Origin of the sequence: Acinetobacter guillouiae CIP 63.46 (genome assembly GCF_000368145.1) — a bacterium.
Taxonomy (GTDB): Bacteria; Pseudomonadota; Gammaproteobacteria; order Pseudomonadales; family Moraxellaceae; genus Acinetobacter; species Acinetobacter guillouiae.
On the sequence record NZ_KB849283.1, the window covers coordinates 57,672 to 115,342 of the forward strand.

At 38.2% G+C, this 57,671-nt stretch carries 52 protein-coding genes and 1 pseudogene (1 of these 53 only partly in view); 18 read left to right on the forward strand and 35 right to left on the reverse strand.

All coding sequences use genetic code 11. The annotated features are described in order from the left end of the window. Positions 1 to 28: 28 nt before the first annotated feature. On the reverse strand, positions 29 to 901 hold the full coding sequence (locus tag F981_RS05300) for a MetQ/NlpA family ABC transporter substrate-binding protein (protein WP_004719302.1): 873 nt from the start codon (positions 899 to 901) through the stop codon (positions 29 to 31). Positions 902 to 1,461: 560 nt separating this feature from the next. On the opposite strand from F981_RS05300, the gene F981_RS05305 reads away from it, so the two are divergent. Further along, complete coding sequence (locus tag F981_RS05305; RefSeq protein ID WP_004719303.1) at positions 1,462 to 2,124, forward strand: RBBP9/YdeN family alpha/beta hydrolase; 663 nt, start codon at positions 1,462 to 1,464, stop codon at positions 2,122 to 2,124. Between the two features lie 94 nt (positions 2,125 to 2,218). Here F981_RS05305 and purD read toward each other — a convergent pair whose 3' ends face one another. From purD to F981_RS24370, 7 genes are all read right to left on the reverse strand, one after another. After that, positions 2,219 to 3,502, reverse strand: coding sequence for a phosphoribosylamine--glycine ligase (purD, locus tag F981_RS05310; RefSeq protein ID WP_004719304.1), 1,284 nt, complete (start codon positions 3,500 to 3,502; stop codon positions 2,219 to 2,221). Positions 3,503 to 3,645: 143 nt separating this feature from the next. Then, on the reverse strand, positions 3,646 to 5,220 hold the full coding sequence (gene purH, locus F981_RS05315; protein ID WP_004719305.1) for a bifunctional phosphoribosylaminoimidazolecarboxamide formyltransferase/IMP cyclohydrolase: 1,575 nt from the start codon (positions 5,218 to 5,220) through the stop codon (positions 3,646 to 3,648). A gap of 94 nt (positions 5,221 to 5,314) precedes the next feature. Next, a complete protein-coding gene (gene fis / locus F981_RS05320) occupies positions 5,315 to 5,584 on the reverse strand; it encodes a DNA-binding transcriptional regulator Fis (protein WP_001086304.1) in 270 nt (89 codons plus the stop codon). 375 nt (positions 5,585 to 5,959) lie between these two features. Beyond that, positions 5,960 to 6,820: a zinc-ribbon and DUF3426 domain-containing protein gene (locus F981_RS05325; RefSeq protein WP_004719306.1), complete on the reverse strand. Its 861-nt coding sequence runs from the start codon at positions 6,818 to 6,820 to the stop codon at positions 5,960 to 5,962. A gap of 21 nt (positions 6,821 to 6,841) precedes the next feature. After that, positions 6,842 to 7,744 carry a 50S ribosomal protein L11 methyltransferase gene (prmA, locus tag F981_RS05330; RefSeq protein WP_004719307.1) on the reverse strand — a complete coding sequence of 301 codons (903 nt, stop codon included), beginning with the start codon at positions 7,742 to 7,744 and terminating at the stop codon, positions 6,842 to 6,844. Between the two features lie 127 nt (positions 7,745 to 7,871). Then, positions 7,872 to 8,747: a bile acid:sodium symporter family protein gene (locus tag F981_RS05335; protein WP_004719308.1), complete on the reverse strand. Its 876-nt coding sequence runs from the start codon at positions 8,745 to 8,747 to the stop codon at positions 7,872 to 7,874. Positions 8,748 to 9,076: 329 nt separating this feature from the next. Further along, positions 9,077 to 9,499, reverse strand: coding sequence for a hypothetical protein (locus F981_RS24370; protein WP_004719309.1), 423 nt, complete (start codon positions 9,497 to 9,499; stop codon positions 9,077 to 9,079). 259 nt (positions 9,500 to 9,758) lie between these two features. Between F981_RS24370 and mnmG the strand changes: the two genes are divergently transcribed. After that, positions 9,759 to 11,639 carry a tRNA uridine-5-carboxymethylaminomethyl(34) synthesis enzyme MnmG gene (gene mnmG / locus F981_RS05345; RefSeq protein WP_004719311.1) on the forward strand — a complete coding sequence of 627 codons (1,881 nt, stop codon included), beginning with the start codon at positions 9,759 to 9,761 and terminating at the stop codon, positions 11,637 to 11,639. Between the two features lie 480 nt (positions 11,640 to 12,119). Here the strand turns inward: mnmG and F981_RS24090 are convergent, their stop codons facing one another. Next, positions 12,120 to 13,115 carry a helix-turn-helix transcriptional regulator gene (locus F981_RS24090; protein ID WP_004719313.1) on the reverse strand — a complete coding sequence of 332 codons (996 nt, stop codon included), beginning with the start codon at positions 13,113 to 13,115 and terminating at the stop codon, positions 12,120 to 12,122. Positions 13,116 to 13,611: 496 nt separating this feature from the next. Between F981_RS24090 and F981_RS05355 the strand changes: the two are divergent. The 5 genes and pseudogenes from F981_RS05355 to F981_RS05375 form a co-directional block, all read left to right on the forward strand. After that, positions 13,612 to 15,026, forward strand: a pseudogene (locus tag F981_RS05355) (circularly permuted type 2 ATP-grasp protein); the annotation flags it as partial. 38 nt (positions 15,027 to 15,064) lie between these two features. Next, on the forward strand, positions 15,065 to 15,673 hold the full coding sequence (locus F981_RS05360) for an alpha-E domain-containing protein (RefSeq protein WP_004719318.1): 609 nt from the start codon (positions 15,065 to 15,067) through the stop codon (positions 15,671 to 15,673). Further along, complete coding sequence (locus tag F981_RS05365; protein ID WP_004719320.1) at positions 15,670 to 16,449, forward strand: transglutaminase family protein; 780 nt, start codon at positions 15,670 to 15,672, stop codon at positions 16,447 to 16,449. Before F981_RS05360 ends, F981_RS05365 begins: the two co-directional genes overlap by 4 nt. A gap of 73 nt (positions 16,450 to 16,522) precedes the next feature. Beyond that, positions 16,523 to 17,257, forward strand: coding sequence for a proteasome-type protease (locus tag F981_RS05370; protein WP_004719323.1), 735 nt, complete (start codon positions 16,523 to 16,525; stop codon positions 17,255 to 17,257). A 333-nt stretch (positions 17,258 to 17,590) separates the two neighbouring features. Continuing rightward, positions 17,591 to 18,019, forward strand: a complete 429-nt coding sequence (locus tag F981_RS05375) for a BLUF domain-containing protein (RefSeq protein WP_004719325.1) — start codon at positions 17,591 to 17,593, stop codon at positions 18,017 to 18,019. A 66-nt stretch (positions 18,020 to 18,085) separates the two neighbouring features. Here F981_RS05375 and alr read toward each other — a convergent pair whose 3' ends face one another. After that, positions 18,086 to 19,162, reverse strand: a complete 1,077-nt coding sequence (gene alr, locus F981_RS05380; RefSeq protein WP_004719327.1) for an alanine racemase — start codon at positions 19,160 to 19,162, stop codon at positions 18,086 to 18,088. A 283-nt stretch (positions 19,163 to 19,445) separates the two neighbouring features. On the opposite strand from alr, the gene F981_RS05385 reads away from it, so the two are divergent. Continuing rightward, on the forward strand, positions 19,446 to 19,868 hold the full coding sequence (locus F981_RS05385; RefSeq protein WP_004719330.1) for a DUF4259 domain-containing protein: 423 nt from the start codon (positions 19,446 to 19,448) through the stop codon (positions 19,866 to 19,868). A 57-nt stretch (positions 19,869 to 19,925) separates the two neighbouring features. Here the strand turns inward: F981_RS05385 and dnaB are convergent, their stop codons facing one another. The 4 genes from dnaB to rpsF all read right to left on the reverse strand — a co-directional run bounded on the left by dnaB (position 19,926) and on the right by rpsF (position 22,671). Further along, positions 19,926 to 21,371: a replicative DNA helicase gene (gene dnaB, locus F981_RS05390; RefSeq protein ID WP_004719332.1), complete on the reverse strand. Its 1,446-nt coding sequence runs from the start codon at positions 21,369 to 21,371 to the stop codon at positions 19,926 to 19,928. Between the two features lie 218 nt (positions 21,372 to 21,589). Continuing rightward, a complete protein-coding gene (rplI, locus tag F981_RS05395) occupies positions 21,590 to 22,036 on the reverse strand; it encodes a 50S ribosomal protein L9 (protein ID WP_004719333.1) in 447 nt (148 codons plus the stop codon). Positions 22,037 to 22,045: 9 nt separating this feature from the next. Then, positions 22,046 to 22,273 carry a 30S ribosomal protein S18 gene (rpsR, locus tag F981_RS05400; protein WP_004719336.1) on the reverse strand — a complete coding sequence of 76 codons (228 nt, stop codon included), beginning with the start codon at positions 22,271 to 22,273 and terminating at the stop codon, positions 22,046 to 22,048. Between the two features lie 11 nt (positions 22,274 to 22,284). Continuing rightward, positions 22,285 to 22,671, reverse strand: a complete 387-nt coding sequence (gene rpsF / locus F981_RS05405; protein WP_004719337.1) for a 30S ribosomal protein S6 — start codon at positions 22,669 to 22,671, stop codon at positions 22,285 to 22,287. Positions 22,672 to 22,937: 266 nt separating this feature from the next. Between rpsF and F981_RS05410 the strand changes: the two genes are divergently transcribed. Then, complete coding sequence (locus tag F981_RS05410) at positions 22,938 to 23,423, forward strand: hypothetical protein (protein ID WP_004719339.1); 486 nt, start codon at positions 22,938 to 22,940, stop codon at positions 23,421 to 23,423. Between the two features lie 60 nt (positions 23,424 to 23,483). On the opposite strand, the gene F981_RS05415 is transcribed toward F981_RS05410, so the two are convergent. From F981_RS05415 to F981_RS05450, 8 genes are all read right to left on the reverse strand, one after another. Continuing rightward, entirely contained in the window at positions 23,484 to 24,233 is a 750-nt protein-coding gene (locus F981_RS05415) for a DUF3142 domain-containing protein (protein WP_004719340.1), read from the reverse strand. A 7-nt stretch (positions 24,234 to 24,240) separates the two neighbouring features. Continuing rightward, positions 24,241 to 26,373: a PA5441 family protein gene (locus tag F981_RS05420; RefSeq protein ID WP_004719343.1), complete on the reverse strand. Its 2,133-nt coding sequence runs from the start codon at positions 26,371 to 26,373 to the stop codon at positions 24,241 to 24,243. Between the two features lie 86 nt (positions 26,374 to 26,459). Beyond that, entirely contained in the window at positions 26,460 to 27,338 is an 879-nt protein-coding gene (cyoE, locus tag F981_RS05425) for a heme o synthase (RefSeq protein WP_004719345.1), read from the reverse strand. Positions 27,339 to 27,344: 6 nt separating this feature from the next. Then, positions 27,345 to 27,671, reverse strand: coding sequence for a cytochrome o ubiquinol oxidase subunit IV (gene cyoD, locus F981_RS05430; protein WP_171066910.1), 327 nt, complete (start codon positions 27,669 to 27,671; stop codon positions 27,345 to 27,347). Beyond that, positions 27,668 to 28,288: a cytochrome o ubiquinol oxidase subunit III gene (gene cyoC, locus F981_RS05435; RefSeq protein ID WP_004719350.1), complete on the reverse strand. Its 621-nt coding sequence runs from the start codon at positions 28,286 to 28,288 to the stop codon at positions 27,668 to 27,670. The genes cyoD and cyoC overlap by 4 nt, the downstream gene beginning before the upstream one ends. 4 nt (positions 28,289 to 28,292) lie before the next feature. Then, positions 28,293 to 30,284: a cytochrome o ubiquinol oxidase subunit I gene (gene cyoB / locus F981_RS05440; protein WP_004719352.1), complete on the reverse strand. Its 1,992-nt coding sequence runs from the start codon at positions 30,282 to 30,284 to the stop codon at positions 28,293 to 28,295. 3 nt (positions 30,285 to 30,287) lie between these two features. Beyond that, on the reverse strand, positions 30,288 to 31,352 hold the full coding sequence (gene cyoA, locus F981_RS05445) for a ubiquinol oxidase subunit II (protein WP_004719354.1): 1,065 nt from the start codon (positions 31,350 to 31,352) through the stop codon (positions 30,288 to 30,290). A gap of 295 nt (positions 31,353 to 31,647) precedes the next feature. Next, complete coding sequence (locus F981_RS05450) at positions 31,648 to 32,427, reverse strand: RDD family protein (protein WP_004719355.1); 780 nt, start codon at positions 32,425 to 32,427, stop codon at positions 31,648 to 31,650. A 189-nt stretch (positions 32,428 to 32,616) separates the two neighbouring features. On the opposite strand from F981_RS05450, the gene F981_RS05455 reads away from it, so the two are divergent. Next, positions 32,617 to 33,048: a hypothetical protein gene (locus F981_RS05455; protein WP_004719357.1), complete on the forward strand. Its 432-nt coding sequence runs from the start codon at positions 32,617 to 32,619 to the stop codon at positions 33,046 to 33,048. A gap of 76 nt (positions 33,049 to 33,124) precedes the next feature. Here F981_RS05455 and ppsA read toward each other — a convergent pair whose 3' ends face one another. Further along, complete coding sequence (gene ppsA / locus F981_RS05460; protein ID WP_004719359.1) at positions 33,125 to 35,503, reverse strand: phosphoenolpyruvate synthase; 2,379 nt, start codon at positions 35,501 to 35,503, stop codon at positions 33,125 to 33,127. A gap of 154 nt (positions 35,504 to 35,657) precedes the next feature. Here ppsA and ppsR point away from each other — a divergent pair, with 154 nt between their 5' ends. Further along, positions 35,658 to 36,494 carry a posphoenolpyruvate synthetase regulatory kinase/phosphorylase PpsR gene (ppsR, locus tag F981_RS05465; protein ID WP_004719361.1) on the forward strand — a complete coding sequence of 279 codons (837 nt, stop codon included), beginning with the start codon at positions 35,658 to 35,660 and terminating at the stop codon, positions 36,492 to 36,494. A 112-nt stretch (positions 36,495 to 36,606) separates the two neighbouring features. Then, entirely contained in the window at positions 36,607 to 37,359 is a 753-nt protein-coding gene (locus tag F981_RS05470) for a hypothetical protein (RefSeq protein ID WP_228129018.1), read from the forward strand. A 70-nt stretch (positions 37,360 to 37,429) separates the two neighbouring features. Here the strand turns inward: F981_RS05470 and F981_RS05475 are convergent, their stop codons facing one another. The 6 genes from F981_RS05475 to F981_RS05505 form a co-directional block, all read right to left on the reverse strand. Continuing rightward, positions 37,430 to 37,987: an NAD(P)/FAD-dependent oxidoreductase gene (locus tag F981_RS05475; RefSeq protein ID WP_004719366.1), complete on the reverse strand. Its 558-nt coding sequence runs from the start codon at positions 37,985 to 37,987 to the stop codon at positions 37,430 to 37,432. Positions 37,988 to 38,004: 17 nt separating this feature from the next. Then, positions 38,005 to 38,934 (reverse strand): ferritin-like domain-containing protein, encoded by a 930-nt coding sequence (locus F981_RS05480; protein WP_004719369.1) that lies wholly within the window; start codon positions 38,932 to 38,934, stop codon positions 38,005 to 38,007. Positions 38,935 to 39,147: 213 nt separating this feature from the next. After that, on the reverse strand, positions 39,148 to 39,630 hold the full coding sequence (yiaA, locus tag F981_RS05485) for an inner membrane protein YiaA (RefSeq protein ID WP_004719371.1): 483 nt from the start codon (positions 39,628 to 39,630) through the stop codon (positions 39,148 to 39,150). Between the two features lie 238 nt (positions 39,631 to 39,868). After that, positions 39,869 to 40,882: an LLM class flavin-dependent oxidoreductase gene (locus F981_RS05490; protein ID WP_004719373.1), complete on the reverse strand. Its 1,014-nt coding sequence runs from the start codon at positions 40,880 to 40,882 to the stop codon at positions 39,869 to 39,871. 169 nt (positions 40,883 to 41,051) lie between these two features. After that, positions 41,052 to 41,582, reverse strand: coding sequence for a glycine zipper domain-containing protein (locus F981_RS05500; RefSeq protein WP_004719375.1), 531 nt, complete (start codon positions 41,580 to 41,582; stop codon positions 41,052 to 41,054). Positions 41,583 to 41,885: 303 nt separating this feature from the next. Continuing rightward, positions 41,886 to 42,317, reverse strand: coding sequence for a hypothetical protein (locus F981_RS05505; RefSeq protein WP_004719376.1), 432 nt, complete (start codon positions 42,315 to 42,317; stop codon positions 41,886 to 41,888). A gap of 390 nt (positions 42,318 to 42,707) precedes the next feature. Here F981_RS05505 and prfA point away from each other — a divergent pair, with 390 nt between their 5' ends. Both prfA and prmC read left to right on the forward strand, forming a co-directional pair. After that, entirely contained in the window at positions 42,708 to 43,796 is a 1,089-nt protein-coding gene (gene prfA, locus F981_RS05510; protein ID WP_004719378.1) for a peptide chain release factor 1, read from the forward strand. Continuing rightward, on the forward strand, positions 43,796 to 44,614 hold the full coding sequence (gene prmC, locus F981_RS05515) for a peptide chain release factor N(5)-glutamine methyltransferase (protein ID WP_004719380.1): 819 nt from the start codon (positions 43,796 to 43,798) through the stop codon (positions 44,612 to 44,614). Before prfA ends, prmC begins: the two co-directional genes overlap by 1 nt. A gap of 155 nt (positions 44,615 to 44,769) precedes the next feature. Here prmC and F981_RS05520 read toward each other — a convergent pair whose 3' ends face one another. From F981_RS05520 to F981_RS05540, 5 genes are all read right to left on the reverse strand, one after another. Then, positions 44,770 to 45,681: a bestrophin family protein gene (locus F981_RS05520; protein ID WP_004719382.1), complete on the reverse strand. Its 912-nt coding sequence runs from the start codon at positions 45,679 to 45,681 to the stop codon at positions 44,770 to 44,772. 112 nt (positions 45,682 to 45,793) lie between these two features. Continuing rightward, the gene (locus F981_RS05525; protein WP_004719384.1) at positions 45,794 to 46,627 is read right to left on the reverse strand and encodes an ABC transporter permease; all 834 of its coding nucleotides are present in this window, start codon (positions 46,625 to 46,627) and stop codon (positions 45,794 to 45,796) included. Next, complete coding sequence (locus tag F981_RS05530; RefSeq protein ID WP_004719387.1) at positions 46,627 to 47,610, reverse strand: aliphatic sulfonate ABC transporter substrate-binding protein; 984 nt, start codon at positions 47,608 to 47,610, stop codon at positions 46,627 to 46,629. Before F981_RS05530 ends, F981_RS05525 begins: the two co-directional genes overlap by 1 nt. 276 nt (positions 47,611 to 47,886) lie before the next feature. Then, positions 47,887 to 48,234 (reverse strand): hypothetical protein, encoded by a 348-nt coding sequence (locus tag F981_RS05535; RefSeq protein ID WP_004719389.1) that lies wholly within the window; start codon positions 48,232 to 48,234, stop codon positions 47,887 to 47,889. A gap of 221 nt (positions 48,235 to 48,455) precedes the next feature. After that, on the reverse strand, positions 48,456 to 49,490 hold the full coding sequence (locus F981_RS05540; RefSeq protein ID WP_004719391.1) for an AraC family transcriptional regulator: 1,035 nt from the start codon (positions 49,488 to 49,490) through the stop codon (positions 48,456 to 48,458). 191 nt (positions 49,491 to 49,681) lie between these two features. On the opposite strand from F981_RS05540, the gene F981_RS05545 reads away from it, so the two are divergent. The 4 genes from F981_RS05545 (at position 49,682) to F981_RS05560 (ending at position 56,395) form a co-directional block, all read left to right on the forward strand. After that, positions 49,682 to 50,452 carry a 3-hydroxyacyl-CoA dehydrogenase gene (locus F981_RS05545; protein ID WP_004719394.1) on the forward strand — a complete coding sequence of 257 codons (771 nt, stop codon included), beginning with the start codon at positions 49,682 to 49,684 and terminating at the stop codon, positions 50,450 to 50,452. A 206-nt stretch (positions 50,453 to 50,658) separates the two neighbouring features. Further along, complete coding sequence (locus tag F981_RS05550; protein WP_004719396.1) at positions 50,659 to 51,792, forward strand: acyl-CoA dehydrogenase family protein; 1,134 nt, start codon at positions 50,659 to 50,661, stop codon at positions 51,790 to 51,792. Positions 51,793 to 52,066: 274 nt separating this feature from the next. Further along, positions 52,067 to 53,713, forward strand: a complete 1,647-nt coding sequence (locus F981_RS05555; protein ID WP_004719398.1) for an AMP-binding protein — start codon at positions 52,067 to 52,069, stop codon at positions 53,711 to 53,713. Positions 53,714 to 53,929: 216 nt separating this feature from the next. Further along, positions 53,930 to 56,395, forward strand: a complete 2,466-nt coding sequence (locus F981_RS05560) for an ExeM/NucH family extracellular endonuclease (RefSeq protein ID WP_004719400.1) — start codon at positions 53,930 to 53,932, stop codon at positions 56,393 to 56,395. 188 nt (positions 56,396 to 56,583) lie between these two features. Here F981_RS05560 and F981_RS05565 read toward each other — a convergent pair whose 3' ends face one another. Next, on the reverse strand, positions 56,584 to 57,671 hold the 3' portion of the coding sequence (locus tag F981_RS05565; RefSeq protein ID WP_004719401.1) for a sensor histidine kinase. Its footprint extends 853 nt past the window's final position; only the last 1,088 of its 1,941 coding nucleotides appear in the window; its start codon lies beyond the right edge, outside the window; the stop codon is at positions 56,584 to 56,586.

Here is a 57,671-nt window from a genome sequence, read left to right on the forward strand (position 1 = left end):
TGGTCAATAGACCTGTTCCATTATAAAACTATTTTGATTCTGTAAGATAGCTTACAGGTTTATTCACATCAACTTTAGTTCCACCGAAGTGTTCTTGAACATATTTACCTACAGCAGGAACATGATATAACTCACCCACTTTTTTCAAAAGGGCATCATCTTTACGTGCATCTGCAACAGCAAGTACGTTGACATTCATTTTGGTTGTTTGGTCAACTGGCTCATAATAAACCGAATCTTTAAGCACGTTTAATCCGCCTTCCATTGCCAAAGTATTACCTAAAACAATTGCATCAACTTCATCTTTAGCACGTACCGCAGTCGCCATTTGAATAGGTTTGATGACAATTTTCTTTGCATTTTCAGTAATATCAGCAGGCGTGCCTTTAACTAAATCAAAGCCATCTTTCAATTTGATGAGACCAGCAGATTGTAAAAGTAACAATGCGCGTGATTCATTTGCGCCATCATTTGGAATAGCAATGGTTGCACCATTGGCAAACTCTTCAACTTTTTTAATTTTACTAGAGTAAATACCCATTGGCTCTAAATATGTTGTAGAGATTGGTGCAATTTTTTCTTTGTTGGATTGATTGAAAGCAACAAGATATGCATAAGATTGAAATGCATTGATATCGACTTCTTTGTTTGCCACAGCAGTATTCATTGCAACATAATCAGTGAAGTTTTTAACTTCTAATTTAATTCCAGCTTGCTTTGTTTCTGGTAGTGTTGCGATATAGCGCCAAATATCGGCATCTGAACCTGTAGAAGCCATGGTAACGACTTGTTCTTTACCTGCATCTGCTTGGGCAGCATCATTTTTTGGAGCTTCTTGTTTTCCACAAGCAGAAAGAGTGAGCACAGACGCGCTAAGTAAAACGCCAAACAGCTTTTTCATGAATAAATCCTAAGTAGCAAATGCAGTAGAATTTTGTCCTTTGCATTCTCGATCATTTAAATCGAATTTTTAACATTTTGAAAATAAATAATGCGGTGACGTACTTGTCTGATTGCGCTATCTATATTCTTTACATTTGAGGATTAGCAGTATGTTTTAAAAGAATTTTAATTGTTTAAAACAGACTCTAAAGATTTGTTTATCATATCAATAAATGAAAATTATACATAGTGGCTGCGTGTTGACATTGGGTAGTGATGTCGTTGCATGAATATCAATGTTTTTATTAATTTAATAAAGAAAACAAATGCTTTTGTTGAATGCTAAACGATAAATGATTAAATTTTATACTTATTCATAATATATAAATTTTTTAGGATTTATTATCTTTTTTTTAAATAAGTAAAATAAACTTAGATCTGCATCTATAGCAGTGCTCTGATAAGCGTTATTTCAAATTGTTAGGCGAAATAGGGTGATTTTATTCAAACAGTGATTGACATTGACACTACTGTCATACTTTAGCATGAAGATCTTATATACATCAAAGAGATCAATAAATGAAATTAATCATCTTTCTTTTAAGCAGTTTGTTATTGCTAAATACTGCATATGCTCAAAATAATGTTTATATCATTCATGGCTATGGTGCAAAGGTGGATGATCATTGGTTTGATTATATTGAGGAACATTTACAAGATAAAAATACTAAAGTTGTAAAGATCGCATTGCCGAACTCCAGCAATCCAAAGCTTTTACAGTGGAAGCAAACCTTAAAAAATAATATTGCTCAAATTGATCAGCATACATTTTTTGTTGCGCACAGTTTAGGATGTATTACGCTGCTTGATTTCCTGTCTGAATTGGATTTTCAACAGATAGGTGGTGTTGTCTGCGTATCTGGATTTTCGAATAAATTGGCAGTATTACCTCAACTGGATTCATATATCGCTGAAACAAATAAGGATTTTTCTTTTAAAAATAAAATATTAAATCGAAAAATGTTTATATCGAGTAATGATCAATATGTTCCAACTGATTTAAGTATCTCACTGGCAGAAAAATTAGAGTTTCCTTATGAAATTATTCCCAATGCTGGACATTTTTTAGCGAGTGATGGATATCGGGAATTTCCTCAATTATTAGATTGGCTTCAAATGGTCATTGGTGGTGTTGAGGCGGTAGGTGATTCAAATGATTCAGCGAAAAATCAATCAAGGTAATTAATCTTATATTTATTATTCTGGAAGAGCATTACTCACTAAAAATTTACCAAATAAAAAACCCGCCTAGGCGGGTTTTACAACTCAATCGAGTTTAAGCATTTTCACGAGCAATCGCACGGTAACCAATATCTTTGCGGTATTGGACACCATCAAAAGTCACTTTTTGGCAAAGTTCCAAGGCTTTTGCTTGCGCTTCACCAATTGTGTTGCCTAACGCTGTAACGCAAAGTACACGACCGCCAGCAGTCACTACATCACCATTGGCATTATTTGCTGTACCTGCATGGAAAACTTTAGCATCTGTCATTTGGGTATCTAAACCATAAATGACATCATCTTTGCTCGAAGTTTCAGGATAGCCTTTAGACGCAAGCACAATACCAACAGTTTTACGCTCATCCCATTCAGCTTCAGTAGGTAAGTTACCAGCAATACCAGCTTCTACTAAATCAACCAAAGAAGATTTTAAGCGCATCATGATCGGTTGAGTTTCAGGGTCACCAAAACGGCAGTTAAATTCAATGACACGAGGTTGCCCTTGCTCATCAATCATCAAGCCAGCATACAAGAAACCTGTATAAGTATGACCATCAGCTTTCATACCATCTACGGTTGGACGCATGACTTCTTTCATGACTCTGTCAAAAACATCTGCAGTCACAACTGGGGCAGGGGAATATGCACCCATACCACCCGTATTTGGACCTTGGTCAGCTTCAAAAATACGTTTATGGTCTTGTGAAGTTGCCATAGGTAGGATGTTGTCACCATCAATCATACAAATGAACGATGCTTCCTCACCATCAAGGAATTCTTCAATAACAACACGCGAACCTGCATCACCAAATTTATTGCCTGCAAGCATGTCATCAATTGCATCAAACGCTTCTTGATTGGTCATCGCAACAATGACGCCTTTACCCGCAGCAAGGCCGTCTGCCTTAATTACGATTGGTGCGCCATTTTTTTCTACAAATGCTTTGGCTGCATCCACTTCAGTGAATACATCATAGAATGCTGTAGGAATGTTATGACGTTTTAAAAAGTGTTTGGCGAAAGCTTTAGAGCCTTCAAGTTGTGCTGCAAATTGTGTTGGTCCCCAAATTTTAAGGCCAGCTGCTCGTCCTGCATCGACCACACCATTTACAAGCGGTGCTTCAGGACCAACAATAATGAGGTCAACGGCATTATTTTTTGCAAAGTCGATAATGGCAGGGTTGTTGAGAATATCTAAAGCAACATTTTCACATTTATGTTCAGTTGCTGTACCCGCGTTTCCTGGCGCAACAAAAACTTTAGTGACTTGATCGTCTTGCGCAATTTTCCATGCTAATGCATGTTCACGACCACCACTACCCAAAACTAATATGTTCATCTTATGGATCCTTTTTTAATCCCTCCCAACCTCCCTTTATACAGGATGGGTATCACGAATTTAAAGAGTCCTGTAGTTCGTGACAAGTCCCTCTTATGAAAAGAGGGACTTAGGGGGATTTTTAAATAATGATTTATTGTGAATTAGTGACGGAAATGACGCATACCCGTGAAGACCATTGCAATACCAGCTTCATCTGCTGCTGCAATTGTTTCTTCATCACGCATTGAACCACCCGGTTGAATAATACATTTGATACCGGCTTTTGCAGCGTTATCAATACCATCACGGAATGGAAAGAATGCATCAGATGCCATAACAGCACCTTCAACCACTAAACCTGCATGTTCAGCTTTGATCGCTGCGATACGTGCAGAGTTTACACGGCTCATTTGACCAGCACCGACACCAATGGTTTGACGGCCTTTAGCATAAACAATAGCATTGGATTTAACGTATTTGGCAACTTTCCAAGCAAAGATTAAATCATCGATTTCTGCTTCAGTAGGGGCACGCTTAGTTACCACTTTAAGATCATCTTTGGTGATCATACCGAGGTCTTGGTCTTGAACTAATAAACCGCCATTGACACGTTTATAATCGTATTGTGAAGCACGTTCATCAATTTTAGGAAGTTCGCCACATACCAGTACACGAACGTTTTTCTTTGCGCCAGTCACTTCAAGTACACCATCGGCAATACTTGGTGCAATAATCACTTCAACAAATTGACGGTCAACAATTGCTTGAGCTGTAGCAACATCTAACTCACGGTTAAATGCAATGATGCCACCAAATGCTGATTCTGGATCAGTTGCATAAGCAAGATCGTATGCAGCCTTAAGACCATCTAACGATACTGCAACACCACATGGATTTGCATGTTTAACGATGACACACGCTGGTTTTGCAAATGATTTGACACATTCAAGTGCTGCATCTGTATCCGCGATATTGTTATAAGAAAGTTCTTTACCTTGTAACTGCTTAGCAGTTGAAACCGATGCTTCAGTTGCAGTCGATTCTACATAGAAAGCAGCGGATTGATGTGGATTTTCACCATAACGAAGATCTTGTACTTTATTTAACTGGGTATTGAAAGTACGGGCAAATTTGTCAGCTTGACCTTCTTCTTTACCAACACGTGCACCGAGGTAAGAAGCAATCATGCCGTCATACTGGGCAGTATGTTCAAATGCTTTAACCGCTAAATCGAAACGAGTCGCATAAGATAAAGCACCATCCGCTTTAAGTTCTGCAATTACAGTTTCATAATCAGTCGCATTTACGATGATCCCCACAGAAGCATGGTTTTTCGCAGCTGCACGAACCATTGTTGGGCCACCAATGTCAATATTTTCAATTGCATCTGCAAGCGAGCAGTCTGGTTTAGCAACAGTAGCAGCAAAAGGATAAAGGTTTACGACAACAAGATCGATTGCATCGATGTTGTGTTCAGCCATGACAGCTTCGTCTAGACCACGACGAGCCAAAATGCCTCCATGAATTTTAGGATGCAGTGTTTTTACACGACCATCCATCATTTCTGGGAAGCCTGTGTGCTCTGAAACTTCAACTACAGCCACATTGTTGTCTTTAAGCAACTTATATGTACCGCCAGTAGATAAAATTTCCACCCCAAGAGCAACAAGGTTCTGGGCAAATTCAACGATCCCGGTTTTATCAGAAACAGAGATTAAAGCGCGTTTAATAGTCATGATCTTCGTCAACAGTTTTTAAGTCTAGAGATTGAACAGGTAGGCAAAATATAGGTAAAAAAAATGCCCACGCAAGCCGTGAGCATTTTATCATTTATTCACTCATTAAACCGTGAGCTTTTAACTTTTTGCGTAAAGTGCCACGGTTCAGTCCGAGAATCTCAGCAGCGCGAGTCTGATTCCCGCGTGTGTATTCTAAGACAACAGATAAAAGAGGTTTCTCCATTTCTGCTAGCACCATGTCGTACACTTGTGATGGTTGCTCACCTTGCAATTGTGCAAAATAGTGACGAACTGCGCGATCTACGTGAATACGAAGAGCGACGTCAGATTGTGCAGTAAAAATAGGAGATTTGCTATTCATGCGAGTTAATCCGAAAATCAAAATATTACTTGGGTAAAGTAATATATAAATGTGGTCTAAAAAAATCTGAGCTCCGTTTTAGATCCTAAAACGGTTGGCTCTAAAACAAGAACAATTAGCTTGCCACAAATCGTCGAGTTGAGTGAAAAATAAGCGTAACAATAGATTAATATTTGTTACAACACTCTTTTAAACAAAAAAATGTTCTACTTGCGCGATATTGGATATAAAGCACATAACAAAACAGTATTTTTTTTGAAAAAATGCGAGGAGTTTGCAGGACAAAGCTTTCGTGGCGCGTATGATACCATTGTCTAAGAAAAAATGAGCAAGAAAACTACATTTTTTTTCATTTTTTTATAATTTTTTTTAATTTTAAGGGTGAATAATGTCTAATTGGTACTGATCAAAACTTTTTCTTGGCTCTGTGACAACAAATTTAAAAGGATATGGGCTATTTTTAGGAATACGCTTAATTCCAACCAAACTTTCAATCAGATATTGCTCAGGTGTAATCACATGTGTAGCAATGACCTTATTTTGAGCTTTTAAGGTGACTCTTATTAGGGGTAATTCTAAGCTTTTAGAATATTGGTTATTGAGTTGACCCGAAAATTGAGTCTCGTCTCTACCAAGTGCTTTAACTTTAAGATGACTAATCACAATTTGTTTATAGCGTTGATCAACAGTATCACACTGTAAGACGGCACAGGTTTGGGTAAAGACAGTATTTAAAAACGGATAACGATCAGTTAAGTTTGGATTAAACCAAAGGATTTGAAATAATAAAATGCTGAGTAGGGCAAGGTTGATCAAGCTCCACGCCAGATAATAAAACGTACTTTTGGGTTTTATTAAATGTTGCCCGTAGTTATTTAAACCTTGTGATAGGTTTAAGCTTGGAATGTTATTGACCGGTTCATTGTTGAAATAATTCAAATTGTTTAAGTATGTTCTTAAATCAATATTGGAGTTTTCAATTTTACGATTAAAAATATCTAAGACATTGGTTTCGATTTGTCGTTTCGTCGTAATGAGGTTTTGTGCCTGATTTTGCACGACAGTATCAGGATCGATCTTGGGTTGAGCAGGTTGACTGTTTTGTAGATGGATTAATGCATTAAAATTATGTGAACATTTCGGACAACAAACCATACCCTGCGCAACAGTGAGTTGCGTAACTGATACTTTATAAACTGAAGCACAATTTGGGCATCGGGTTTGTTTTTCGGTCATAAATATTTATATTTTCATAGATTAAACAGCCTTACGCGACCCAGAAATTCTGCACCAGGTTTCTTCACGTTTCTCGACTTCTACTATATCAAAAAATTCAGAATAAATACTAGAAACATCAGTAACTTGCTCTTCTATTACGCCAGCAAGTGCGAACTCTCCCTCAGATTTAATCAAAGTTGAGAATTCTTTAGCAAGTGACATAAGTGGACCTGCAAGAATATTTGCAACTAAAATATCAGCCTGTTGGTTTTTAAATTCTGCATTGAACTCTTCAGGTAATCCAACATAAAGATTTTCAAGAACGCCATTCAGCTCAGCATTTTGTTTGGTTGCTAAGACGGCTTGTGGGTCAATATCTGTTGCATAGACTTTCTTCGCACCTAAAAGCAGTGCTGCAACACCGAGGATGCCTGAACCACAACCATAATCAATCACCACTTTATCTTTAACATCAGTTTTGCCTAACCATTGCAGACAAAGGAAAGTAGATGCATGGTTACCTGTACCAAACGCTAAGCCTGGGTCAAGTTTGATATTGACTGCATTCGCTTCTGGTGGCTCTATCCATTCAGGCACGATCCAATACTTTTCACCAATTTGAATTGGTTCATAGTAATCCATCCAAGAACGTTCCCATACTTGGTCTTCAAGAAATTCACTGCGCATCGGTTCAATTGGGAGTTGGGTGCGAATAAATGTTTCTAGTGCTGTTACATCAATGTCTTCGCCTTCTTCTTGCGCATAAATTCCTGTAACAATCACTTTATTCCACAGCGGAGTTTCACCTGGGAGTGGTTCAAGCAAGTCTTGGTTTTCAGCATCATCTAATGTCACGCTGACTGCACCTAAAGAACTTAACAATGTTTCAGTAAATTCAACTTGAGCTTGTTCTACAGTAATATGAATTTGTAACCACTTCACGGCAAAGACCTAAATCGTTTTCTTAAAGGCAGTATTGTAGCCGAAACTGGGAAGTTACGCTTATATTCAGTGGGAAAATAAAAAATGGATGCTTAAGCATCCATTTTAGTCGAGGTGTATTATCGCTTTAAGCAGCAGATTCAGTTTCAGTTGTAGCATGTCTTGAAATTAAGGCACCAAAAATAGCAGCGAAAATATACATAAAGATTGAGTAAACCGCTGCAGGCATCGCGACTGTAGAATTTGCGATGACAGTTAAAGCAATTGTCATGGCTAAGGTACTATTATGAATGCCGATCTCAAATGCACATGCACGTGCTTGAGCACTATTAATACCGAGTAATCTTGGAACGAAGTAGCCAATAACCAGACTGCAAATACAGAAAATCACCGTGGCTAGGCCAACTTGAGTCAGGTACTCCATGATATGTTCACGTTCTTTGGTGATGGCCCCAATAATAATGAGAATCAAAAACACCACTGAAAAAATTCGTAAAGGTTTACTTAATTTTTCAGTAAAGTGTGGCGCATAATGTCGAATGAGCATGCCGATACACACAGGAATTAAAATAATTGCGAAGACTTGCAGTATCTTACTGAACTGCATGGTGATTTGTTGCCCATCATTCATAAAGTATTGAATAGAAAAGTTTACGATTAAAGGCAAGGTAAAGGCAGCAATGACCGAGTTAATTGCAGTTAAGGTAATATTAAGTGCAATATCCCCTTTAAATAAATAACTAAATAGATTGGCGGTACTTCCTCCAGGTGAGGCAGCAAGTAACATTAAACCAACGGCAAGCAAAGGTGGGAGTGCAAGCACTTTACAAATGATAAAAGCGATACCGACCAAAAGTACCAACTGACAGAATAACGCAATCAATACGGCTTTAGGGTGTTTAGAAACTCGCGCAAAATCTTTTGGAGTAAGTTCTAAACCTAGTCCAATCATAATAATGGCGAGGGCGAGGGGAAGCATTATGGTAATTATCCCTGAATCCATAGTTTCATCCTTTTTGTTGTTTTACATCAATTTAATATGTGAATATTCCGTACTCGATTTGAGTGTAATCGAAAGATATCGAATTGAAAAATGAAATCTATGACTCAGAAATCTTCTTGGAAATATATGTTTTAAATATATAGCATTAGACCGAATAACAATTGATTCATCGTAGCTGTAAAACTATATGAATACAGATATTAATCAAGTCTACACACAGACTTGAAATAAAAAAGGTGCTCCATTTTTCAATGGAACACCTTTTTGCTCAGACATGCTATTTATAAAAGCAGGAATTTATAAAAGCATATGTCTATGCTTAAAGCTGATTATTGCGCTTGGATCGGATCTTCGCTTGGAGCGGCTTGACTCGGTTGCTCCATGGCAGGTTGTTCTGCTTGTGATGCATCATTTGTTGCTGGTGCATCTGCACTCGCTGGAGCAGATTGTTCTACAGCTGGGCGGTTTTCAATGGCTGGTTCAGGCGCTGCAGCAGCGGCGGTTGGGTTGCCACCTGCAGGTGCTGGGAAGCTAAATTGTAATTTACCATTTTCATTTGGTTCACATGTACCGTTAAAAGTTACACCCTTATTGGCGTAGGTGACCCAGTCACCTTGTTTTTTCTTGGCACATACCTGAATTTGCTTTTTCACTTCGGCTTTGCTGGTGTTTTCATCAGCAGCATGGGCAAAACTAAATGCAACACAACTGAGTAAAGATGCTGTAATTACTTTAGACATGGTATTTTTCATCATGATATTCCTTATATATAAAGTCTCGAAAAAAATAATTTGTCCGTGTATTGTCTATCGTATCGTGAGTTTTTGATAAGTTAAATTCTATTTGTAGGGCAGTCATGAAACGAAGTGTCAATTTATGTTGCCTATGTATAAGAGATGTTTAATCGTTCATACGCATGATTGAGGGAAATAATATTTGTAAAACTGCCTAAAACTAGAAGTAAAATTTTGCTATAATTTCCTGTCATTCTTTTATCTCTCATTTATCACTATGCATTATCCTAAAGTTTACGATGTCATTGTTATCGGTGGCGGTCACGCAGGTACGGAAGCGGCACTCGCTGCGGCGCGTATGGGTCGACAGACTCTGCTTTTGACTCATAACATTGAGACTTTAGGGCAGATGAGCTGTAACCCAGCCATTGGTGGTATTGGTAAATCTCACCTTGTTCGCGAAATTGATGCCTTAGGTGGTGCAATGGCATTGGCTGCGGATAAGGGCGGTATTCAATTTCGTATTTTGAACTCGCGTAAAGGCGCAGCTGTACGTGCAACTCGTGCACAAGCTGACCGTATCCGTTATAAAGCCGCGATTCGTCATACACTTGAAAATCAAGCCAATTTAGATATTTTTCAACAATCTGCAGATGACTTAATTGTTGAAGGCGATACTGTTAAAGGTGTAGTGACCCAAATGGGTATTCGCTTTGATGCGAAAACTGTGGTGTTAACCACAGGTACATTCTTAGGTGGCGTGATTCACGTTGGTCTAAATAATTCGTCAGGTGGACGAGCAGGCGATCCACCATCAATTTCGTTAGCAGCTCGTTTACGTGAATTAAATCTACCAGTAGGTCGTTTAAAAACTGGGACACCACCACGTATTGATGCGCGTTCTGTCGATTTTTCTGTGATGATTCCGCAACCGGGTGATTTCCCATCACCAACCATGTCATTTATGGGTGATGCTTCGATGCATCCTGAGCAAGTAAATTGCTATATCACGCATACCAATGCGCGTACCCATGAGATTATTCGTGGTGGTTTAGACCGTTCGCCGATGTATACCGGGGTGATTGAAGGTGTAGGCCCACGTTATTGCCCATCGATTGAAGATAAAATTCATAAATTTGCCGATAAAGATTCGCATCAGGTATTCCTTGAGCCAGAAGGCTTGGATACACACGAGCTTTATCCAAACGGTATTTCAACATCTTTACCATTTGATGTGCAGTTTGAGTTGGTACGCTCAATCCGTGGTATGGAGAATGCGCACATTCTTCGCCCAGGCTATGCAATTGAATATGATTATTTCAACCCGCAGTCTTTGAAATTCTCACTTGAAACCAAATCGATTAATAACTTGTATTTTGCAGGTCAAATTAACGGTACAACAGGTTATGAAGAAGCTGGTGCACAAGGTTTATTGGCGGGCTTAAATGCTGCACGTCGTGCATGGGATCAAGAGCAATGGACGCCTAAACGTGATGAAGCGTATATGGGTGTTCTTGTTGATGACTTGATTACTTTAGGTACCAAAGAACCGTATCGTATGTTTACTTCTCGTGCGGAATATCGTTTGATGCTTCGTGAAGATAATGCTGATCAACGTTTAACAGCAATTGGCCGTGAAATGGGCTTGGTTGATGATGAACGTTGGGCTTCTTATTGTGAAAAAATGGAAGCAGTTGAAAAAGAAACAGGTCGTTTACAACATCTTTGGGCTGCACCAAACAATCCAATGGGTAAAAAATTCGTTGAATTGACCGGTGCTGATCTTTCTAAAGAATGTTCTGCAATCGATTTACTTAAACGCCCAAACATTAACTTTGCACAAATTGCTGAATTAACTGGTTCTGAAGTATCTGCATTTGTCGGTGAGCAGATTGAAATTGCTGTGAAATACGAAGGTTATATCAATCGTCAGCAAGAAGATGTTGCGCAAATGAAGCGTTTGGAAGACACCAAAATTCCTGCTGATTTTGATTATGATATCGTTTCAGGACTTTCTCGTGAAATCACCATGAAACTGAAAAATGTATTACCTGAAACATTGGCACAAGCCAGCCGTATTCCAGGGGTAACACCTGCTGCTGTTCAATTGGTGATGATTACAATTCGTAAAAATAACCAAGCGAGAAAATCAGCTTAAGATGTTGAATTGTAAGAAACCCGCTATATGCGGGTTTTTTTATTGTCTCTAGCTTGTCTTTTCTTGCTTATCTTTGTTAAAGCTAAATTTACGATTTATTATTAAAGGCATATTTAAAATACACAGATCCAATCTAACTTTATAAAAATAACTCCTAAACAGAATTGATGAAAAACAAAGCAGTTTTAATTATTTTTCAGATTGCAAAATCATGGTTATAGTCAATTTACATTCAAACGAGAGGTGAACACCATGACAATGAAATCAATCCGCTACAATAGTGCTGAACTTGCGTGCTGTAACATGTGATGTTTAACATACTCCAATAAATCCCATGTCTTGTGGACATGTAAAAATGTGACATGGGTTTTATATCAGCGCAAAAACAATAAAATTTAAAAACAACAATCAAAACAATAAATCAAAGAGCCGAAAGGCTCTTTTTATTTTGATTGTTTTCGCTTGGATGAAGTCGATAGATTATTCAATTTCATGTACCGCATTAAACACTTCAACAGGCTCAATTCGGACAATCTTTTTACCAAAACTTCTTAACCACCATACCAATTGTGAGGTAAACGGGACTACAGCACTGACTTGATACAACTCTTCATTCAGTTGTTCAACTTTTTGCTCTTTACTGAGTTGGCTCTCCGTAAAGTATTGTGCATCATCTTCGTGCATAACTAATTTTAATTCAACATTTTCGGTCGGTCGAGAAAAGTCGACTCTAAAGCCCAGCGCACCAGAATCGATATATTCATCAATATCGAATTTGACTGGGTGTAAAGCACGTAAATCTAAAACAGTTGCAGATTTAAAACGGTGTAATGCAAAGGTTTGAACTTCTGTCTTGTCATGACGCGTACAAATCAAATAGATAATTGCACCTTTTTGAACCAAACCTAAAGGATTTAGAGTATAAGTTTTCTCTTCACCCTGATAACCACGTGCACGATAGACACATTCAATTTGTTTATCTTGTAGTAGTCCTTCATAAATGGCTTGCTGTGCATGTCTTTCCACCAGAGGAGGGATTACTGGTTGGCTTGCAGGCACAATTCGAACACGGTTAATCCATTGTCGAACATTGTTCTGCGTAGAAAGGCTACGCCGTGCCAAATCGAACCAAGGGTTCATTTCATCAATTAAACTCGGTGGAAGCAGGTGTTTTAAATGTTCTTCAACCATCATAAACGTGACTGCTTGCGAGCTGGTCATATGCGGCAGACTTTGGATCGGGGCATCTGAACGCCAACGCCAGCCTTGCGGTACGGTTTTGTTACTCTCGATAGGAAAGCGTTGAGCAATCTGATTTAGATCACGCTGAATGGTGCGTAAGCTGATTTCGATCCCTTCACGTTCTAAAACTTCTTGTAATTCACGTGTGCCCATCCACTTCCCAGTAGAGAGTCGGGACAGGATTTGCCATTGGCGATAGAGGCTATTGGAAGTTTCTTTTTCTTGTGCAGACATGGTTTGGTATCAATGGAATCGTGAATGTTTAAGGGAAATAAATCAGCTACACAATAGAAAATTAAAACTGATTCTGCAAGTTATATCCTGTGAGTAGTTGCTTAGGTATTGAAAATATTAGCTAAAAAATTTTGAAACAAGTTCGATCAAAACTCACATTGAGTGCAATAGTAAACAATGAATTAATAAAACTGAGCCAGAAAGATTTAATTGTACAGGTGAAGAATACAGGATATGGCGATTTAATAATATTTTGGCATTGATATTGCATTATTAAAGAAGCCATTAGAGAAGATAAAAAGAGGTTTGTATGCTAAAAGAAACCATAGATACAAATTCAAGCAATGAGAATTATGCAGATCGCTTCGCTTTGCCAATTGCTGAGGCAGAAGAAAAAACTGAAACGACGAATCAACAACAGATAGGAAATATTCAACAGGCCATTAATCTAAATATCGATGCACAACAAGCCTCACATCATTTACTTAAACAGATGAATTCGGTTTTTTTTAATGAAATGACGGATGATCAGGTTCTTTCGCCCGAAACTGCTGAAAAAATTGAAGATTGGTTATCTCAACACAGCATTTACCAACTTGAAAAACTCAATGAAACAGCCAAAGCACATTTTTTATATCAAGGAATTACTTTGCGGTTTATGGTGAAACATCAGGAATTGATCGAACCATACCGTTTGATTTAATTCCGCGTGTGATTGCCAAGCAACAGTGGAACAAGATTGCAGCAGGCTGTACACAGCGTATTCAAGCGTTAAATTTATTTTTAGCTGATATCTATAATCAACAAAATATTTTAAAAGAAGGCTTAATTCCAGCAGTACAAGTGCTATCGCATGAAGCTTATCAACCAGTGATGATGAATCATCGCTTGAATGGAAATATTTACAGTCAAATCAGTGGAATTGATATTGTTCGGGACTGCAAAGGTGAATTTTTTGTCTTAGAAGATAATCTACGTACGCCTTCAGGTGTGTCCTATATGCTTGAAAGTCGTAAGATGAGTCAAAAACTTATGCCTGAATTATGCAATCAACACGTTGCCAATATTGAGTTGTATCCGCAATTGTTGCGTGACGTTTTGGCTGAAAATTCAAAAGTAGATTGCCCAACAATCGTGGTTTTAACACCAGGACGTTATAACAGCGCCTATTATGAACATTCATTTTTAGCAAGGGAAATGGGTGTGCCATTGGTGACATCACGTGATCTTTTTGTTGAAAACGACAAGGTTTATGTGAAAACCATCCGTGGACGTCAACAGGTTGATGTAATTTATAGGCGTTTGGATGATGGTTTTTTAGACCCATTAAGCTTTAGACCTGATAGCACTTTAGGTGTTGCAGGGCTAATGTCTGCTTATTTAAGTGGAAATGTGGTGATTGCCAATGCACCTGGTACAGGCGTTGCAGATGATAAGTCGATTTACCCCTATGTGGATCAAATGATCGCTTATTATTTAAATGAAAAACCAATTTTATCCAATGTACCGACGTATCAATGCCGTGAAGCTGAAGCTTTGGATTATGTTTTGGCAAATCTGGATCAATTGGTGGTAAAAGAGGCTCAAGGTTCAGGTGGTTATGGGATGCTCATCGGTCCTAAAGCAACTGAACAAGAAATTGATCTATTTAAAATGAAGTTAATGGCTTCACCCTCTGCGTATATTGCGCAACCCACCTTAAATTTATCTGTTGCACCAACACTAACTTCCCAAGGAATTGCTGAACGTCATATTGATTTACGACCATTTATTCTCAGCTCACCAGAACGCATAGAAATTGTTCCAGGTGGCTTGACTCGTGTTGCGATGCAACAAGGTTCACTGGTGGTCAACTCATCACAAGGTGGTGGAATTAAGGATACATGGGTAATTGATGAATATTCAATTTAGCCCCACCTTCAAATAATCCCAGCCAAAGGAGAGCAAACATGATTTTACTCAGTACCAATGCACAGAATATATTTTGGTTAGGACGCTATTTAACCCGGATTCAATATTTATGTAGTCAATTTCCATTTAAAACCAATGAATTGGCTTTAGACTATGCACATGCTTTTTGTTTACCTGCATTTGATGCAAGTTCTTTAAATGAATTGATTTTAGATAATGAGCAACCTGCATCATTTCATCAGCATTTTTTATGTGCCAAAAATAATATTCATGATTTACGTGGGGTGATTTCAGCACAGTCCTTTGCCGAATTAAATCAGTTATTACAACAGGCAGAGCAAAATGCTGGTTTTATTTGTGATGTTTGTGAAGAGTGTAATGATGTATTAGAGGCCGAGGATGATGAATTGTTGTTTCTATTTTTTAGCTTAGGGCAAAAAATGGAACAATTTGATCGTCAATTGCGTCTGAATCAAGATAAATCAGTGACTTTGATACAATTGAATCATTTGATTGATCGTTTAGATCAACATGGTATGTGTAGTTTGCCTGAAGTTTGGGAAGAACTAAAAAAACAACCAGACCGTATGAATTATTATCATTTTAGTGACCATATTGACTCGTTATTTGAATTGGATCGCTTATGAAACTGATGATTAATCACCAAACGCATTACCAATATTCTGAATGGGCAAAAAATAGTATTCAGTATATCAAGATGACACCACAGTCTAATCTACATCAACAGGTGACGGGTTGGCATGTCAGCGTTCCTGGTGAAAAACACATTAAAAAAGATGCCTTTGATAATGTCTGGTTGACCAGTTCGCAAATTGAGCCTTATCAACAAATGTCCATTATGGCGCAGGGGATTGTCGATATTAATGTAGACAATCAATTTGGTATAGAAGATCAGGTATCACCTGTGGTTTTTTTACAGCCAACCACTGCAACCTTGTGCAATACAGAAATGATTGCTTTTGCTGAACAATATATAACGCATAAGCGTTGGGCAAATTTCAAAAAATTAGCAGAAGCTTTGTTGCAACATATGCCTTATATCAGCGCAAGTACCACAGTAACGCATACCGCAATGGAGTCTTTTTCAGCACGGCAAGGGGTATGTCAAGATCATAGTCATGTCTTGATTGCGATGGCGAAAGCATTGGGTGTTCCTGCTCGCTATGTCTCTGGTTACTTATATGTAAATAATCAATCGCATTTAGCAAGTCATGCTTGGACAGAGGTATTTTTAGATGGTAAATGGCATGTTATTGATGTCAGTAATCAATTATTCCGTCCAGAATCACATGTCTATGTAGCGATTGGACGCGACTATTGGGATGTTGCACCCGTTCGTGGAGTAAGAGAGCAAGGTGGCACTGAAACCATGTACTCTATTGTTCAAGTGCTTGCATGTTAGTGATGGCAATGGTAAATAGTGTGAATAATTGCAGAATGTGATTAATCTCAAATTTAGTTGTATAGGTAGTTTCATGACGTATTGCTGTGCTTTAAGACTCAAACAAGGTTTAGTATTTATTAGTGATACTCGTACCAATGCTGGAGTCGATCACATTTCTGTATATCGAAAACTTTATACGTTTGGGGTAAAAGGCGAACGCTTTATTTGTATTCAAACTTCTGGCAACCTTGCAACGACCCAAGCGGTGATTGGACATTTAGAAAATCATTTGGCACTTAAGCAAGAACCCAATTTGTATAGTGTGAATACAATGTTCGAGGTCGCTGGATTGGTTGGGCAAACCCTGCGCAAAGTCATCGCAGATGTCACTGAAGATACTCAAGAGCAAAGTAACTATTATTGTAGTTTGTTGGTTGGTGGTCAGATCAGTGGAGAGGAAATACAGCTTTATAATATTTATCCGCAAGGTAATTTTATTTCTGCAACCAGTGATACGCCTTATTTCCAAATTGGTGAAAGTAAATATGGTAAACCAATTTTAGATCGTGCCTTAAGTTATGATATGCCTTTAGATGAAGCGTTACGTTGTAGTTTAATTTCATTTGATTCGACTTTACGTTCAAATGTATCTGTTGGTATGCCATTAGATGCGATGATTTATCTTAAAGACAGCCTAGAGGTACCAAAAGGCAAGCGAATTAACGACAGTGATCCTTATTTTCAACACATCAGCAAACAATGGTCTGAAACTTTAAAGAAAGGTTTGCAAGATTTACCTAAACCGACTAATGATTATTTTGAATAATACTGTATGTGCTTTAAAGCGAGTTTAATCTCGCTTTTTTTATATTAAAAATTATAAAGAGGTCGCATAAATTCAATCCTATGTTTCTTTTATTCTAAAATTTATATCGAGACAATTGTCTAGGTGGATCATAATTTACTTTGTGTTTTTAATGATAAATATATATTAAATCACTGTTTTAAATTAAAAAATTAAAGAGCACGGTTGCTATGTATTTAGTTTAAAGCAATCCATATAAAAGAATAGATAAACAATTAAATAATAAAACGTTAAGGCTTGTATGATCGCAAATAATTGTTTATAAATAATGAAAGTTAAAAATAGAAGAATTACATGACTTTTCAATTATGCTACGCAAGTAAAACAACTTCACCCCATCACCAAATACTCAATGATTTAAGAGATATTTTAGGTGAAGCGAGAGATTTTAATATACTTCATCAAGTTCAAGGCGTTCTGTATTTTGCAGATGAGCATTTTTTTCAATGCCTAGAAGGTGAGGAAGTGGTTATCTTACATGTATTGGAAAAACTGCATAAAGATCCAAGACATCATCAGATCAAGCTGTTTAGAGCAGGCCATGTTGAGCAAGGGCATTTTTCACAGTGGTCTATGAAATACGTGAGACGAAATGGCAAAATTCAACAATACTTCGAGAGTAAGGGCTATAACCATTTTCGCCCATTAAGTTTAGATGAACAGGATATCCCGACATTACTTAAACTACTCTATGAGATTGAACAGCCAGAAGAATTTGTCTAAAACCTGAAAACCATTAAAAAATCCAAGCGATGGCTTGGATTTTCATCTTGAATCGAGAATGCTTGCTCAAAGTTTTTTACGGATAGGACGTGTACTCATACGACAGAGTAACTCATAACCGATCGTACCATTGGCAGCAGCCACATCATCGACCAAACGATCCTTGCCCCACAGTTCAACGACTGTACCTAGTGGTGCATCTATTATGCCAGTGACATCAATTGCGATCATATCCATTGCGACACGACCAATGATCGATGCCATTTGGCCATTGATGCTGACATAGTTTTGTTGAGGAAAAGCACGCGGATAACCATCCCCATAACCTATTGAAACAATGGCGATATCCATTTCATTTTTGGAGACAAATGTAGAGCCATAGCCTACAGATTCACCTGCTTGAATATGATTGAGTGCAATGATTTCAGCGGTAAAGCTCATGACAGGTTTGATGTCTAACTCAGCAACGCTTCGATCTGCAAAGGGAGACGCGCCGTAAAGCATGATACCTGGACGTACAAAGTCAAAATTCAGTTCAGGCCATTTAAAAATAGCAGCAGAATTGCAGCATGAAGCTAAGATCGGTTCACAAGCAGCTTTTACCTGTAAGAATTGATCTTTCTGTTGTTCATTTAACGGGTGATGATCCGCATCTGCATTGGCAAAATGCATTGCCAGTACACAGGTAAAGCCTTCTGCTTTGAGTGATTGAATCACTTCAATAATTTCAGCCACCTTAAAACCCAATCTGTTCATACCGCTATTGAGTTTTACCCAGACTTTTAAACCTTTGTCGATATATTGTTTTTTATGTGCACGTAACCAAGCCAATTGTGGCTGATGATGTACAACGATTTCAAGGTTATTTTCAAGAACACTAATCATTTCATCAGCGCTGAAAATACCTTCGATAAGGGTAATCGGTTGTTGATAGCCTAATGCCCGAATCTCTAAGGCTTCAGCAAGGCAGGCGACACCAAAGGCATCAGTCGCATTTAAGGCGGCTAAACAGTCCTTGACGCCATGTCCATATGCATTGGCTTTAACCATACTGACAATTTTAGCGTATGGTGCAAGTTGTTTGACTCGGTTTAAATTATATTGCAGTGCTGCACTGTTAATATAAACTGTTGCTTGACGCACCCTAGTTACTCCTGAGGAATGGCAAAGATTGAATAATGCTAAATCGCATAAATAGAGATAAAAGCCTAACTTTAAAAAAAGTGCAGCTTTAAAACGCTAAATATTGTAGTCCTATCAGCTTTAAATAAACATAAACATTTGTGTTTTGAATGGTTTATTGATTTTGTATCGATAAAATTTTTGCTAAGTGTCTTGCACATAATTTGTAAAGATATAGCACTTTATTTTTTAAATAAAATCGTACATTTTATATTTAAATTTAAGGATTTATTTCGGAGGGTGTATGGGAACATGGTCACATGAACCATTTGGAAATGATACTGCAAGTGATTGGGCCTATGAGTTTGAAGAGCAAGATGGGCATGTTGTCATTGAACAAGCTTTTGATGAAATGATTGATATGGCAACCGAAGAGTTTATCGATGCCGATATTGGTTGTATTGCGCATGCTGCAGCAGATGTTTTAGCTAAATCATTTGGTGAAGGGATTGAAGAAAATGAATATTATCCTGAACCTGTAGAAAAATGGCTTGAACAAAATAAAAACAATGTCAATTATGCGCTTATTCCCAAAGCATTGACTGCATTATTATTATTGACCAGTGAAAACTCTGAATTGGATGAGCTTTGGCAAGATTCAGATGATTATGATGAATGGACTAAGAATATTGAAACATTGAGAGAGACTTTAAGTTCCAAGATTTGAAGATTAAAATCTCATCTCAACAGCAGTGTTAAATGATGCTAACTTTATTGATCAGCATTATTCTTCATCTTGATATTGCGCATAATACTCAGGCGATAGATTACTAAAGCGCGTGTATTGACCTTCAAAGGCTAAACGCACAGTCCCGATCGGGCCATTACGTTGTTTACCAATGATAATTTCAGCTGTGCCTGCTTCTTTCGACTCTTTGTTATAAACCTCATCACGGTAAATAAACATAATTAAATCGGCATCCTGCTCGATTGCACCTGATTCACGCAAGTCGGACATTACCGGACGTTTATTTGGGCGGTTTTCCAGAGAACGGTTAAGCTGTGACAGTGCAATAACAGGGCACATCATTTCCTTGGCAAGGGCTTTTAAGCTTCGTGAAATTTCACCAATCTCACCGACACGGTTATCACCCATGCCTGGCACTTTCATCAATTGTAGATAATCGATCATGATACAACCCAGCTTGCCACCATGTTGTTTGGCAATACGTCGTGCACGTGCTCGAAGTTCCGTTGGTGGCAGTGCAGATGAATCATCAATATAAAGATGTTTTTCTTGTAGCTGTAAAATGGTTCCTGTGACTTTAGACCATTCATCGCCATCAAGTTTACCTGAACGTAAATGCCCTTGATGGACTTTACCGTATGCTGAAATGAGACGCATGGCGATAGAGTCTGCTGGCATCTCCATAGAGAAAACCAGTGCTGGAAGATCACAGTTAAATAACACACTTTCTACAAGGTTCATGGCAAAGGTTGTTTTACCCATCGACGGACGTGCAGCAACAATGATCATATCACCAGCTTGCATACCAGAGGTTTTATTGTCTAACTCCATAAAACCTGTGGTTAAACCAGTGATATTGCCTTCCATTTGAGAAAGTTCATTTAACTTATCAAAAACGTCTGCTACAACTGAGGTAATGGCTTTTGGCCCTTGTGCTTTGGCATTGTTATTATGTTGTTCTGCAATAGAGAAAATATTGGTTTCAGCAAGATCAAGAATTTCACTCACTTCACGACCTTTGGTGTCATAAGCATTTTGCAGGATTTCATTGCCTACTTTAATCATGCTTCTTAACGTTGAAAATTCTTTGATTTTGCCCGCATAGGTTTCTAGGTTATAGAAACTTGAAGGTGAATCGGACATTAATTGCATTAAATATTCTTCACCGCCAATTGCATCAAGCAAGTTTTGCTTAATCAGCCAATCGTTGACTAAAACTGCATCATATGGAGAGTTTTCTTGTGCCAATTTTTCGATTGCACGGAAGATATATTTGTGACGTGTTGCATAAAAATCAGTTTCATTCAAAGTATCACTGACTTGTTCAAAAGACTCAGCAACCGTCATCAATGCAGCCAGTACAGCTTGTTCAATTGCCAAGTTATGAGGAGGCGTACGAAACTCTTTTAACTGAGCATTGTCTTTGTTTTTTGCATCAGTGCTGAAGGGATTCTGTTGAGCTGTGGCAGTTGCCTGAGACATATAAAACCTTGATTTTTAAATCGTGCAAAAACATTATTTACGTAATGTACGTGTGTACTGAAGTACTCACTTATCTTAATGCAAAATACTAAAAGTATCTAACAGTAATACCGATAAGTAGGGGAATGAATCAACTAGAAACAATTTCAGCTGATCCGAGGTGAAATTTAAAGATAAAAAAAGAGCATACAAAAGTATGCTCTTTTTTTTGCAAAAAATTACTCAGATACGATAGTAACGAGAACTTCAGCAGTAACATCATGATGCAATTGGATTGCGATGTTAAATTCGCCAGTGTGACGAAGTGCACCGTTCGGTAAACGAACTTCAGCACGGTCAACAACAAGACCAGCATTTGTTAACGCGTCAGCGATATCACGAGTACCGATTGAACCGAATAATTTACCTTCATCACCAGCTTTCGCAGTGATAACGATGTTTACTTCGTTCAATTGGTCAGCACGTGCTTGAGCAGCAGCTAAAACTTCAGCTTCACCTTTCTCAAGTTCTGCGCGACGAGCTTCAAATGCAGCAGTATTCGCTTCAGTCGCTGCAACTGCTTTACCTTGAGGGATAAGGTAGTTACGGCCGTAACCAGCTTTAACTGAAACTTTATCGCCTAATTTACCAAGGTTTTTAATGCGTTGTAATAAAATAATATCCACGGCTCAACCTCACTTATGATTGTCAGTGTAAGGAATCAACGCTAAGTAGCGAGCTTGTTTAATAGCAAGCGCTAATTGACGTTGGTAACGAGCTTTAGTACCTGTAATACGGCTAGGAACAATCTTGCCGTTTTCAGTGATGTACTGTTTTAAAGTGTCGATATCTTTGTAGTCGATGTACGTAACGTTCTCAGCTGTAAAGCGGCAGAACTTGCGACGACGGTAAAAACGTGCCATTGATGTTCTCCTTATGCTTCAACAGAATCTTGAGCTTGTTGTGCTTCTTCACGTTGAGCTTTACGCGCACGTTTTTCTTCAGCACTCTTAGCGAGTAAAGATTCTTCAGTGATTGCGTTTTCACGACGGATAATCACATTACGAAGGATTGCATCGTTATAACGGAACAATTCTTCTAATTCATTAAGCGTAGTTTGGTTACATTCAATGTTCATTAAAATGTAATGCGCTTTATGGATTTTGTTAATTGGGTAAGCCAATTGGCGACGGCCCCAATCTTCAAGACGGTGAATTTGACCTTCAGCATCTTTGATGTGAGAAATGTAGCGTTCTACCATTCCCACAACTTGATCGCTTTGGTCTGGGTGTACCAGAATTACGATTTCGTAGTGACGCATTGTCAGCTCCTTACGGTTTATACAGCCCCAACCTTAAAAAGATTGAAGCAAGGAGTCACAATCAGCATAAACTTTAAACAACAGTTTAAAAGCCAATAGATTGTGCCGCAAAAATTGCGAGCGCTTATTATAGGAAAGTTTGTGCGTAAACACAATTTAATATTCAAATATTTATTGGAATAACCACTAAAATTTTACAGCCCCGAGATTGAATTTCATCTTGTACCTATTTAGATTGAAAATGAATAAAAATATGGATCGCTAAAATGACAAACTACAGTACTGAAAAACTTGAAACCATTGAATCTTATATTGAAAACCCTACACAAGACTTCTACTTTGATGTTTTTGATGGTCGTTATGACATTGTCATGGTGGTGGATTGGAGAGAAGAGGATGATGCAATTATTGGCTATTGTGAAAATATTTTAGAAACTGGACAATTGTCTGCTGAACTTGAAAATGCTGATAATCAACAAGGTTTTAGCATCACAATTCATTATGGTGAGAAATCATTGTTGATTCCTTATCAAGGTGAGGGTGCTGATCGTGATACAACTTTACGAGCACTCAATGAAATTTTACATCCAGAGTATGAAATCCGTTTCTGTAAAGCTTCTGATGGTTCAGACACATTAGAATTTATTCCACTTCCGAAAAGATTATGGCATCAACTGGATATGAAATATGCGGGAAAAATGGATGCGTTATTTGCTCGGTTTGAGCATGATTCTGTTTTTTTTGGAAGTTAATTGGGTCACTCAATTAGAAGTTAAATTGAATAAAAACGTGAATTTATTGATTAAATTAATTCATGATTTATTTTGTCGTAATAAAAACACCACAAAGCCCTTAAAGTTTGGATCAGTATCAAATTTAAGTTGCTGATTCCATTTACCATGTTGTACCAAGCCAATTTTATAAGGCAGTTTCAATGTTGAAGCCTTGGTTAAATAAGTCTGATAATTTGGAATAGTCGAAGAGCCTTGATAGGTTTGAATCACCATTTCATCAATATTTTCTCTAAATAGCCTAAGTGTATCTGGATCACGCAGATTGGCCCAATCCATCAAACTGGTGATGCTGAGTTGATAGTGCTGTGGTAACTGCTTTCTAAGCTGTTGTAGAAATAAGCCATACGCTTTTAAATTTTTAGTTGGCGCATCAAAGTCAATTTGAATACCTTGAATGTGATTGCCTGCGCTTTCCCACTGTCGGACGCGTTGTAAAATTTTTTCTATTTCAGTACCTTGCCAATTTAAATGATGATTTCGAAAAACCAACCATACCTTCTGATGTGAAATTTTAACCACAGAAATGCCTTGTTGGATCAAGATAGATTGGTTGGAATTTTTCTCCAGCCTAACTTCACCTTGTAAAATATAGATTTCCTTAGCTTTACTTAAATAAGGCGCAGACTTGATATTTCCCCAAATCCAAAAGGCATCATAGTCATTTGCATTGACCTGATCTGAGGCTGTTGCGGATTGACTCGGTTGACATGCCATTAATCCTAGACAACATTGAACTGTCAGTAAAACCGAGAAAATCTGTTTAAGCATGAATCAGCTACCAATAATATTTTAAAGATTTTGCCCATGTGGTATTTGGATAGTCACGTTTAATTTGTGCGTACCATTGTTTACGTGTAGATTTTGTGGCGTCTTTTCCACCACAGACATTTATACTACTCGGTGAATAACACATAATTGCGCGATAAAGTGCATAAGCTTGTAATTCACTTTTAGAATTCGATTTAATAATTTCCTTATAGACCTCACCACGACTAAAAGCCTCACCTGTAAAGGCATTTTTCGGCTGGCTAAAACTTGGACCATAGTAATAGTCACCATAAAAATTTTCTAAAGCAGTGCCTTGATTACGCATATATTCACCTAGGCATAAACGATAAGTTAAATTTTTCGGATTTTTTTCTAAGCCAGCTGTTAAGGTACTTAATTTAGGGCATTTGAGTGTTGGTGTAATTTCATGACCATTCCAAACAAAAACTTCGAAGTGGGGTTCTGACTTATAAGCTTTAATTTTACTGTTGTATGCTTTGTATTCTGAGGCATCTTGAGGTAACCAAGTGGTATAGGCTTTATTGAATACCACATAGTTTTGATTCATAAAGCTTTTATCTAATAATGTATACAAAGCCAGATTTTTTTTATCAGCTGAACTGTCTTTGGCAGTAATGATACTTTCCAAAGCTTTGACATCGGCAATTTGAGTAATGAATGCTTTCTGTAAGCTTGCTTGTTTGATTTTTGAATGTTTTCCTAAAAAAGCATTTTGGTTATTGGTGTTTTTATAGTGAATCGCTAGGGCGACTTCTGCCAAAGTTTTTTGATAAGGATTAGCAGAAATTGCGAGTAAATGATCCCAATATTGTTCAACCAGATTTTTATCACTACTTTTTTCAAGAATGACCCCTTTAAGCGTATATTGGCTGAGTTCTAAATAATTTTGAATGGAATTGGGTTTTTGTTTTGGTAAATAATTTAACGCATCTTGCGGTTTTTTCAGAATAAAATATAAATGAACGGCTTGTAAATAACGGAACAACTCAGGTTGCTCCTTAAATACAGGTTTTTGTGCATTTAACTCGGACCAGCTAATTGGCCGGTACTGTGTAGAATCACTTTGACGCATATACATCAGATCATAGATGGCTAAAAAGAAAGGATCGTTGAGTGTTTTTGCGTTGAAGTTTTCTAAACCAAATACCTTGCGATCTATTTCGGCCGGCAATGTGGACATATCGAGATTGTAATAATCTGATGTGGGGTGATCCATCTGCCAAATCATCTCTTTGACTAGCGCATCTTGTTGATTGGCAATCCAGTAGCCTCGGCGTAAAAAGCCTCTGGCACTGGCTACGTATTGACCTTTAGGATAAAGCTTAAAATAATCAGTAATGCGATTAAAAAAAGTTTTAAGAAGTACTTGATCAACTTTCTGAGTATCTAAATCACCATAAGTTCCTAATGACTGGCTATACAGCTCATTTAATGTCGTACGGATGAGCATGTATTGAGCTGTTTCTTTTAACCAAGGGTCATCAACTTGGCTTATGGCTGTAAATATTTTAGTTGCTGAGGAATAGTTAGCTTTGTAAAATAAAATGATCCCATTTAAATAAGAAGCATACTGTTGAGCGGACTGTGTCCATTCTGTATTGACTTGAATCAGTGGAATGCTTTGTTGACAATTTTTGATCTGATTTCGTTGTTCTAACAAGCTGCTTTTTTCGTCTTGAGATATTTTCTTGTGATTTGAAACCTGTTGAAGAAAAACTTCAGCACCAGATTTGAGCGTTATACAGCGCTCATCATAGACGTGATCATTTGCATCATAAAAAGCACGTTTGTTTGGAATTTTATTTTCAGATGCTTGAGTTAATTCGGTAGGGTAAAAAGGGACTAAGCCACTAGACGTATCCCATAAACTCATTTTATCAACTTCAAATGCTTTGATACTTGCTAAACCTTTGTCACTTAGCAGTAGCATCATGTTGGTTCTATTGTCATTGGCTGGATAGAGTACGGGGAGGTTTAATATACGATATTGATTGTTGTTTAGGTCAAAAGTTGGTGATGCGATTTCTTCTGCAGCGCCAGCAAAGCTAGAACTAGGATGAACTACCAAAGGTAAACCGATAAGAAGGACATATTGCAGTGTTTTATTTTTAAAAAGCATAAAGTGCCTATCGTTATAATAAAAATTTTAATATTTTAATTTTATTTATGCAGATAAAAAAAAGATAGAGAGAACTCTATCTTTTTTTAAAACAGTGGCAAATGAGGTGCAGGGGAGACATAACTAAAACTAAAGCTCACACTGAGCGCTGTAATTAGAATGACGGAATACAAAAAATATTTTTTTGCCCAGACCTGATCATTTTCAGCTTTAAATCCAATAATCGATAAATATACCCAATAGGCACATAAAGCATTAAAGGTAATAAGGAAGAAAATGTTGGTATAGCCAAAACAATACAATCCATTTAAAACTGCAGCAAACAGAATAACGTAAATTAAACTTTCAACTTTCGTGCGAAAAATTGAACGGGCTACAGGTAAAATTGGAATATTTGCATTTTTATAATCATCAAATCGATAGATTGCAATTCCCCAAGAATGTGGCATTTGCCAGAGTGCATAAGCTAAAAAAATCAGCAAAGCGGCAACATCAAACCCGTTGGAAACAGCAGTATATCCAATTACAGGAGGGCTTGCGCCAGAAATACTTCCAATCACAGTTTGGTGAATGGTAGTACGTTTACTCCAAAGACTATAAAAAATCACATACACAACAAAGCCGAGTACAGCAAAGCCAAATGCGTAGGCGTTGACAAAAAACCACAACAAAGCAAAGCCAATTAAACCGAGCACAGCAGAAAAAATTAAAGCAACTGTTGGGCTGATGGTTTTTTTGACGAGCGCACGATTCATTGTACGTTGCATTTTTTGGTCAATGTCTTGGTCAATGACATTATTCACCACACAGCCAGAGGCAACGACAAGCGTAGTACCGAGTAATGTGATGAGAAGTAAAAGGAAATCTACAGAACCTTGAGCGGCTAAGAAAAAGCCGCCCAAAGTGGTAACGAAGTTACCAAAGAGAATTCCTGGCTTAGTCAGGAATAGATATTTTTTCAACATGACACCCTAGAGCATCATGTTTGAATGTAAGTAGTTCATGATCCATACAGAACCAATTAATAGAACTGCAATCGTCAGAATCGTATAGATGAATGCAATCACATTCCAGCGTTGTTCAGAAGATGAATTCATGTGCAAGAAGAAAACTAATTGTACAAGAACCTGAGCAATCGCAGTGATCGCAATCGTTGCAACAACCGCACCACCAGTCATTCCTTTCATCACCATCCCGAAAGGGATGATGGTCAATACGACAGAAAGAATGAAGCCGATAGAGTATTGTTTGATGTTTCCGTGCGAAGCACCAGCAGCATTATGATCATGACTCATTATAAAGCTCCCAGTAAATAAACTACGCTGAATACACAGATCCAAACGATGTCAAGGAAGTGCCAGAACAAACTTAGGCAAGCAAGACGACGTGTATTTGGAACAGTCAAACCATTTTTCTTGATTTGAACCATTAACACGATCATCCAGACCAAACCAGATGTTACGTGGATACCATGCGTACCTACAAGGGTAAAGAACGCAGATAAAAACGCACTGTGGGTAGGACCATGACCAGCGTGAACTAAATGATTAAATTCATAAAGTTCCATACCGATGAATGTTGCACCAAAGAGCCAAGTGATAATTAACCACATAAGCACTTGGTTGACATTTTTCTTGTAAGAAGCAAGTACCGCAAAACCGAAAGTCACAGAAGAAATCAAGAGAGCAAAGGTTTCAACAAGTACGAAACCTAAAGACTCACCAAATAACTCTTTTGGACTTGGAGTACCAGGCGGAATATGACTGCTTAATACAGCGAACGCGATGAAGAGTGTACCGAATAAAATCAAGTCACTCATCAAGTATGTCCAGAAACCAAAGACGGTGATGTCTGTATCATCGTGATGATGATGTTCATCGTGTCCGTGGTTGTCGTGATGAAGTACTTCAGCCATATCCTTAGTCCTTCTTCAAGTGTTTTTCAAGTAAAGCATAACGCTCGTTTTCGATACGTTCTACTTCAGCAGCTGGTACGTAGTAGTCCACTTTTTTAGTGAATGAACTTACGATGAAGCTGATAACAGCACCAAGGAAAGTTGCAACGACTAACCACCAGATATGCCAGATTAAAGCGAAGCCCATTGCTGTAATGAACAAGGCAATAACAAAACCAGCAGCACGGTCAGTTGGCATATGAATATCTTCATATTTCTCAGGACGTGCATACGCTACACCATTCTCTTTGTCATTCCAGAAAGTATCAATACCATTGATTTTTGGAATTTCAGCAAAGTTATAGAACGGAGCAGGGGATGAAGTAGACCATTCAAGTACACGACCATCCCATGGATCGCCTGTGTTGTCCATGTTGTCGTGACGTTGTAAGAAACCAACAATAACTTGCATTAAGAAACAAGCAATACCGATTGCTACAAGCACAGCACCAAACAAAGCAATTGCTAAGTATGGGTCCCATTCAGGGTTGTCATATGTATTCAAACGACGTGTCATACCCATGAAACCAAGGATATAAAGTGGCATGAATGCAAAATAGAAACCAAAGAACCAGAACCAGAACGATGCTTTACCCCAAGTTTCATTTAACTTCCAACCAAACATTTTTGGCCAGTAGAAAGTGATACCTGCGAACATACCGAATACAACACCACCAATAATTACGTTATGGAAGTGAGCGATCAAGAATAAAGAGTTGTGTACCAAGAAGTCAGCTGGTGGAACAGCCATCAATACACCCGTTAAACCACCGATACCGAAAGTCACAAGGAAGCCAAGTGTCCAGTACATTGGTGATGTAAAGGTAATACGACCCTTATACATAGTGAATAACCATGAGAAGATTTTCACACCAGTAGGAATCGCAATAATCATGGTCATGATACCGAAGAACGCGTTAACGTTGGCACCAGCACCCATGGTAAAGAAGTGGTGTAACCATACCACGAAAGCAAGTACTGTAATCGCAATCGTTGCATACACCATAGACTTGTAACCGAACAACGTTTTACGAGAGAACGTTGAAACGATTTCAGAGTAAAGACCAAAAGCAGGTAATACTAAGATATATACTTCTGGGTGACCCCATGTCCAAATCAAGTTCACATAAAGCATTGGGCTACCGCCAAGCTCATTGGTGAAGAAGTGGAAACCGAAGTAACGGTCTAGCGTTAACATTGCAATTGTTGCAGTCAATACTGGGAAAGATGCAATGATCAATACTGCTGTACAAAGTGCAGTCCAAGTAAAGATCGGCATGTCCATAAGTTTCATACCAGGCGCACGCATTTTGATGATGGTAACAAAGAAGTTAACACCCGTTAAAAGCGTACCTAGACCAGAAACCTGGAGTGCCCAGATATAGTAGTCAACACCAACACCAGGAGAATATTGAATGCCAGAAAGAGGTGGATAAGCCATCCAACCTGTTGCAGCAAACTCACCTAATACTAATGAAACCATCATCAAACCAGCAGCACCAGCAAATAACCAGAAGCTCACAGAGTTTAATAATGGGAATGCAACGTCACGCGCACCAATTTGAAGAGGTACAGTGATGTTCATCATACCAACAACAAGACCCATTGCTACGAAGAAGATCATGATTACACCATGTGCGGTGAAGATCTGATCGTAATGGTCTGGATGTAAGTAACCTTCACCGCCACCTTTTGCAAGGAACAGTTGAAGACGCATCATGATTGCATCTGCGAAGCCACGAAGTAGCATCACAACAGACACAAGGATATACATAATACCAATTTTTTTATGGTCTACAGATTTAAACCATACATTCCAGAGGTAACCCCATTTTTTGAAATAGGTGATACCGCCGAAAACTGCAATTGCACCAAGAGCCATAATGACCATTGTTACAAGTACAATCGGCTCTTTAGGGATTGCATCCCAATTGAGTTTACCTAATAACAAAGACATGTCTTATTCCCCTACAGAAGCAGTTGCATGTTCAGCACCTGCATGTTCAGCGCCTGCATGGTCTGCACCATGGTAGTTGCTCATGTAAGTGTTGATAATGCTTTTGAACAAGTCAGGCGTAACTGAAGAATAATAAGTCACAGGATGAGGCTTAGTAGGGAATGGACCTTTACGTTCAGCTTCGTGTGCAGCTTTAAGTTCTTCTGGAGTATGCGCATTGTTCAGCATTGCTTCAATTTGGTGTTTAGAACGATCACCATCTTTGAGCGTAGCAAATTCAGTCGCATCAAGCGTGGTTTTTTGGATCGCTTCAGGATTAATTGAAGTACCTTTACCTGCTTTAATAGCGTCTACCCAAGTGTTGAAGTCAGCATCTGAAACAGCATGAGCTCTGAAACGCATTTGCGTAAAGCCATAGCCGCTATAGTTTGCTGAGAATCCACGGTAGCCATCTACTGGACTTGGATGTTCTGCAAGCATATGTAACTTAGTTTGCATACCTGCCATTGCATAAACCTGACCTGCTAACTTAGGAATGAAGAACGAGTTCATTGTAAAGTTAGAAGTGATTTGAAATTCAATTGGTTTATTGACTGGGAAACGAACTTCGTTAATTGTAGCTATTTGTTGTTCAGGATAGATAAATACCCATTTAAATTGTTCAGCGACTGCTTGAATTTTTAAATGTTCTTCCATCTGACCTTGAGTATTCGTTAATGGTCTGTAAGGGTCATATTTGTGTGAACCCCACCATGTTAAATACGCAAGAATAGCAATAATAATACACGGGATACCCCATACTACAATTTCAATCGCAGTAGAGTGTGCCCATGTAGGTTTATAGTCTGCATCTTTATTTGACGCGCGATATTTCCAACCAAACCACAATGCCATCAAGATCGAAGGAATTACGACCAATAGCATTAAGTAGATCGCAGTCATCATCAGGCTACTTTGACCTTCAGCGACTGGACCTTTAGAGTTTAGAAGTACTATATCACCACCACACCCAGTTAAGAGTGCGGCGATCGCAGATAAAGACAATACAGCTAAAGTCGTTTGTCTCATTTTACAACCTCGGTGAAGAGTCCCATTCCCTATATAAATATGGGATAGCGATTAAAGTGCCGCATGATTGAAAATGACTATTATTTCTAAATAGAAAACATTCTCAATGATCTGACACCGCTACGTTGTAGGGCATTATGCCTCATATCGTCAAACTTAGCTATACATAGAGGTTGAATATATTGATGTAAAAATACCTGATATTTTTAGTCGGAATTATAAAGAAAACAAAAACATAAATTATTATTTTGTGCTTGGCGAGCGATAAAAAATGGCGGTATAACCGCCATTTGAATTATTCAGAAAGATCAATAACTTTGGTTTTAGAAATACGATCATGTAATGCATAATTCTCTTTAGAGAAAAACATGAACAAATCAACAATGAAAATGATGGCAATCAGAGGTAATACACTCATAACTTGAGACAGGATAAGAAATAAGAATGAACGAACGAAAAATCCTCTTAGCGACCCTGGCAATTGATTGGTATTGACATCAACAATCTGCAGTTTGAATATTTTTTTACCAATAGATTGCCCAAATTTGGTAATCATAAAGCATTGAGTGATCAAGAGAATAAGTACAAAGATCATCAGAGCAATATTCAGGTAGGCCGGCATACTTTGACTGATCATTTCCGCAATTTTAACTTGGTTATCTACTGAGAAACCATCTGAAGCAACTTTGATTGCATCTTCAGGCATAAAATAAGCAATAGCGATGAATTGGGGTAAAAATAAAAGGGCGAAGTCGATAAGTTTGGCTGAGATTCGTTTACCTACAGGTGCCGCTTTAATGATTTTTTTTGTACTTTTTTCAATTTTTATATTGGTGATAGCAGGATTTTGTTGACGATCAATTTGTTCGTTGTTTGATGACATTGGTGTGACATAACCAATAGGCTCATAAACAAGTTTACCTTGTGTAAGTTCACCAAGCGCTTTCCATTCCGTTAATCCTTGATGCCAAGCTAAATCTGTTAAAAGTACTTGCTGGCTTGCAAGCATTTGATTCAGTTGTTCAATTGAATACGGACCAGCTTGTTGGTTATTTCTCGCCAAGTAAATTTGCATAAAACTCAATTCTCAAAATAAATCTAAAAGTACAAAATTGGTAGATGAAAATGAACATAACCGCAACTTTGTTCACCTACTTTTTTAAACCACTATGTATACTAGATTTTTGAATGTATTAACATTAAATTTACACGAAATCTTAAAATATCAAGAAAAATTAACCTATTTAGCAGCAGAGGGGTAACTGTGAAACTTCGTTTATCATTTAATGTAAGTGGCGAAAACTTTAACACACAATTATGTATCGAACGTTTGTATTCAAATGAGTTAAAGGCTGAATATGATGTTGATTGTCCAAATCATCTTTCATGGGTTCATCCAGATGAATTTACAGATTATCGTGATTATGAGAATCGTTCAGCTTATGAAAAAGCATACTTAGACTTTATTATTACCAATATAAATATTCTAGATAGGTGTGGGGCGGATGATTTCTCTATATTTACAGAAATATATATACAGGCTGATGAGCAGTGTAATTTTGAAACATTAAGTGAAGGTTTTTATCCATATATCTGGAAATATACGATTCGTATGCCTACAAGTGTTTATATTTGCGATGAAGAAGGTGGGTGTGAACAAGATTTTCCTTTGACCAATCTTAAACCTGATATTTAATAGAATATTAAAATCAAAGTTTTAAAAAATATACATAAAAAAGACCCTGCTAGAGGGTCTTTTTAAACAGCTTTGATTAAGATTGTTTAATCTTTTCTTCTGCAAGGAAGAACCAAGTATCTAAAACTGAGTCTGGGTTTAATGAAACAGATTCAATACCTTGTTCCATTAACCATTTTGCAAGATCAGGGTGATCAGAAGGACCTTGACCACAGATACCTACATATTTACCCGCTTTACGGCAAGCATGAATTGCCATAGAAAGTAATGCTTTTACTGCTGGGTCACGTTCGTCAAACAAGTGAGAAACGATACCAGAGTCACGGTCTAAACCAAGTGTTAGCTGGGTTAAGTCGTTTGAACCGATAGAGAAACCATCGAAGTGTTCAAGGAACTGTTCAGCAAGTAATGCGTTTGTTGGTAACTCACACATCATGATCACTTTAAGACCGTTTTCACCACGTCTAAGACCGTTCTGAGCCAATAACTCAATAACACGTTTCGCTTCAGATACTGTACGTACAAAAGGAATCATGATTTGAATGTTGGTTAAACCCATTTCATCACGTGCTTTTTTCAATGCACGGCATTCGAGTTCGAAGCAGTCACGGAAGTTATCAGATACATAACGACTCGCACCACGGAAACCAAGCATTGGGTTTTCTTCTTCAGGCTCGTAAAGCTTACCACCAATCAAGTTCGCATATTCATTTGACTTAAAGTCAGACATACGAACAATCACTGGTTTGTCAGCAAATGCAGCTGCAAGGGTAGAAATACCTTCAACCAATTTTTCAACATAGAATTCAATCGGTGATGCATAACCAGCCGTACGTGCCAGAACGGCCGCACGTGTTTCACGTGGTAGGCTGTCAATGTTTAACAAAGCTTTTGGATGCACACCAATCATACGGTTGATGATGAATTCTAAACGTGCAAGACCAATCCCTTCGTTTGGAATTTGAGCAAAGTCAAATGCACGGTCAGGGTTACCCACGTTCATCATAATTTTGAACGGAAGTTTAGGCATAGATTCGATCGAATTACGTTGAATTTCGAAATCTAACGCACCTTCATAAATAAAGCCTGTATCACCTTCGGCACAAGAAACAGTGACTTCTTGACCATCGACAAGCACTTCAGTTGCATTACCACAACCTACGATGGCAGGAACACCAAGTTCACGGGCAATAATTGCCGCATGACAAGTACGACCACCACGGTTAGTTACAATTGCAGCCGCACGTTTCATCACTGGTTCCCAATCTGGGTCAGTCATGTCTGATACAAGAACATCACCTTCTTGTACTTTGTCCATTTCTTTAATCGAAGTAACGATACGAACTTTACCAGAACCAATACGTTGGCCAATTGAACGACCTTCACAAAGAACTGTACCTTTTTGTTTAAGGAGGTAACGTTCCATTGTGCCGACATTCTCACGGCTTTTTACAGTTTCAGGGCGTGCTTGAACGATATAGATTTGACCATCATCACCGTCTTTTGCCCATTCGATATCCATCGGCGCTTGATAATGTTCTTCAATGATCAAGGCTTGTTTAGCAAGTTCTTGAAGCTCTAAATCATTTAAAGCAAATTGCTGACGATCTGTTTTTTCAACATCAACAACCACAACAGATTTACCCGCAGCACCTTCTTCACCATAAATCATTTTTTGGTGTTTAGAACCAAGATTACGGCGAATAACGGCATGTTTGCCATTTCTTAGAAGTGGCTTAGAAACATAGAATTCATCTGGGTTTACTGCACCTTGTACAACCATTTCCCCCAAACCGTAAGAAGCAGTAATAAATACTGCTTCACGGAAACCAGATTCTGTATCAAGTGTAAACATTACACCTGCAGCACCCGTTTCAGAGCGAACCATACGCTGAATACCAGCAGAAAGCGCAACAATATCATGTGCAAAATTTTGGTGTACACGGTAAGCAATGGCACGGTCATTATAAAGTGAAGCAAAAACTTCTTTAATTGCGATAAGAACGTTGTCGATCCCACGAATGTTTAAGAAAGTTTCTTGTTGACCCGCAAATGAAGCATCTGGTAAGTCTTCAGCAGTTGCAGAAGAACGTACCGCAACAGCGATGTCAGGATTACCGTTAGAAAGGGCAGCAAAGGCTTCGCGAACTTCAGTCTCTAGACCTGTAGTAAGTGGAGTTTCTACAATCCATTGACGGATTTTTGCACCAGTTTCTGCAAGTGCGATTACATCATCAACATTTAATGCTGCAAGTTCTGCATTGATTTTAGCATTTAGGCCACTTTGCTCTAGGAATTCGCGATATGCATCAGCAGTCGTTGCAAATCCACCTGGAACCGATACGCCAGCATTTGCTAAATGACTGATCATTTCCCCAAGTGAAGAGTTTTTACCACCCACGATCTCAACGTCGTGTTTACCTAGTTTTTCCAGACCGATTACGCGTGCTTCCAAAGTTGTTACTCCACTTATGCAGTATTAATCACTATCTTGGCATGAAATTATAACAAAAAACTTAGCATTTTGATTCAACTAAGTGATAGTCATGTAAGATGGGCTTACTATAAAGATTATACATCGCTAAGACAAATGTTTGAGGAGATTTTTAATGTCAGAAAGTAACCAAATAAAGCGGAGCGTATTTTTTATTTCTGATGGTACAGCGATTACGGCTGAAACCCTTGGGCATTCATTATTAGCGCAATTTCCTCATGTAAAGTTTGATATCCATATTATTCCCTATATTACCTCTGAAGAAGCTGCAATGAATGTGGTCGAAGAAATCAATAAAAGGGCGGATAAAGATGGTCAACAACCCTTGGTATTCGATACTTTGGTTGACCCTTATGTTCGTGACATTATTAATACTGCAAATGCAGTAAATCTTGATGTTTTTGAAGGGCTTATTAGTAAGTTGTCAGACGTTTTAGGTACACCGCCTACAACTTTAGTCGGACAAACCCATGCTGTGACGGATTCTGAGTCGTATAAAGCACGTATTGATGCTGTTCATTTTGCTTTGGATAACGATGATGGAGCACGTACCCGCCATTATGACAAAGCAGATTTAATCCTGATCGGCGTATCGCGTTCTGGTAAAACCCCAACTTCAATTTATTTATCTTTGCAGTTTGGTATTCGAGTTGCAAACTACCCATTAACCGAAGAAGATTTAGACGATAATCGTTTACCTGCGGTACTGAAAGAACATAAAAATAAACTATTTGGTTTGATGATTGATGCTGAACGTCTCGTTGCCATTCGTTCTGAACGTAAAGCCAATAGTCGTTATGCGAGCTTTTCGCAGTGTCAGATGGAGCTACGTGCTGTTGAAGGGATCTATATTTCTGAAGGGATTAAATATTTAAATGTTTCAGAGATGTCGATTGAAGAAATTTCAACACGTGTTTTACAAATGACAGGGCTTAAACGTCGTATTGGATAATCCATCCTTATAATTTTTGATGTGTGATGTAGTGTAAGAACAGTATTGAGCTGAATCAAGATTTGGCTCTTTTTCTTTTATGTTTATTATTTTTTATAGTGTGATTTGTTATATGAATAAGATATTAAAAGTAAGTTCATTTTTCATGCTTGTAAGTGTACAAGGTATATTTGCACAACAAACCAATGCTGAATCATTGAGCAACTTTGAAAATGGTTTGGTTGAAAAATACTATCAAAAAACCTGTTCAGGGCGTGGTGAATGTGATCAGTACAATGAAAAAATTTCCAGTGAAATTGAAAATAAAATAAAAAATGATTCATCGAGTTTTGCATATTCGTTTGCAAAACTCACTGAAAAAAATATGCTGGATATCCATTACAGTCCTGATCGAAAAATCAAATTTTATACGATGGACGTTTCTGCTGGGGGAACGATGAGAGAACCATATAGTTTAATTCAAGTGAAGCCAAGCAATGGTTTGGCGTCCCAAGAGTTAGCTCAAGTGGGATTTATCGATAAAATTGCGCAAGTCAAAATTAAAAATCAGGACGTTTATTTAGTCACCAGTCTATTTGTTAATAGTACTTGTTCAAGGGGCTATCGCATTCACTCTTTTGTGTTGAATAACGGCAAATTTGTCGCGCAACCCATTTTTGAAACCAAAACTCAAAAACTTGATTCAATTGGTGTTGAAAATGATTGTCAGGAATGGGAACGTTCTGCAGAAGATTTTATCCGTATCTCAAAAGACTTAAAAAATATCGATATATTAGTGGTGAATGCTTCAGGAAAACTGACCAATAACTATTTACGTTATCAAAAGACTCCACAGGGTTATCGTTACAGCGGTGTGGTCAAATAATTCAAAGAATAGTGAATTTAACAAGTTTAAGAGGCCAAGAAGCCTCTTAAACTCGAATCTTCTCAATCTATTATTCGTAAGTGGTAATAATCACATCCACTAAATGCTCAATTCCTTCCATACTTTGTACGGCATTTTCAGTAATTTTAACGACTGGCCAAGTGATCAATTTACAGTTTTTACGTTGTAGCGCTGTATAGTAGGTGTCGGATTTTAAAAACACTTTACTCTTTAACGCAGAGTTCGGCATCAACTGACGTTTTAACCATTGTTCCTGAACTTGCGACTCTAGATAACGAATCGCTAACATCGATTTAACACGATGATTAAACAAACGACGGTTTTTGATAATCAAAGGGTGCGAGATTAACTTTTGAACCCCTTTTTCAGTTTGCGGTAAAATAAAAGCGGGTGTAATTTGAAACACTTTTACAAATTCAGCACTGTTTAAAACGTGGCCAAGATGGGTGACTGTAAGTTGGTTTGCACCAATAATTGCCACGTTTAAACCAGTAAAATCGGTGAGTTTAATCTCAGCAGATGCAATAATTTTACCTTTATAATGTTTAAAAAATTCAGGCTGATTTTGAAAAAAACCTTCATTTTGACTCTTTTTCCTATCGAGCATATTATTTCCTTTTTATACTAATTGGTCGCAGTGGGTTCTGACGTTAATTGATATATCCAACTTGGGACTTTAGGTAAAGACTTTTCAGGAATCTTGTCAGTCACGCTAACCATGGCATCAATCGGGATATGGAACCATTTTTTATTGCGATCTACTACATTTTTGCCATGAAATTGAATGATTTGAAACCACGGGTTACGGCGTCCTTCCACTGTTCTTCCGCCAATTTTCGAAAATTTATTCATTGCTGCATATAATTTTTCTTCAGGAAGTCCGAGCTTAATGACATTGTCACGCATTTTATTGATCAAGGGTAAGTAAGCCAAAATACCCAGCATCAAACGTGGGTCGACTACTCGTGCAGCCATTTGGGCAAGCTCAATGACGCTTTTATTGATCCCTTGTGCTTCCATTACACTGAAACCCACACCTAAATGCCGTGCTTCATCACCATTAATCAGTTCAAAGGCTTGGTGGCAAACAGGATCATCTACAGTATCCAATAAAAAGGTACATAAAGCGCCATCCAAAGCCACTTCAAGCATGGGAATCACTGCGCCTAAAATATAAAAAGGCATTTCATCGGCATAGGTATCTAGCCATTCAATAATTAAACGTAAATTTTTATTTGGTTTAGGGATATCACCATCTAACATTCCCCAACGTTTCATGAGCGCCATTTCTGCATTGGCATGGCGTTGCTCTTCGGCATGGAAGATGGCGTACATCTCCCGTAAAGTTGCTGTTGGCGCTTTTTTTGACATTGCCGAAAATGCACGGGCACCTACATGCTCAATCCACATCAGATCTGCCATAAAGTCTTTAAGTTTTGGCCATTGTTCGGCTGTAACCAGCTCTCGACCTGGTGCATCCCAATCAATATCGGATAAAGTCCATTGTGTGTTTTTGACTTTATCTAACATTTTTTCTAAGTCAATTGAAGCCATAGCAAATCTATCAAAAATAAGGATTTCATTGCATTTTATTTAATATTTCTGTGAATCAATTGGCAAAGATATTCATTGTGGAATGATGAAAAATATCAACGCAGTAATGGTTTGATTTTGAATGTGAAAATTTAGCTAAGTGATTGAGATAAAAAGAAAGACTTGTCATAAAAGGACAAGTCTTATCATTTGGAGCAATGGATTGTTTAACAATTAAAATTTATCTTCTGGTGTTTCTAGTTCTTTAACTTCAACTTGCTGAACAGGGTGGGGCTGAGGTAGTTCAGGCTGTGAATGCGTTCTGAGATATTCCAAGTCTCGAATATTCTTTTGTACAGCAACAGCACCGAAGAGACTAAGTAAAAAAGCCATGATATAAAAGCCTTTCTCACTGAATGCCATGGTCGCATTCCATAAACCCAATGCGAGCAGAACAATACAGATCACCACTGAAGCCCAGCACAGTCCATAATAAATTGCTGTAACTTGCTGACCTTCAAGTTTATCCCGAACAACTTTTTGCAGTGAAACAGCAGAAAATAAACCATAAAGGATCAGGATTAAATAATAGCCTTTTTCATTCAATAGAATTTCTGCATTGAATAAACCGACACAGTAGGCTGCTGCACCAGCAAGTAAAGCCACCCAACTGACTGCAATAAAAGCAGGGGTGGGTTTATTGATATATTGGTTCATTGTTGTTCCTTATTACTATTTTACTGATTTTTATATGTTCTATTATGCTGATTTGAAATGAGATGGCAAATCTTTTCAATTTATGAGAGCTAATTCAAATAGAGTTTAAGTGTGGGAAATAATAAATAGTATTTTAAATCAATTGGATATTTCAGCTATAGGACAGTTAAATCAAAAAAAAACCAAAATGAAATTTATCATTTCATTTTGGTAAAGAGGAAAACATGATTGATTTGTATTATTTTTTTAAATCCATCAATAAACTAAAGTTGTCTAGGCGCTTCTGTGTATCATAAATATCGCAAGTGAAAATAAATTCATCTACCTGATATTTTTCTAAAAGTTGCTTTAAACCGTTCTTCACTGTGTCTGGTGAGCCAATTTGCGCCATACCTAAGAAGTTTTGTACGGACATTTTCTCTGATGCAGACCATCGGCCTTCCATTGTTGTTACAGGCGGTTTCAGTTTTAAACTTTGTCCTGTCAGTAATGCAAGAATACGTTGATACACACTTGTAGCTAGATACTCCGCTTCCTCATCGGTTTGGGCAACCACAGTAGGAACCCCCATAGATACAAACGGTTTATCTAAATAGGCGGATGGTTCAAAATTGTCACGATAGAGCTGAATGGCTTGGCCTAACATTCTCGGTGCAAAATGTGAGGCAAATGAATAAGGAAGTCCTAATTTAGCCGCCAGTTGTGCGCTAAAAAGACTCGACCCTAAAAGCCATACAGGCACATGCGTACCTTGCCCTGGTGTTGCTTTAATTCTTTGCTGAGGCACTGCGTCCGCGAAATAGCTTAAAATTTCTAAAACATCTTGTGGAAATTGCTCTTCAGTTTCTTGACGACCACGTCTTAATGCACGCATGGTGGTTGGATCAGTTCCGGGCGCACGACCTAAGCCGAGTTCAATACGATTTGGATAGAGTGTCGCCAAGGTACCAAACTGTTCAGCAACAACTAAGGGTGCATGGTTGGGTAACATAATCCCCCCCGAGCCCACTTTAATATTTTTTGTGTTTGCTAAGATGTAACCCAGCAATACAGCAGTTGCGGAGCTGGCGATACCGTCCATATTATGATGTTCAGCTAACCAAAGGCGATCAAAGCCCAATTGTTCTGCATGCTGGGCAAGTTGCAGTGCATGCTTAAGTGAAAACTCAACTGTTTGATCTTCTCGAACAGGTGCGAGTTCTAGGATAGAGAACTTCGTATTCTTTAATGCGGTATCTGTTAAAGACGACATTTTTAAACTCGAAAATAATATATATCGAAATAATACGATATAAGTGTGCAAATGTATATCGAAAATTGTCGATATTTGGTGGTTTTGATGTTGATTTTATTGTCCAAAAACAAATTAAGCACCCGAAGGTGCTTGATTTAAATGATTGGATATTAATTTTGGACTGAAATTAATTTTTCCAATTATTCTTGTTTTTGTAGTGACCATAATGATTGCCATTGTCTTTACGATAGCCACGGTCATTGTAGCGATAATCAACATTACGATAACCGCTACGATCATAACGATCATTGTAACGTCCATAACGGCTGTCATAGCGGTCATCATAACGACGGTCGTCACTGACTTTTTGACCTAATGCAGAACCACCTGCAGCACCAAGACCCGCGCCAATATAACCACCAGTCGAAGTACCCGTCACATTACGACCTACGGTATAACCACCAGCACTACCTAAAGCACCGCCAATGATCGCACCATTACGGTCACGTTTATTCGATGAAGCGCCTGCGCCAACACCACCACCGATTGCAGAACCAATCATAGCGCCTGTTGAACCACCCATTTGTTGGCCAATCGCAGCACCCACCACACCACCAAGTGCAGATGTTAATGCTGTATTGGTTGAGTTGCCTGCATGTGCAGTCGTCATCATTGTTGCTGCAATTACAGTTGCACCAAGGATTGCTTGTAATTTCATTTTAAACTCCTGATCGAAGCTTCTTCGAATTCTTTAACTTGAGGCTAGAATAACGAAACATTTAGCAATAATTATGGATTTGAATGTAAGCAATTTCTGTGTTTTGTGTGTGGATTGTATTTCTTGCTCTTTAATTTATTCATATTACGTGAATGTTAAACTTAATTTTAAGTAAAACCTTATTTAGTACAATCAATATTAACCTATAAATCATTACTTGTAGTTCTACAGGATAGACAGTTTATCTAAGATGAAACGATACAAAAAAGCACCCGAAGGTGCTTGATATCGTTCAAGGATCAATTACTGATGACGACGGTGTTTTTTGTAGTACTTTTTATTGTACTTACGTTGATCTGCATGGCGGTCTTGAGAAACTTTTTTACCAAGAACTGAACCACCCGCTGCACCAGCAGCAGCACCAATATAACCACCTGTGGTACCACCCATATTTTTACCTACGGTATAGCCACCAACACCACCTAAACCACCACCAATTGCAGCCGCAGTACGGTCTTTTCTATTGGTTGATGCAGCAGCACCACCTGCACCGCCCACTGCTGAACCAATCATTGCGCCAGTGTTACCACCAATTTGTTTACCTACAGCAGTACCAACGACACTACCTAAAGCAGAGGTTGCTGCGATACGTGTTGAGTTATCAGCACGAGCACTTACTGTAAATATTGAAGTTACTGCCAATACAGTACTAAATATGATCGTATTAAATTTCATGTGTTGCTCCATGTCCTTATCTGGACAGTTCTATCTCTATTCGATGTGGCAAATGTAACAAAAATTTTTCCAAAAAATGTGGAGAGGGATCTGAAAATTGATAGCGTTTGGTATCTGAATGTATGTTTTCTATTAAAAGTGATTTTAAAACACCCATATTAGTCAACAATTAGCATGAATAATGGAGAATAAAAGCATCTAATCAAAAATCATGCGGATCATCTTGCTATAAATTCTATAGCTTATCTTGATGGCGCTTATATAAATGTGTCATTTAAATGGCAGAATCGGTAAACTAGGCACAATTTTAGAATTTTCTTACCAATTTTAAATGGGCTGTTATAAAGCTCGATGTTTTTTGGTAAGGCTTAGCTTGAGAATGTATTTAAAATGAAAGAATCGTTACGTTTACGATTAGACCAACTTTGTGATCGACATGAAGAGTTAGAAGCATTATTGGCAGATGTCGAAGTCATTTCAGACAATAAGCGTTTTCGTAATTTGTCCCGTGAGCATAATGATTTATCAGAAATTACCGATGTTTGGAAAAAGTACAAGCAAGCTGAAGAAGATATTGAAACAGCAGAAGCAATGTTAACTGATCCAGATTTTAAGGATATGGCTGTTGAGGAAATCAAAGAGAACAAAGCTTTAATTGAACAACTTGAAGCTGAGTTGAATATTCTCATGATTCCTAAAGACCCAAATGATGCCAACTCGGCATATTTGGAAATCCGCGCTGGTACAGGTGGTGATGAAGCGGCGATTTTCTCGGGTGACTTATTCCGTATGTATAGTAAATACGCTGAAACTCAAAACTGGCGTATTGAGATCTTATCTGAAAATGAAGGTGAGCATGGCGGATATAAAGAGATTATCTGTCTAGTGAATGGTGAAGGTGTTTACGGTCGCTTGAAGTTTGAAAGCGGGGCGCATCGTGTACAACGTGTTCCAGCCACTGAGTCACAAGGTCGTGTACATACTTCGGCATGTACTGTGGCAATTCTTCCAGAAGTTGATGTAGACACCACAGTAGAGATTAATGCGGCGGATCTACGTATTGATACTTACCGTGCTTCTGGTGCGGGTGGTCAGCACATTAACAAAACTGATTCTGCTGTACGTATTACCCATCTTCCAACAGGTACTGTTGTGGAATGTCAGGATGAACGTTCACAGCATAAAAACAAAGCAAAAGCGATGGCGTTACTGGCTTCACGTTTAGAGAATGCGAAACGTGCTGCAGCCGATGCAGCAACATCTGAAATGCGCCGTGATTTGGTAGGTTCAGGGGATCGTTCGGAACGTATCCGCACATATAACTATCCACAAGGTCGTATGACAGATCACCGTATTAATTTAACTTTATATAAGTTAGATGCAGTAATGGAAGGTGATTTGACTGAGCTACTTGACAGCTTACATCGCGAATATCAAGCAGATCAGTTGGCGATGCTTGCACAACAAAATGGTGGTTAATGAATATTGCACAGGCTTTGGCCTTACGTGGAGAAGCTGAAAGTTATGAGCGTCAAGAAAATGCTTGGTTACTTGAGCATATTTTAAAAATTGATGCTTTTGATTTGTCACTTAAATCTACGCAAGAATTAACTGCTGAGCAAGAACAGCAATATGTTGAGGGTCTAGCGCGGATTGCTGCGGGTGAACCCTTGGCTTATGTAACTGGCTCACAACCATTTTGGACTTTGGATTTAACCGTTACCAGAGATACTTTAGTTCCTCGTCCAGATACTGAGGTATTGGTTGAAACGGTTTTAAATCTTGATTTGCCTGAAGATACTCGTATGGTTGATTTAGGTACGGGTACAGGTGCGATCGCATTATCGCTGGCAAGTGAGCGTCCAAATTGGTCTATTATTGCCACAGATATTTATGAACCGACTTTAGAAGTTGCTTTACATAATGCTGAAAAGCATGACTTGGGGCAGGTCAAGTTTTTTATAGGAAGTTGGTTTAAAGCTTTGAATCGTCAATTTTTTGATGTGATAGTTTCTAATCCACCTTATATTGATGCTGATGATGAGCATATGCCGCATCTTGCTTCTGAGCCTGAACGAGCTTTGGTTGCTGAGCAGCATGGTTTGGCGGATATTGAACATATTGTTCAGCAAGGTAAAAAATGGTTGGCGACTCAAGGTTGGATCGTACTTGAGCATGGTTATGATCAAGCTGAAGCGGTACAAAACATTTTTAAAGGTGCTGGTTTTAAACAGGTCAGAACTGTTAAAGACTATGGCGGTAATGATCGTGTCACGTTAGGTCAGTGGCCAAATTAGTTTTGCATTGCTATATCTAAAAAGACTTTGTTGGATGGCGGTGGTTGCGCTTATCCAACAAAGTCTTTTTTATTGGCGAATAAATAGTATTAAAAGAATTTGACCTATTCAAAATTTTAAAGATTGGGTTGAAATATAGCCTTTAGAAAAACCAGCTAAGTCAAATTACTTTTCACCAATTGAATCGGCTCTAAGAGTTTTTCACCCAGAGAGCTGTGCATTTCTCTTTCAATTAAACGAGTAATTGAATCTAAAGGTAAATCATTTTCTTGTAGGCCAAATGGTTCTTCAAGCTGGGCACTCAAAGCATCTAGTCCCAAAAATAAATAGGCAATTAAACTGACGATGACGGGTGTCCAAATTCCTAAACTTGCTTCTAAACTAAACGGCAAAATCAAACAAAAGCAATATACTGTGCGATGTAATAAGACTGAATAAGAATAAGGCAATGGGGTGGTTAGAATGCGATCACAGCCAGCCTGAATATTACCCATTGCAACAATATGATGATTTAAACCTTGATAGATAATGTCAGAAATTCCACCTGATTTAAGTGATTGCACTAAAGATTTTTGGATTTCTTCTAAAACAAATTGTGCAGCATTAATGTGGTTTGCCAGTTGGCTAAAGCTTAATTCATCTAAATCAACTTTATTTTTATAAAATTCAATGGACTGATTTTGATTGCGTAAACGATTTCTTAATAAACGGGTAAATAGCATCACACGATACATTAAAACTTTACGCTGGTTTTCTTGCAAAACATGCGTGTCACGAGAAAGATGGCGTGAGGTTGCAATCAAAGCACCCCAGAGTTTACGACCCTCCCACCAACGATCATAACATGCAGTATTTCTAAAGCTTAAGAAAATAGAAAGGATAATCCCGAACACGGTAAACCCAATTGCAGGTACAGCAGGAATTGTAAAATAGTGATGTGATGATAGGTAAACCAGAACTGTCGAGATCAGCACAACAAAAGTTAATGCGGGTAAGACTTTGGGAAGAATGGTGCCGTGCCAAGCAAAGAGAAGTGCGAAGCTGTTACTTTTATCACGAATGATCATACTGTCTACCTTACTATTACTGTGACAGTGTTTCATAGAGAAAAGCAGAAATGCAAGTTGCAAATAAGCAATTTAAAAAATACGGCTGATCAAAAGCCGTATTTTGAGCGGTTTATGTTCTCCAACGTAAAAACCAGTTTTCAATCAATTTCATCAGATTGTCAGTGAGTTTACCAAGGACAGCCAGCAAGATAATCGCAATAATCACAATATCGGGCCGTGAGGTTTCTCGACCATCACTGAGTAGATAACCGATACCTTGTGTCGCTGCAATCAGTTCTGCTGCAATCATAAACATCCACGCTAGGCTTAAACTGTTTCTTAGTCCAACGAGAATTCCAGGAGATGCAGCAGGCAGAACAATTTGGAAGATACTTTGTAGATAGGTCAGACGGTATACTTTTGCCACTTCTAACAACTTTGAATCAACACCATGTATGGCAGATACGCTATTGGTATAGGTGGGAAAGAATGCACCAATCGCGATTAAGGTAATTTTTGAGGCTTCATCAATGCCTAACCACAAAAGCAATAACGGAATCCAAGCAAGGCTTGGAATAGACTTGATCGCTGAAAATGTAGGTTCTAAAAAATCTTCAATGTGTTTGTTTAAACCCACTGCAATTGCAAAAATGAGTCCCAATAGGCTACCAATAAAAAATCCTAAAAATACACGCCAAGTACTGGTATAGATATGGGTAAATAAATCACCTGCGGCAAGCTGCTTGAATGAGTCAACTAAGCTACTTGGGGCAGGGAGCAGATAAGACTCAATCCATCCAAAACGAACTAAATACTCACATAATAAAATGAGCAACAATGGAATCGTAATTCCTTTTACCCATTTTAAAACATTGGCCTTAAAGGCAGGTTTGTTTAAACCCGCCTGCGTTATACGTACATTTGATTCGCTTTGCGCCGATTGAGCATGTGTAGACTTTGTCATTACTTCTCAGCAACCTTGCCAATGACCTTTTGCGCATATTTGCTGTCAAATAGTTGATCCACAACTTGATTTACATTGGTGCCTTTTCGAACCAGTTCCTCTTCAGTCAAAATAGTGCCTGCTTTCTTTAGCGCATTAAGTTGTTTCGCGGTTGGAATGTTTTGATCTAGATTGGTTCGACTCAATTGCAACTTCGCCACTTCAAGTGGCAATTTTGCTTCACGTGCTAATAATTCTGCAAGTTTATCTGGATTGGCTTTTGCCCATCTACGTGCTTGTTCATAAGCTTTAATTACAGCCTCAACTGCTTCTGGGCTTTGGGTGCTAAATTGATCTTTTACACTTAACACGCTGTAACTATTAAAAGCGATATTGCGATAGAGCAGTTTTGCACCTGATTGCAATTGTGCAGATGCCATCAGTGGGTCAAGCCCAGCCCAAGCATCTACCTGACCACGTTCTAAAGCTGTTTTTCCATCTGGATGTTGTAGATGTACCAATTGCACATCGCGTTTATTTAAGCCAACGGTTTCAAGTGCTTGAAGTGTAAATAAGAATGGGTCTGTCCCTTTGGTTGCAGCAATTTTTTTCCCTTTGAGATCTTTTAAGGATTTGATTGCTGAGTTTTTTGTAACTACTAATGCAGTCCATTCTGGCTGGCTTTGGATATAAACCGTTTTAATCGGACTGCCATTGGCACGACTTAATACTGCTGCTAAACCTGCGGTAGAGGCGAAATCGATACTGCCACTGTTTAAATATTCAAGTGAACGGTTACTGCCTTGGCTAAACACCCATTTGACCTCTGTTTTGGGTAATGCTTTTTCTAACAGCTTTTGTTCTTTAACCACTAAACTTGTTGGGGCGTAATAGGCATAGTCTAATTTCAATGTTGTTGGGATGGCTGCAAAAGAAGACATTGCGGTTAAGCCTAAGGCTAAGGTGGAAACTAAGCGCGTCATTTTTTTGCTAAAAACTTTCATACATACCCCATAAAATTCAAAGAGAAACACAGAGCTAGATATGTATATTTTTTAGGGTGAAAGTACAAAAAAGAAAAACAGATATTCACTTCTTAAAATATGAAATGTAAAAAATATTAGTTTAACTATATGAATAAATTTATGTTTTTAAAGTATGCATATTTGCTTGTTGAATAGATGATTATTGAAATGAGTTATAAAAAAATATTCTAATTAAATTTTAGTCATTAGACATAAAAAATGCCTCTATACAGAGGCATTTTTGGATTGGGCAAATTAAACTGGATAATCTTCCAGACTGTCTGCAATTTCAACTTGGTCTAATGCATTGGTTTCAAGTGCCAGACAAAGCGCAACAATTTTTGCAGTATCAGCAATGTTTTCTTTTTTCATTGCTAAGCCTGATTGAATTGCATCTAATCGCTCTTGGTGAATATCAAGCGCTTGTGCGACTTCTGCAGCATCATTGGTTTTGAAAAAATCATTCATGGCATGTTCAAAGTCATGATCTGAAGCTTTTAAAATACCTTCGATAAGCTCATCTAAATGTTCAGTTTGAGCAGAAAGGGAATGGATAAAGTTTTGAACTAGATTTTGCTCTAGTACATCAATCATCTTAATCATGTTAGTGACCTAAAAGTGATTAAAGGGGAGGAGGGTACCACAGGAAATAAGCAGAAAACCTGCTTTAAATTGGGTAATAAATATACCATTATTGATTAATTTGCAACCTTATTCAGATAAGCTGTAAATATCGAGCTTGCATTTATATTGATATGTTTTTTATTATAATTTTGATTTTAAATAAATTTCCCTAAAGACTGAGTTTTTGTTTAACGATGTTATCAAGGTTGTTTGGGTTCTCTATAAGCACCTGGACTTACCCCAGTCCACTTTTTAAATGCGCGATGAAATGCACTGGCATCCTGAAAGTTCAACAGCTCACTGATGTCTTGTAAGGTATGTGAGGTTTTGCCAAGCAGTTCAATCGCCATATCTCGCCTTATATCATTTTTGAGTTGTTGGTAACTGCTGCCTTCATTTTTTAAACGGCGTTGTATAGTGGCTTCTGAAATATTGAGCTGTGCTGATAGTTCACCGAGTTCTAACCATTCAGCAGGAGCAATAGAAAGTAATTGCTTACGAATCATTGAACTTAAAGCCAAAGGATTTTTAAATCTTAATAGTAGATTTTCAGGGGTATTTTTAATAAAACCATACCAAGACTTTTGATCGCGTTTGATTTGAATGTTTAAGTAGTTTGCATCGAATTGCAGATAGTTTTCATCTGTTTGGTAAGTAATATTTTCACAGAATCGCACGCGATAATCGCTGTCATCTTCAGGGGGCGTGCATTTTAATTGTAATTGATTGAGTAAAATTCTTTGATCTGCTAACCAACAGATCAAACTGTGAATCAACATAATATAAGTGGCATAGCAGAACATACGCTTGGTTTGTAATTTGTCTGTAATGACAATGTATGCATAATTTTCATCTATAATTAGCTTGCTGGAGAAGTCATCCAAGACAAAATTAAAATATTGCAAAATTTGTTCAATTGCTGTGTGTAGCGTATCCGATTGCATGACCATTTTAGACAATAATTTATAACAACCGCGTCGCATCTGATGCGAGTCCATGCCAAAGAACTCATCATTCATATGGTCTGCTATTTTAGTCCACAGTTTTGCATAAGCTGAAACAGCAATACGTGATTTGGCTGCATGAAATATTTCCAGTGGTATTTCTGCATCATGCAAAATCTGCTGTATATCATAGCCCTTATCTTGGGCACGGCTCAGCGCTTCATGTACCAGCGCAATTGAAATTGTGCCTTTGCTTTCACTGAATTGTTGATTGTTCACAGTGTATTCCATTATCTTGTGATACGTGTTTTGTGACTAAAGTTTTCCAAAAAGATGTTTAAATTGTCCAAATACATCATACAGGATGCAACTTTTGGAAATTGTACTCAAGCTTGACTATGTTTACTCTGCATCTTAAGTCGAAAGTGGGTTTAATTCATCATTTAAACTGCTCTATTCAAACAATGAACTAGGAAAATAAAATGAAAATTGAAGGAAAAGTTTTTGTTGTGACTGGTGGTGCATCTGGATTAGGTGCCGCGACAGCCACACATTTGATTGGTCAAGGTGCGAAAGTGATCATGGTGGATATGAATCACCAGCTTGGCGAAGAAATGCAGAAGCGCTTAGGTGAAAAGTCCAAATTTGTTCAACTTGATGTGACCGATGAAGTTGCTGTTGAACAATTCTTTAAAAATGTGGAGCAGGATTATGCTCAATTAAATGGCTTAATTAATTGTGCAGGGATTGGCCCATCCGCCAAAGTACTAGGTAAAAATGGCATCCATGCTTTAGACGCATTTCAAAAAGTATTGAATATTAATGTCGCAGGAACATTTAACATGCTACGTTTTGCCGCAGATGTCATTTCTCGTTATGCGTTACCAGCAGGTGAAGAAGATCGTGGTGTGATTATTAACACTGCTTCAGTGGCTGCGTTTGATGGTCAAATTGGTCAATCCGCTTATGCTGCATCTAAAGGTGCTGTTGTTGCAATGACATTACCTTTGGCGCGAGAACTTGCGCAACATGCCATCCGTGTGATGACCATTGCACCAGGGATTATGGAAACCCCAATGTTGAAATCATTACCACAAAATGTTCAAGATGCGCTGGGTGAAATGGTGCCTTTTCCTAAACGCCTTGCGAAGCCTGAAGAGTTTGCACAGCTTGTTGGTCATATTTGTGAAAATAGCTATTTAAATGGTGAAACAATTCGATTAGACGGCGCAATCCGTATGCAGCCAAAGTAACCTGGTCTAATCCATCTGCTTATTTCTAACTTTGCTTTAACACAAGCAATAGCAAACTTTTAAAAAATTGAATACTGCCTGACATGATCTAAACCATCATGTTAGGCAGACTTTAGCCTAAATTTATATAAACAACGAGATTTTGATTGGTCGCTGATCATGATTGCAGTGATTTAAAATTTAAAAGTGCTGAGAGGGATGCTCAAATGATTCTCAATGATGAACAAAAAATGGTTCAGGAAATGATGCGAAATTATTCGCAGAATAAACTTAAACCCACAGCTGCTGAACGTGATAAAACTGCAAAATTTCCTCAGCAAGAACTCAAAGAGTTGGGTGAACTGGGTGCATTAGGCATGACTGTGTCTGATCAATGGGGTGGCGCAGGTTTGGACTATATCTCCTTGGTGACGGCAATTGAAGAAATTGCTGCAGGAGATGGTGCAATTTCAACCATTGTCAGCGTACAAAATTCTTTGCCTTGTGGAATTATCCAAAAATATGGGACAGACCGACAAAAACAAGACTACTTAATGCCATTGGCAACAGGTCAATGGCTTGGCTGTTTCTGTTTAACGGAACCACAGGCGGGTTCAGACGCAGGTGCTTTGCTATGTAAAGCAGAACGTGATGGCGATTCGTGGGTGATTAATGGAACCAAACAATTCATTACTTCTGGACAGCACGCACAAGTGGCGATTGTGTTTGCAGTTACGGATAAATCCGCAGCAAAGAAAGGTATTTCTTGTTTTATCGTTCCAACCAATACAGAAGGTTATATCGTTTCTCGGATTGAAGACAAAATGGGACAACATTGCTCAGATACTGCAACAATTGTTTTTGAGAATTGTCGGATTCCTGCTGAGAACATATTAGGAAATGAGGGTGAAGGATATAAAATCGCCTTGTCGAATTTAGAGTCAGGTCGCATTGGTATCGCCGCTCAATGTGTGGGAATGGCAAGAGCAGCGTTGGATGCTGCGGTTGAATATGCCAATCAGCGCAAAGCTTTCGGAGTGGAGTTGGTACAACATCAGGCTGTGGCATTTCGCTTAGCCGATATGGCCACTCAAATCGAAGCAGCACGGCAGTTGATTTACCATGCCGCAAGTTTAAAAGATGCAGGTTTAGCTTGTCTAAAAGAAGCATCAATGGCGAAGTTATTTGCATCTGAAATTGCTGAAAAAGTCTGTTCAGATGCGATACAAATTCATGGTGGTTATGGCTATGTCGCTGATTTTCCAGTAGAGCGAATCTATCGAGATGTTCGAGTCAGCCAGATTTATGAAGGCGCTTCCGATATTCAACGTTTAGTTATCGCAAGAGCGGTGATTCAGTAAGTTCAATTGTAGATTAGCGCATCAAAATTCTATCTCAAGACCAGCTTCGCACTGGTCTTTTTTATTTTAAAGCCTTCCACCATGACAGCAAAAGCAGATGTTCAAAAACCGCAATACAATTGAGGTATTTGGAAATTGTGTGTGATTTTTAATCATGGTTATCTATAAGCATAGGAACACATGTTGAATGATTCAACATTTTTAGAAAAGCTAGAAAGCAAAATATGGAACCGCACATCGAGATGATTTGTGCTGAAAATACAAGGATATTGCCATGAAAACATTGGAACAAGCCTACCAAGAATTCGATTATGAAAAACTAATCAATGAGCAACTGGTTGGCAACCCACAGTCAATCAATGCCTATATCGAGTGCTGCGAGCGTTTTGTCGGTTTAAATAAAGTGGCTTTGATCTGGGAAGGCAAAAAGGGTGAGTCTTCACAATGGACCTTTGAGCAACTGGCACAAGCATCAGGAAAATTAGCCAATTATTTACACTCGCTAGGCTTAAAAACAGGCGATTGTATTGCTGGCTTATTACCACGGACTCCAGAATTATTGATCACTATATTGGCAACTTGGCGTATCGGAGCAATTTATCAGCCCTTATTTACCGCCTTTGAATCAAAAGCGATTGAGCATCGCGTAGCAATAGCCAATACCCAACTGATCATCACTAACACTGAACAACGTCCAAAATTAAACGGGATTGAACTTCCACATATTCTGACTGTTCATCCACAAGATTTTGCAGTAACAAAGGATGCAGATTTTTGGCAAGAGCTAGCAGGTCAATCAGCTGAATGTGCACCGGTCATGTTGAGTTTTACTGATGATTTTTTAATGATGTTTACCTCTGGAACAACAGGTTTGGCAAAATCGGTTCCAGTACCATTAAAAGCGATTTTGGCCTTTAAAGAATATATGCGTCACGCCGTTGATTTACGTGAAGATGATTCATTTTGGAACCTTGCGGATCCAGGTTGGGCATATGGTCTATATTATGGTATTGCTGGCCCATTGGGATTGGGACACAGTATTATCATGGATGAATGTGCATTTAGTGTCGACCATGCTTTGGAAATTATTCAAAAATATCAAGTCAGTAATCTTACTGGTTCACCAACAGCATTTCGTATGTTCTTTGGCTTTAAAGAAAAATTTAATGCTTCAATCAAAGCGCATTTACGTGCAGTCAGCAGTGCGGGTGAACCTTTAACACCTGAAGTAATTCATTGGTTTAATCATGACTTAAATGTCAATATTTATGACCAATATGGACAAACAGAATTAGGTATGGTGATTGGTAACCATCATGCTTTAGCACATGCAATAAAAGTCGGCTCAGCAGGTTTTGCTAATCCTGGTCATCGTTTTGCAGTGTTAAATCAAGACAACCAAGAAGTTGAACGAGGTGAGATTGGAACGCTAGCAATTGACTTCTCTCAATCGCCACTCACATGGTTTAAAGGTTATGGTGGAAATAATCGTAAATCCTTCGTTGGTCATTATTACTTAACTGGGGATACTGTTCGTTTTAATGAATTAGGTGGGGTTGATTTTATAGGTCGTGCAGACGATGTCATTACAACTTCAGGTTATCGTGTTGGGCCATTTGATGTAGAAAGTACACTTTTGGAATGTGTTGAAGTTTTAGAATCTGCCGTTATTGGTAAACCTGATCCAGAAAGAACAGAGATCGTAAAAGCTTTTGTTGTGCTCAAGCCTCAGTTCACGGGTTGTCACCAATTGAATACTAAATTACAAGAATATGTACGTTCTCGATTATCTAAGCATTCTTACCCACGTGAAATTGAGTTTGTTGAAAGCTTACCCAAAACATCTAGTGGCAAAATTCAACGTAATTTATTGAAGCAACAAGAAGTGGCTAAATTACAGCAAATGCAATTGCAGGCTTAATATCTTTTAAAGTTCCATGCTTTGCACCCGAAAGGGTGCTTTTTTATGATCAGCATAAGATCTTGTATTTCTAAGGTCTTTATAACAATTTTAGTCCACTTTACCTGTGATTTTTTTTGTCTAAATAATAAATGGATCAAATAGAATGATTCAAATTCACGATATTGTCATTAATAAAAATTAATCTGCTTTAAATTTCAACAAACGTTAAAAATTATGCAAAATTTAAAACCACATACACTTTGTTTAAGCCTTGCACTATTGGGCTGTTCATTTCCAAGCTATGCACAATTAATGTTTAGCCAATATATCGATGGTACAGGAAGTAGAAAAGGATTAGAAATTTATAATCCAGATGCATCAACCGTCAACCTTGCTGATTATCAAATTCAGCTATATAGCAATGGTAAAACAACTCCTACAACTGTTGATTTACAAGGAACACTTGCGACCAAAGCCAAATTTATTGTGGGCAGTACTGAATTGCAGGTAGAAATTGGTAATAAATTAAATCAAGTTGCAAATGCTTTGTCATTTAATGGCGAAGATGCTTTGGTCCTTGTGTATAAAGGAACAGCTGTAGATCGTTTTGGGCGGATTGGGGAAAGACCTGCAAGTGGCGGTTGGGGGACCACAATCACCAGTGCTGGAAATAGCCTAAGCAGAATAAAAAATAAAAATGATGTCAGCGCTGTAGATCCAAATAGTGCCTTTGATTTGGACAGTGAGTGGAGCAAATGGTCAGATCGTAATGCATTCAGTAGCTATTTAGGTACTGGTACAACGACTCCGCCAATCACTGCAATCAGTTGTAGTACTGCTGATACTGCAATTGCAGATTTACAATCTGCGGCACAAAACCAACAATATGTGGTTCGAGGTGTCATTACTGCGGATTATCGCTATCAAAATGGTTTTTCAGGTTTTTATATTCAAACTCCTGACAGTAAAGCTAAAGCAAATTTAAGCAATGCGATCTTTGTCTATCTCCCTGCTGCAAGCACAATCACTGGCGGTAAAGTGGGTGAAGAAGTGATTCTGAAAGGGCGTTTAACCAATTATGAAAATCAATTGCAAATTGATCAATTGAGCAGCAATATTCAAACCTGTAATAATCAAGCCGCAAGTCTGGTAAGTTCTACTCCGATTCAACTGCCATTTTCAAGTTTAACCGATGCTACAGGCAATGCACCTAAGCGCTATCAAGGCATGTTGGTGAAAATTCCTCAAACCCTAACGGTTAGCGAGAATTATGATTATGGTCGATATGGTCAATTGTCTTTAAGTTTGGGACGCTTATATATCCCAACCAATTTATATCCTGCGAAATCCAATGAAGCGGTTGCTTTAGCAAAACAAAATTTATTGTCTAAGATTATCTTGGATGATGGTTATAACAATCAAAACAGAACACCATGGTTGCCACAAACATTTAATGCGGCAAACACTTTACGTACAGGCTATCAGCTTAAAAATGTTGAAGGGATTTTGGAATACCGTTTTAATGCTTGGCGTATTCAACCGATTCAAAACAAAGCTTTGCCTGAGGTTGTCAAAGATAGCAATCTGCGGAATTCAACCGTCTTGGCAAAAGAGACTAAACAGGTTCGTGTTGCCGCATTTAACGTCCTAAATTATGACAATTCGCCGCTGATTGGTGTTAAACCAGATCGTGGTGCAAACACCGAGACAGAATTTAATCGTCAACATGCCAAAATAGTCAGTGCGATTAAAACCATTGATGCAGATGTTTATGGCTTAATGGAAATTGCCAACAATGGTTATGGCGAAAAAAGTGCTGTGAATTACTTAACCAAAGCTTTAGGTGCAGATTGGAAATATGTCATCCCACCGAATATGGATAAGTTAGGTACTGATGTGATTGCAGTTGCGATTATTTATAATAGCAAACGTGTAAAACCTGTTGGTAATCCTGTGGTATATGATGATTTGACACAGAAAAACCGAGTCACGATGGCACAAAGCTTCCAAGCGGTAACGGGAGGAAAAACCTTTACTGTTGTACCAAATCACTTAAAGTCTAAAGGTAGTTGTCCTGACGATAAAACCTCACCAGAAGCAAACCAAGGTGATGGTCAAGGCTGTTGGAATCCGACTCGTGTTACTGCAGTACAAAAATTGATTCAGTGGATTGCAACCAACCCGACCAAAGCTGAAAAACCAAATTATTTATTGGTTGGGGATATGAACAGTTATGCCAAAGAAGATCCAATCTTGGCATTTGAAAAAGCCAACTACAAAATATTGCTAAATGATGAAAAAGTAGGGCAAGGTAAATCTGCATATAGCTATGTCTTTGGTGTGGCCAGTGATGCAACCGGGAATGGTGGTGCGGGTAATTTAGATCATGCAATTGCAGATGCAAACTTATACCCAATGGTTAAACGTACTTTTGCATGGCATATCAATGCTGATGAACCAACAGCATTAGACTACAATGAAGAATATAAAACTGAAGAACAAATTGCTTCTTTCTATGCGCCAGATGCTTTCCGTTCTTCTGATCACGATCCGGTTATTGTTGATTTAGATTTAAATGAATCAAGTGGTACTACAGGTGGGCATAAGAGCAGTGGGGGCAGTACGGGACTGTGGTCTTTATTTGGACTGATGTTGCTTACAGCGAGCTCAGTATTAGCGCGTTCAAAAAAGAAATCCTAATACGCTGATATCTTTTTTAAAGAGAAACTAGATCACTAGTTTCTCTTTTTTTTATGCTTCTATAAAACGAAAACCGTATAACATAACAGTTTGTATAATATAGTAATTTGCACCAACTGATTTAAGACAGAATCTCTTCATAGATCAAGCGAATGATATTGGTCGACATTCTATTTCATTCATCTAATTCATTCAGTTTTATCTTTCAATGGTACTATGGCTCGGATCACGGTAAAACCCTGCTGAGAATGGATTTCAAAACTACCTCCAATTCTTTTTACTCGCACTTGCATACTCTGCAAACCCACATGCAAACCAGCTTGAACCTGATCAACTTCAAAGCCAATGCCATTGTCTTGAATGGTTAAAACGAGTTGTTGTCGTTCATCTTCAACCAACGAAACTTCGACATCAGTTGCATGGCTATGTTTTACAATATTGGTTAAGGCTTCTTCTGCGACACGAGAAAAGGTTAAACAAATCAATGCAAGCGGTTTATGTTTCCATTTTTCTGCAAAAATCCAAGTCGATTCAATTTCCATTTCTTCGAAAATTTGTATAAAACGATGACGCAATGGCGCAACCCACATCACTGGGCTTTCTGGTATTTTTGCCCCAGCACTGCTTCCTGAGTCAATCACTTGGCGTAAGTCATTTCTTAACAGTTTAAACATAGAGATCACTTGCTGTTTTTCAATATGTTCACTGTGATCCAGTATAATCATCGAGCGAACAATTGAACCACCCAGTCCATCATGTAATTCATGAGACAGATTTAGACGCTCTTGCAACCGCATATTATCAATTTCGAGTTGGTACTTTTTATCTAAAGATTGTTCTAAGTCAAACGTGACTTTTTCAATAGTTTCTTCAAGCGTCTGATTAAATTTTTCAATACGTCCAACATTCTGCGAAATACGATAAGCCAAGATAAACGAAATCGCTAAGCTGGTAATTGGTGCGGCCAATGGCGTCCAATAGAGCGTCTGATCCAGATGATGGATCATGCTATAAAAATCATGAACAATAATAAGTAAATAGATGAGGAAAATAAATGCAAGCAGGAGAATGTCCATCTTTCTACGTTTAAAAGCAATCCACTGGAAAAACAAGCAGTTAAAAATAAATACCATGCCAGAATAGAAAAAGACAGAGGATAAGCTACGATCTAGATAATTGATCGGTGTCAACAGCAATGCCGCAATTGCGATTGTAGAGGTCAATAAAAGTAAACGTTCTAAATACGGATAATGACGATTGGCAAAACGCCAAGCAA

What these genes read in the sequence shown, in the direction of transcription:
- F981_RS05300 (WP_004719302.1), bottom strand. Translation starts at nt 901, where the DNA reads ATGAAAAAGCTGTTTGGCGTTTTACTTAGCGCGTCTGTGCTCACTCTT.
- F981_RS05420 (WP_004719343.1), bottom strand. Translation starts at nt 26,373, where the DNA reads ATGCTTTTTAAAAATAAAACACTGCAATATGTCCTTCTTATCGGTTTA.
- F981_RS24370 (WP_004719309.1), bottom strand. Translation starts at nt 9,499, where the DNA reads ATGAAAAATACCATGTCTAAAGTAATTACAGCATCTTTACTCAGTTGT.
- F981_RS05550 (WP_004719396.1), top strand. Translation starts at nt 50,659, where the DNA reads ATGATTCTCAATGATGAACAAAAAATGGTTCAGGAAATGATGCGAAAT.
- F981_RS05540 (WP_004719391.1), bottom strand. Translation starts at nt 49,490, where the DNA reads ATGGAATACACTGTGAACAATCAACAATTCAGTGAAAGCAAAGGCACA.
- ppsR (WP_004719361.1), top strand. Translation starts at nt 35,658, where the DNA reads ATGTCAGAAAGTAACCAAATAAAGCGGAGCGTATTTTTTATTTCTGAT.
- F981_RS05385 (WP_004719330.1), top strand. Translation starts at nt 19,446, where the DNA reads ATGGGAACATGGTCACATGAACCATTTGGAAATGATACTGCAAGTGAT.
- purH (WP_004719305.1), bottom strand. Translation starts at nt 5,220, where the DNA reads ATGACTATTAAACGCGCTTTAATCTCTGTTTCTGATAAAACCGGGATC.
- F981_RS05370 (WP_004719323.1), top strand. Translation starts at nt 16,523, where the DNA reads ATGACGTATTGCTGTGCTTTAAGACTCAAACAAGGTTTAGTATTTATT.
- cyoB (WP_004719352.1), bottom strand. Translation starts at nt 30,284, where the DNA reads ATGTCTTTGTTATTAGGTAAACTCAATTGGGATGCAATCCCTAAAGAG.
- F981_RS05555 (WP_004719398.1), top strand. Translation starts at nt 52,067, where the DNA reads ATGAAAACATTGGAACAAGCCTACCAAGAATTCGATTATGAAAAACTA.
- F981_RS05410 (WP_004719339.1), top strand. Translation starts at nt 22,938, where the DNA reads ATGACAAACTACAGTACTGAAAAACTTGAAACCATTGAATCTTATATT.
- rpsF (WP_004719337.1), bottom strand. Translation starts at nt 22,671, where the DNA reads ATGCGTCACTACGAAATCGTAATTCTGGTACACCCAGACCAAAGCGAT.
- dnaB (WP_004719332.1), bottom strand. Translation starts at nt 21,371, where the DNA reads ATGTCTCAGGCAACTGCCACAGCTCAACAGAATCCCTTCAGCACTGAT.
- yiaA (WP_004719371.1), bottom strand. Translation starts at nt 39,630, where the DNA reads ATGAACCAATATATCAATAAACCCACCCCTGCTTTTATTGCAGTCAGT.
- F981_RS05365 (WP_004719320.1), top strand. Translation starts at nt 15,670, where the DNA reads ATGAAACTGATGATTAATCACCAAACGCATTACCAATATTCTGAATGG.
- cyoC (WP_004719350.1), bottom strand. Translation starts at nt 28,288, where the DNA reads ATGGCTGAAGTACTTCATCACGACAACCACGGACACGATGAACATCAT.
- F981_RS05470 (WP_228129018.1), top strand. Translation starts at nt 36,607, where the DNA reads ATGAATAAGATATTAAAAGTAAGTTCATTTTTCATGCTTGTAAGTGTA.
- F981_RS05505 (WP_004719376.1), bottom strand. Translation starts at nt 42,317, where the DNA reads ATGAAATTTAATACGATCATATTTAGTACTGTATTGGCAGTAACTTCA.
- F981_RS05490 (WP_004719373.1), bottom strand. Translation starts at nt 40,882, where the DNA reads ATGTCGTCTTTAACAGATACCGCATTAAAGAATACGAAGTTCTCTATC.
- F981_RS05525 (WP_004719384.1), bottom strand. Translation starts at nt 46,627, where the DNA reads ATGACAAAGTCTACACATGCTCAATCGGCGCAAAGCGAATCAAATGTA.
- purD (WP_004719304.1), bottom strand. Translation starts at nt 3,502, where the DNA reads ATGAACATATTAGTTTTGGGTAGTGGTGGTCGTGAACATGCATTAGCA.
- fis (WP_001086304.1), bottom strand. Translation starts at nt 5,584, where the DNA reads ATGAATAGCAAATCTCCTATTTTTACTGCACAATCTGACGTCGCTCTT.
- F981_RS05535 (WP_004719389.1), bottom strand. Translation starts at nt 48,234, where the DNA reads ATGATTAAGATGATTGATGTACTAGAGCAAAATCTAGTTCAAAACTTT.
- F981_RS05450 (WP_004719355.1), bottom strand. Translation starts at nt 32,427, where the DNA reads ATGCAAATTTACTTGGCGAGAAATAACCAACAAGCTGGTCCGTATTCA.
- cyoE (WP_004719345.1), bottom strand. Translation starts at nt 27,338, where the DNA reads ATGTTGAAAAAATATCTATTCCTGACTAAGCCAGGAATTCTCTTTGGT.
- F981_RS05475 (WP_004719366.1), bottom strand. Translation starts at nt 37,987, where the DNA reads ATGCTCGATAGGAAAAAGAGTCAAAATGAAGGTTTTTTTCAAAATCAG.
- F981_RS05325 (WP_004719306.1), bottom strand. Translation starts at nt 6,820, where the DNA reads ATGACCGAAAAACAAACCCGATGCCCAAATTGTGCTTCAGTTTATAAA.
- F981_RS05305 (WP_004719303.1), top strand. Translation starts at nt 1,462, where the DNA reads ATGAAATTAATCATCTTTCTTTTAAGCAGTTTGTTATTGCTAAATACT.
- F981_RS05335 (WP_004719308.1), bottom strand. Translation starts at nt 8,747, where the DNA reads ATGGATTCAGGGATAATTACCATAATGCTTCCCCTCGCCCTCGCCATT.
- rpsR (WP_004719336.1), bottom strand. Translation starts at nt 22,273, where the DNA reads ATGGCACGTTTTTACCGTCGTCGCAAGTTCTGCCGCTTTACAGCTGAG.
- F981_RS05415 (WP_004719340.1), bottom strand. Translation starts at nt 24,233, where the DNA reads ATGCTTAAACAGATTTTCTCGGTTTTACTGACAGTTCAATGTTGTCTA.
- F981_RS05480 (WP_004719369.1), bottom strand. Translation starts at nt 38,934, where the DNA reads ATGGCTTCAATTGACTTAGAAAAAATGTTAGATAAAGTCAAAAACACA.
- F981_RS05530 (WP_004719387.1), bottom strand. Translation starts at nt 47,610, where the DNA reads ATGAAAGTTTTTAGCAAAAAAATGACGCGCTTAGTTTCCACCTTAGCC.
- prmC (WP_004719380.1), top strand. Translation starts at nt 43,796, where the DNA reads ATGAATATTGCACAGGCTTTGGCCTTACGTGGAGAAGCTGAAAGTTAT.
- mnmG (WP_004719311.1), top strand. Translation starts at nt 9,759, where the DNA reads ATGCATTATCCTAAAGTTTACGATGTCATTGTTATCGGTGGCGGTCAC.
- F981_RS05560 (WP_004719400.1), top strand. Translation starts at nt 53,930, where the DNA reads ATGCAAAATTTAAAACCACATACACTTTGTTTAAGCCTTGCACTATTG.
- F981_RS05360 (WP_004719318.1), top strand. Translation starts at nt 15,065, where the DNA reads ATGATTTTACTCAGTACCAATGCACAGAATATATTTTGGTTAGGACGC.
- prfA (WP_004719378.1), top strand. Translation starts at nt 42,708, where the DNA reads ATGAAAGAATCGTTACGTTTACGATTAGACCAACTTTGTGATCGACAT.
- F981_RS05500 (WP_004719375.1), bottom strand. Translation starts at nt 41,582, where the DNA reads ATGAAATTACAAGCAATCCTTGGTGCAACTGTAATTGCAGCAACAATG.
- cyoA (WP_004719354.1), bottom strand. Translation starts at nt 31,352, where the DNA reads ATGAGACAAACGACTTTAGCTGTATTGTCTTTATCTGCGATCGCCGCA.
- F981_RS24090 (WP_004719313.1), bottom strand. Translation starts at nt 13,115, where the DNA reads ATGTCTGCACAAGAAAAAGAAACTTCCAATAGCCTCTATCGCCAATGG.
- F981_RS05520 (WP_004719382.1), bottom strand. Translation starts at nt 45,681, where the DNA reads ATGATCATTCGTGATAAAAGTAACAGCTTCGCACTTCTCTTTGCTTGG.
- F981_RS05375 (WP_004719325.1), top strand. Translation starts at nt 17,591, where the DNA reads ATGACTTTTCAATTATGCTACGCAAGTAAAACAACTTCACCCCATCAC.
- F981_RS05545 (WP_004719394.1), top strand. Translation starts at nt 49,682, where the DNA reads ATGAAAATTGAAGGAAAAGTTTTTGTTGTGACTGGTGGTGCATCTGGA.